The organism is Allocellulophaga tsushimaensis (assembly GCF_055383085.1).
In genome coordinates this window covers 3,171,929-3,229,599 of the sequence record NZ_AP039451.1, presented here as the reverse complement: position 1 = coordinate 3,229,599, position 57,671 = coordinate 3,171,929, and the positions used below count along the sequence as shown (strand labels likewise).

54 protein-coding genes (2 of these 54 running past the window's edge) are annotated in these 57,671 nt (G+C 32.3%); 19 read left to right on the top strand and 35 right to left on the bottom strand.

The genetic code is table 11. The features are described from left to right. From ACZ451_RS14080 to ACZ451_RS14040, 9 genes are all read right to left on the bottom strand, one after another. Window positions 1–3,215, bottom strand: the 5' portion of a protein-coding gene (locus tag ACZ451_RS14080; RefSeq protein WP_464213468.1) for a VCBS repeat-containing protein. The gene continues 70 nt to the left of window position 1, outside the view; only the first 3,215 of its 3,285 coding nucleotides appear in the window; its start codon is at window positions 3,213–3,215; its stop codon lies off the left edge, out of view. Window positions 3,216–3,295: 80 nt separating this feature from the next. Further along, window positions 3,296–4,867: a RagB/SusD family nutrient uptake outer membrane protein gene (locus tag ACZ451_RS14075; protein WP_464213466.1), complete on the bottom strand. Its 1,572-nt coding sequence runs from the start codon at window positions 4,865–4,867 to the stop codon at window positions 3,296–3,298. Window positions 4,868–4,875: 8 nt separating this feature from the next. Further along, window positions 4,876–8,160, bottom strand: coding sequence for a SusC/RagA family TonB-linked outer membrane protein (locus ACZ451_RS14070; RefSeq protein WP_464213464.1), 3,285 nt, complete (start codon window positions 8,158–8,160; stop codon window positions 4,876–4,878). A 135-nt stretch (window positions 8,161–8,295) separates the two neighbouring features. Then, complete coding sequence (locus ACZ451_RS14065) at window positions 8,296–11,091, bottom strand: Kelch repeat-containing protein (RefSeq protein WP_464213462.1); 2,796 nt, start codon at window positions 11,089–11,091, stop codon at window positions 8,296–8,298. Window positions 11,092–11,169: 78 nt separating this feature from the next. Then, complete coding sequence (locus ACZ451_RS14060) at window positions 11,170–11,595, bottom strand: GlcG/HbpS family heme-binding protein (protein WP_464213460.1); 426 nt, start codon at window positions 11,593–11,595, stop codon at window positions 11,170–11,172. A 10-nt stretch (window positions 11,596–11,605) separates the two neighbouring features. Further along, window positions 11,606–12,565: a sugar phosphate isomerase/epimerase family protein gene (locus ACZ451_RS14055; RefSeq protein ID WP_464213458.1), complete on the bottom strand. Its 960-nt coding sequence runs from the start codon at window positions 12,563–12,565 to the stop codon at window positions 11,606–11,608. 28 nt (window positions 12,566–12,593) lie between these two features. Continuing rightward, window positions 12,594–13,157: a D-lyxose/D-mannose family sugar isomerase gene (locus tag ACZ451_RS14050; protein ID WP_464213456.1), complete on the bottom strand. Its 564-nt coding sequence runs from the start codon at window positions 13,155–13,157 to the stop codon at window positions 12,594–12,596. Window positions 13,158–13,172: 15 nt separating this feature from the next. Beyond that, on the bottom strand, window positions 13,173–14,468 hold the full coding sequence (locus ACZ451_RS14045) for an MFS transporter (RefSeq protein ID WP_464213454.1): 1,296 nt from the start codon (window positions 14,466–14,468) through the stop codon (window positions 13,173–13,175). Further along, window positions 14,461–15,096, bottom strand: coding sequence for a GntR family transcriptional regulator (locus tag ACZ451_RS14040; protein WP_464213452.1), 636 nt, complete (start codon window positions 15,094–15,096; stop codon window positions 14,461–14,463). The genes ACZ451_RS14045 and ACZ451_RS14040 overlap by 8 nt, the downstream gene beginning before the upstream one ends. A gap of 394 nt (window positions 15,097–15,490) precedes the next feature. Here ACZ451_RS14040 and ACZ451_RS14035 point away from each other — a divergent pair, with 394 nt between their 5' ends. Continuing rightward, on the top strand, window positions 15,491–16,099 hold the full coding sequence (locus tag ACZ451_RS14035; RefSeq protein ID WP_464213450.1) for a pseudouridine synthase: 609 nt from the start codon (window positions 15,491–15,493) through the stop codon (window positions 16,097–16,099). Continuing rightward, window positions 16,086–16,961 carry a glycerophosphodiester phosphodiesterase gene (locus tag ACZ451_RS14030; RefSeq protein WP_464213448.1) on the top strand — a complete coding sequence of 292 codons (876 nt, stop codon included), beginning with the start codon at window positions 16,086–16,088 and terminating at the stop codon, window positions 16,959–16,961. The genes ACZ451_RS14035 and ACZ451_RS14030 overlap by 14 nt, the downstream gene beginning before the upstream one ends. 188 nt (window positions 16,962–17,149) lie before the next feature. On the opposite strand, the gene arsB is transcribed toward ACZ451_RS14030, so the two are convergent. The 5 genes from arsB to ACZ451_RS14005 form a co-directional block, all read right to left on the bottom strand. After that, window positions 17,150–18,205: an ACR3 family arsenite efflux transporter gene (gene arsB, locus ACZ451_RS14025; protein WP_464213446.1), complete on the bottom strand. Its 1,056-nt coding sequence runs from the start codon at window positions 18,203–18,205 to the stop codon at window positions 17,150–17,152. Window positions 18,206–18,208: 3 nt separating this feature from the next. Next, entirely contained in the window at window positions 18,209–18,820 is a 612-nt protein-coding gene (locus tag ACZ451_RS14020; RefSeq protein WP_464213444.1) for an arsenate-mycothiol transferase ArsC, read from the bottom strand. Between the two features lie 17 nt (window positions 18,821–18,837). Next, entirely contained in the window at window positions 18,838–19,308 is a 471-nt protein-coding gene (locus ACZ451_RS14015) for a DUF6428 family protein (protein ID WP_464213442.1), read from the bottom strand. A gap of 13 nt (window positions 19,309–19,321) precedes the next feature. Continuing rightward, on the bottom strand, window positions 19,322–19,651 hold the full coding sequence (locus ACZ451_RS14010; RefSeq protein ID WP_464213440.1) for an ArsR/SmtB family transcription factor: 330 nt from the start codon (window positions 19,649–19,651) through the stop codon (window positions 19,322–19,324). Between the two features lie 92 nt (window positions 19,652–19,743). Beyond that, complete coding sequence (locus tag ACZ451_RS14005) at window positions 19,744–20,424, bottom strand: DUF805 domain-containing protein (RefSeq protein WP_464213438.1); 681 nt, start codon at window positions 20,422–20,424, stop codon at window positions 19,744–19,746. A 90-nt stretch (window positions 20,425–20,514) separates the two neighbouring features. Here ACZ451_RS14005 and ACZ451_RS14000 point away from each other — a divergent pair, with 90 nt between their 5' ends. Then, complete coding sequence (locus tag ACZ451_RS14000; protein WP_464213436.1) at window positions 20,515–21,006, top strand: GNAT family N-acetyltransferase; 492 nt, start codon at window positions 20,515–20,517, stop codon at window positions 21,004–21,006. Window positions 21,007–21,206: 200 nt separating this feature from the next. On the opposite strand, the gene ACZ451_RS13995 is transcribed toward ACZ451_RS14000, so the two are convergent. From ACZ451_RS13995 to ACZ451_RS13925, 15 genes are all read right to left on the bottom strand, one after another. After that, window positions 21,207–23,570 (bottom strand): GH36-type glycosyl hydrolase domain-containing protein, encoded by a 2,364-nt coding sequence (locus tag ACZ451_RS13995; protein WP_464213434.1) that lies wholly within the window; start codon window positions 23,568–23,570, stop codon window positions 21,207–21,209. A 5-nt stretch (window positions 23,571–23,575) separates the two neighbouring features. Then, window positions 23,576–24,973, bottom strand: coding sequence for an MFS transporter (locus tag ACZ451_RS13990; RefSeq protein ID WP_464213432.1), 1,398 nt, complete (start codon window positions 24,971–24,973; stop codon window positions 23,576–23,578). 135 nt (window positions 24,974–25,108) lie between these two features. Then, on the bottom strand, window positions 25,109–26,365 hold the full coding sequence (locus tag ACZ451_RS13985) for an FAD-dependent oxidoreductase (protein ID WP_464213430.1): 1,257 nt from the start codon (window positions 26,363–26,365) through the stop codon (window positions 25,109–25,111). Between the two features lie 1,059 nt (window positions 26,366–27,424). Further along, window positions 27,425–28,981, bottom strand: coding sequence for a DEAD/DEAH box helicase (locus ACZ451_RS13980; RefSeq protein ID WP_464213428.1), 1,557 nt, complete (start codon window positions 28,979–28,981; stop codon window positions 27,425–27,427). A gap of 207 nt (window positions 28,982–29,188) precedes the next feature. Next, complete coding sequence (locus ACZ451_RS13975) at window positions 29,189–29,779, bottom strand: YkgJ family cysteine cluster protein (protein ID WP_464213426.1); 591 nt, start codon at window positions 29,777–29,779, stop codon at window positions 29,189–29,191. A 373-nt stretch (window positions 29,780–30,152) separates the two neighbouring features. Next, window positions 30,153–30,608, bottom strand: coding sequence for an N-acetyltransferase family protein (locus ACZ451_RS13970; RefSeq protein WP_464213424.1), 456 nt, complete (start codon window positions 30,606–30,608; stop codon window positions 30,153–30,155). Window positions 30,609–30,619: 11 nt separating this feature from the next. Then, the gene (locus ACZ451_RS13965) at window positions 30,620–31,186 is read right to left on the bottom strand and encodes a cysteine hydrolase family protein (protein WP_464213422.1); all 567 of its coding nucleotides are present in this window, start codon (window positions 31,184–31,186) and stop codon (window positions 30,620–30,622) included. Between the two features lie 182 nt (window positions 31,187–31,368). Then, entirely contained in the window at window positions 31,369–31,758 is a 390-nt protein-coding gene (locus tag ACZ451_RS13960) for a hypothetical protein (RefSeq protein ID WP_464213420.1), read from the bottom strand. Window positions 31,759–31,775: 17 nt separating this feature from the next. Continuing rightward, window positions 31,776–32,300: an OmpA family protein gene (locus ACZ451_RS13955; protein ID WP_464213418.1), complete on the bottom strand. Its 525-nt coding sequence runs from the start codon at window positions 32,298–32,300 to the stop codon at window positions 31,776–31,778. A gap of 8 nt (window positions 32,301–32,308) precedes the next feature. After that, a complete protein-coding gene (locus ACZ451_RS13950; RefSeq protein WP_464213417.1) occupies window positions 32,309–32,836 on the bottom strand; it encodes a hypothetical protein in 528 nt (175 codons plus the stop codon). Between the two features lie 197 nt (window positions 32,837–33,033). Next, on the bottom strand, window positions 33,034–33,516 hold the full coding sequence (locus ACZ451_RS13945; protein WP_464213415.1) for a hypothetical protein: 483 nt from the start codon (window positions 33,514–33,516) through the stop codon (window positions 33,034–33,036). Window positions 33,517–33,631: 115 nt separating this feature from the next. Next, on the bottom strand, window positions 33,632–34,012 hold the full coding sequence (locus tag ACZ451_RS13940) for a DUF7668 domain-containing protein (protein ID WP_464213413.1): 381 nt from the start codon (window positions 34,010–34,012) through the stop codon (window positions 33,632–33,634). A 118-nt stretch (window positions 34,013–34,130) separates the two neighbouring features. Beyond that, a complete protein-coding gene (locus ACZ451_RS13935; protein WP_464213411.1) occupies window positions 34,131–34,754 on the bottom strand; it encodes a hypothetical protein in 624 nt (207 codons plus the stop codon). 78 nt (window positions 34,755–34,832) lie between these two features. Next, window positions 34,833–35,822, bottom strand: coding sequence for a UDP-3-O-(3-hydroxymyristoyl)glucosamine N-acyltransferase (gene lpxD, locus ACZ451_RS13930; protein WP_464213409.1), 990 nt, complete (start codon window positions 35,820–35,822; stop codon window positions 34,833–34,835). A gap of 298 nt (window positions 35,823–36,120) precedes the next feature. Next, window positions 36,121–37,470, bottom strand: a complete 1,350-nt coding sequence (locus ACZ451_RS13925; RefSeq protein ID WP_464213407.1) for a DEAD/DEAH box helicase — start codon at window positions 37,468–37,470, stop codon at window positions 36,121–36,123. An 88-nt stretch (window positions 37,471–37,558) separates the two neighbouring features. Here ACZ451_RS13925 and rlmF point away from each other — a divergent pair, with 88 nt between their 5' ends. From rlmF to ACZ451_RS13890, 7 genes are all read left to right on the top strand, one after another. Further along, the gene (gene rlmF / locus ACZ451_RS13920) at window positions 37,559–38,410 is read left to right on the top strand and encodes a 23S rRNA (adenine(1618)-N(6))-methyltransferase RlmF (protein WP_464213405.1); all 852 of its coding nucleotides are present in this window, start codon (window positions 37,559–37,561) and stop codon (window positions 38,408–38,410) included. A gap of 66 nt (window positions 38,411–38,476) precedes the next feature. Next, window positions 38,477–40,585, top strand: coding sequence for a DNA helicase RecQ (gene recQ / locus ACZ451_RS13915; RefSeq protein ID WP_464213403.1), 2,109 nt, complete (start codon window positions 38,477–38,479; stop codon window positions 40,583–40,585). 635 nt (window positions 40,586–41,220) lie between these two features. Beyond that, window positions 41,221–41,805, top strand: coding sequence for a GTP cyclohydrolase II (gene ribA / locus ACZ451_RS13910; RefSeq protein WP_464213401.1), 585 nt, complete (start codon window positions 41,221–41,223; stop codon window positions 41,803–41,805). Next, window positions 41,802–42,020, top strand: a complete 219-nt coding sequence (locus ACZ451_RS13905) for a hypothetical protein (RefSeq protein ID WP_464213399.1) — start codon at window positions 41,802–41,804, stop codon at window positions 42,018–42,020. Before ribA ends, ACZ451_RS13905 begins: the two co-directional genes overlap by 4 nt. A gap of 13 nt (window positions 42,021–42,033) precedes the next feature. Then, window positions 42,034–42,990: a zinc-dependent alcohol dehydrogenase gene (locus ACZ451_RS13900; protein WP_464213397.1), complete on the top strand. Its 957-nt coding sequence runs from the start codon at window positions 42,034–42,036 to the stop codon at window positions 42,988–42,990. Window positions 42,991–42,999: 9 nt separating this feature from the next. Continuing rightward, window positions 43,000–43,365 carry a 6-pyruvoyl trahydropterin synthase family protein gene (locus tag ACZ451_RS13895; RefSeq protein ID WP_464213395.1) on the top strand — a complete coding sequence of 122 codons (366 nt, stop codon included), beginning with the start codon at window positions 43,000–43,002 and terminating at the stop codon, window positions 43,363–43,365. 3 nt (window positions 43,366–43,368) lie between these two features. Beyond that, window positions 43,369–44,373 carry a glycosyltransferase gene (locus tag ACZ451_RS13890; RefSeq protein WP_464213393.1) on the top strand — a complete coding sequence of 335 codons (1,005 nt, stop codon included), beginning with the start codon at window positions 43,369–43,371 and terminating at the stop codon, window positions 44,371–44,373. 159 nt (window positions 44,374–44,532) lie between these two features. Here ACZ451_RS13890 and ACZ451_RS13885 read toward each other — a convergent pair whose 3' ends face one another. Further along, window positions 44,533–44,745, bottom strand: coding sequence for a hypothetical protein (locus tag ACZ451_RS13885; protein ID WP_464216946.1), 213 nt, complete (start codon window positions 44,743–44,745; stop codon window positions 44,533–44,535). Here ACZ451_RS13885 and ACZ451_RS13880 point away from each other — a divergent pair. Genes ACZ451_RS13880 through ACZ451_RS13870 form a run of 3 tightly spaced genes read left to right on the top strand, consistent with a single transcriptional unit; the run spans window position 44,690 to window position 46,394 of the window. Next, window positions 44,690–44,920, top strand: a complete 231-nt coding sequence (locus ACZ451_RS13880) for a methyltransferase family protein (protein WP_464216930.1) — start codon at window positions 44,690–44,692, stop codon at window positions 44,918–44,920. The two genes, ACZ451_RS13885 and ACZ451_RS13880, sit on opposite strands and share 56 nt — an antisense overlap. Beyond that, window positions 44,917–45,615, top strand: a complete 699-nt coding sequence (locus tag ACZ451_RS13875) for a class I SAM-dependent methyltransferase (RefSeq protein ID WP_464213391.1) — start codon at window positions 44,917–44,919, stop codon at window positions 45,613–45,615. The genes ACZ451_RS13880 and ACZ451_RS13875 overlap by 4 nt, the downstream gene beginning before the upstream one ends. Next, entirely contained in the window at window positions 45,612–46,394 is a 783-nt protein-coding gene (locus ACZ451_RS13870) for an SAM-dependent methyltransferase (RefSeq protein ID WP_464213389.1), read from the top strand. Before ACZ451_RS13875 ends, ACZ451_RS13870 begins: the two co-directional genes overlap by 4 nt. Before the next feature lie 64 nt (window positions 46,395–46,458). On the opposite strand, the gene ACZ451_RS13865 is transcribed toward ACZ451_RS13870, so the two are convergent. From ACZ451_RS13865 to ACZ451_RS13845, 5 genes are all read right to left on the bottom strand, one after another. Then, window positions 46,459–47,415: a DUF6625 family protein gene (locus tag ACZ451_RS13865; RefSeq protein ID WP_464213387.1), complete on the bottom strand. Its 957-nt coding sequence runs from the start codon at window positions 47,413–47,415 to the stop codon at window positions 46,459–46,461. A gap of 11 nt (window positions 47,416–47,426) precedes the next feature. Continuing rightward, the gene (locus tag ACZ451_RS13860; RefSeq protein ID WP_464213385.1) at window positions 47,427–48,866 is read right to left on the bottom strand and encodes an oligosaccharide flippase family protein; all 1,440 of its coding nucleotides are present in this window, start codon (window positions 48,864–48,866) and stop codon (window positions 47,427–47,429) included. 21 nt (window positions 48,867–48,887) lie between these two features. After that, entirely contained in the window at window positions 48,888–49,583 is a 696-nt protein-coding gene (locus ACZ451_RS13855) for a CDP-alcohol phosphatidyltransferase family protein (RefSeq protein ID WP_464213383.1), read from the bottom strand. 509 nt (window positions 49,584–50,092) lie between these two features. Then, window positions 50,093–50,779 (bottom strand): RraA family protein, encoded by a 687-nt coding sequence (locus tag ACZ451_RS13850; RefSeq protein ID WP_464213381.1) that lies wholly within the window; start codon window positions 50,777–50,779, stop codon window positions 50,093–50,095. Between the two features lie 7 nt (window positions 50,780–50,786). Continuing rightward, a complete protein-coding gene (locus ACZ451_RS13845) occupies window positions 50,787–51,995 on the bottom strand; it encodes a DUF4861 family protein (RefSeq protein ID WP_464213379.1) in 1,209 nt (402 codons plus the stop codon). A 130-nt stretch (window positions 51,996–52,125) separates the two neighbouring features. On the opposite strand from ACZ451_RS13845, the gene ACZ451_RS13840 reads away from it, so the two are divergent. The 6 genes from ACZ451_RS13840 to ACZ451_RS13815 all read left to right on the top strand — a co-directional run. Then, window positions 52,126–53,004 (top strand): AraC family transcriptional regulator, encoded by an 879-nt coding sequence (locus ACZ451_RS13840; protein WP_464213377.1) that lies wholly within the window; start codon window positions 52,126–52,128, stop codon window positions 53,002–53,004. 247 nt (window positions 53,005–53,251) lie between these two features. Next, window positions 53,252–54,355, top strand: a complete 1,104-nt coding sequence (locus ACZ451_RS13835) for a glycoside hydrolase family 88 protein (protein WP_464213375.1) — start codon at window positions 53,252–53,254, stop codon at window positions 54,353–54,355. Between the two features lie 2 nt (window positions 54,356–54,357). After that, on the top strand, window positions 54,358–55,203 hold the full coding sequence (gene kduI / locus ACZ451_RS13830) for a 5-dehydro-4-deoxy-D-glucuronate isomerase (RefSeq protein WP_464213373.1): 846 nt from the start codon (window positions 54,358–54,360) through the stop codon (window positions 55,201–55,203). A 2-nt stretch (window positions 55,204–55,205) separates the two neighbouring features. After that, a complete protein-coding gene (locus ACZ451_RS13825) occupies window positions 55,206–56,009 on the top strand; it encodes an SDR family NAD(P)-dependent oxidoreductase (protein WP_464213371.1) in 804 nt (267 codons plus the stop codon). Window positions 56,010–56,186: 177 nt separating this feature from the next. Further along, window positions 56,187–57,434, top strand: coding sequence for an Nramp family divalent metal transporter (locus ACZ451_RS13820; protein WP_464213369.1), 1,248 nt, complete (start codon window positions 56,187–56,189; stop codon window positions 57,432–57,434). 122 nt (window positions 57,435–57,556) lie between these two features. Further along, window positions 57,557–57,671: the start of a hypothetical protein gene (locus ACZ451_RS13815; protein WP_464213367.1), read on the top strand. The gene runs 1,817 nt beyond the window's last position; 115 of the gene's 1,932 nt are visible here — the first part of the coding sequence; its start codon is at window positions 57,557–57,559; its stop codon lies beyond the right edge, outside the window.

Sequence of the window (57,671 nt, the reverse complement as noted above, 5' to 3'; positions counted from 1 at the left end):
ATTATTGAAGAGAGGTCTTTAACATCTCCTCTCATTACTAAGCCACTAACATTACTAGATATTGCAGTAAAGTTACCCTTGCCATCTCCTTTTAAATATGCACCAATACTAGAATCGTTTCTTGGTGTTTCAATTTCAGAAACATATAAATTACCTCCGGTGAGAATATCCTTAAAACCATCTTGATCTATATCTTGAGAAATAATTTTATTTACTGATGAAAACTGAACTTCTTTAGGCAAGCTAGTAAGTTTAAATTTTCCATTCCCTAAATTCTCAATATAACTACTTGCAAATGTCTCTGCTTTATAATGTATTTCCGCATTTTTTAATTTGTCCTCTCCATATACTTCGGTAACGTCTGCTACAGAAAATGAATTATAATTATCAAATTTTTTCTTTAATGACGGTATTTGTTGAGAAGAACATGATTTGCCTCTTACAGGGAATAGTTTACCAAAGTTATAATAACTTAAAACAATATCTTTTGCGTCATTATTATCAAAATCGTCCGCATATACTTCAAAAGGCTCATCTTTTGTTGCCTGATATTTATAATTTAAACCCAAATTACCTACCACATAATCCATATCACCATCATTATCAAAATCATCTTGAGTTATGCCTGACCACCAACCGCTAGTATTATTTAAACCTGTATTCTGGCTTACATTCTTAAAACTCCCTCCTACATTACTGTAAAATAGAATTGGAGTCCATTCTCCTACTACTATTAAATCTAAGGTTCCATTAGTATCAAAATCTGTCCATACTGCATCATTTATCATTCCAATATTTTCAAAATCTGGTGCTATTTGAGTAGTAACATCTTTGAAGACACCATTTTCATTATTTAAAATATAGCTTTTTGTAGGCCACGGATATTGACCTGCAACCAATTTTCCTCCAATAAAAAGATCTAAATCTCCATCTGCATCATAATCACCTGCTACAGCTCTAGAACCACTGGTTGTTATATTTGGTATACTATTTTCGCTCTTTGCAAAATTACCTTCTCCATTATTAATATAAAGACGATCTTTAAAATTTGATAAATCATTACCAATCAATTCATTTCCTCCACTTACCACATATAAATCTTTATCTCCGTCGTTATCAGCATCAAAAAATAAAGCACTCATATCTTCTTTATTTTTATCTACTTCCCAAATACTATCATTAGTCCTATTAAATTTCCCCTGTTTATTTTGAATAAATAATGCTCCTGCTTGTCCTAAAGCTCCACCCATATAAAAATCTTCTAAACCATCTCCATTTATATCTGCAACTGCAACTCCAGAACCCTGCATTGACATTTTGTGTGGCAACAAAGGCTCTTTTCTATAATCATCATATACATTCTCAATATGCTTAAAATCAACATCAATTGAGTCCAATATTACAGTTCCAAATACGAAATTATTTTTTGCTAATAATGATTCTTGAGCTTTAGAAGTAGAATAATCAACAACTAAATTTTGGTTACTGTTAACATCTTCTATTTTTGAAATACTTCCGTTAGGCCAAACTACTTTAACACTTACTTTTTTCTCTTTTCCCAATCCAAAATGTAACTTTGGTGCCACAGAAGATTGAAAACCTCTTGTTAAAGTTAACTCACTAAATTGTTTTAGTTCATTTTTAGTTGTAATATAAACTTTGGCTCCAAGACCGTTTTTATTATTTTCCGGACCATTTAAACTAACTTGTAAATAGTTATTATGATCTAGGTTATTATTTTTATAAATTGATGCTTCTTGATCAATATTATTAATTATAAAATCTAAGTCACCATCATTATCTAAATCTGCATACGTAGAGCCGTTAGAAAATGTTTTTTCTTCCCAACCCCATTCGGCAACCATATTTTTAAATGTATAATTACCCATATTCTTAAAAATATAATTTGATATTTTTTCTGATGGTATCTTATCTATTTCTTCTGCTGTTAATTTTACTCCTCCAAAATGGTTTCTAGATTTTAATTCAATGAAATAATCTCTGTTATTAATATCTCTTCTAGTTCCATTAGAAATCGTAACATCTTTCCAACCATCGTTGTCAAGATCTGAGAAAAGAATAGACCAACTCCAATCTGTAGTTGAGATTCCTGCTATTCTAGAAACTTCACTAAAAATAGGATTTCCTTTATCATCATTTCCTCTGTTTAATTGAAGACTATTCTGCATATATTGATAATTTAATCCAGCTTTTACCATTTTTGTAAAACCAATTGGGTTCATACTAGACATATTTGCTTTAGATCTTCTATTATCCTCAGGTGTCATATCCACTTGAGCAATATCGAGTAAAATATCATTGTTATAATCGGCGATATCTACACCCATACCATACTGAGATGTATGGTTTACAGCTTCTTTAGCAATTTCTTTAAATGTACCATCTTGGTTATTAATGTATAAGTAATCAGCAGAATCAAAATCGTTAGAGACATAAATATCTTGCCACCCATCATTGTTAAAATCTCCATTTGTTGCACTGAGGGATAATCCAAAATTTAAAATACCAGATTCTATAGTTACATCTGTAAATGTTCCATCTCCATTATTCTTATACAAAATATCTGACTCTTCAATTTTAGGGTTTTTAGATTTTCGGTAGTATAAAGACACTGGACTTTTAAAAGGTGTTGGCGGATAATTTGCTACATAGAGGTCTAAATCACCATCATTGTCATAATCAAAAAAAGTACTCTGTGTTGTATGTCCGTTATTATTTATACCATATTCAACTGCTTTTTCTGTAAAAGTTAAATCCCCATTATTAATGTATAAAAGGTTATTTCTATTTTCTCCTTTACCAGAAACACCTACATAAATATCTAAAAAGCCATCATTATTTATATCTACCATAGTAGTTCCAGTAAACCACCTATCATCACCAGCTATATTGGCCTTATTGGTAATGTCTTGAAACTTAAAATCTCCTTTATTAAGGTATAAAGAATTGGGTTTCATATTAGCTGTAAAAAATAAATCTACAAGACCGTCATTATTTATATCTCCAGCAGAAACACCTCCTCCCATATACATATATGGGTAGTTAAAATAATTTAAACTATCTGTTTCTTTAATAGTATTAGAGAAAAAAACATTTGTGTTTTCTGAAGAAATTAGACTGAACTGCTTTTTATTATTCTCATTACAAGAAATAAGAATAAATAGTACTAATACTATGAAATAACTACTTTTCATCATCTAAAATTAAATAAAAAGAAGGGAGCTTTCGAACAAATTATTCAAAGCCCCCTTCTTAACTAACTCAAACAAATTTATTAATTCCCTGGGTTGGGTGTAAGATTAGGGTTTGTTCCTAAAACGGCATTTGGCAAAGGAAATAAATCGAGCCCCTCAGGCAGATTAATACCATAGTTTGCCATAAGAAATTCGCGTGCCATTCCTGATCTTCGTATTACAGGCCATAAAGAGAATTCACCCGCCAATTCATGTCTATATTCTTGTAATATATTTTCCATTGTTGCAGTCATAGGCGGAGCGCTTCCTGCGAAAGCACGTGCTCTTACTCTATCCAAAGCTGCTTGCGCTTTTGCAGTTTGTCCATCTTTTAAGGCAGCTTCAGCCAAACTTAAAAGAACTTCTCCATAACGTATCCATATATGACCTTGACCACCAAAAAGGATTGTGCGTCCCCAACCTTCTATACTAGGATCTCTCCAACCTTTAACACCCCAGTATCCTGTTCTTTGATCATTTTCGGCTTCACCTGCAGGTGCACCTGTCCATGGATCTGCAACGGTTCCAACTGTATTTATGTCAACACCATCATACATATTAATATTAATTAATGGATCTGGATGTTCCTCTCCAGGGCCTATAACGGTAGCAACGCGTCTTGTATCTCCTGCCTCAAAAGATTCCCATAGTTCTTGCGTTGGAATTCCTGCAAACCCACCACTTCCTGTAATGTCTGTTGGCATTGAAAATAGCTGCAGAATATTAACTTCGTCATTTCTACCCCAGCTTAAGTCACCGTTGGCAGCCCATTGTAATTCAAACAAGGATTCTACGCCATTAGGATTTGCCAAAGCATGAATATCTAAATAATTAGGTTCCAAAGAAGTTACTCCTCCACCTTCAATAGCTTCAAATGCAGTTACTGCCTCTGCATATTGTCCAAGCCACATATGAGAATTTCCCAATACTGCATACGCAGTACCTTTAGTTACACGACCTCTTTCAGGATCTTGAGACCATGGCAATAAAGGAATAGCCTCTTCCATATCAGCAACGATTTGTTCATGAACCATTGCTTCAGGGTCTCTACCCTTAAAAGGATCATCGGAAGAACTTAATACTAGGGGTACATCACCATAAGTAGCAGTTAGATATTGATAGGATATAGCACGTAGTACCAAAACTTCACCAACCAAACGGTTACCTAAATCTGCTGTTAAAGCAGCTCCAGATTCAAGAGCACCTCTAAGGCCTTCCAAGGCGATATTCGCCCTTCCAATCTGTCTGTAATTATTAGGCCAAATCTTTGTTGCTTCATCACCATCTGGATTTACTTCAAAATTGAAGAAATCGTTTTCTGATCGTCTGGTTGAAACCTGAAAATCAATGGTTGGGTAATTTGCCATGGCAAAAATACCTTTTACATTATATTCATTAGGTAATCCAGGATCCCCTTGAGAATCGTTTTGAAAACCATCATACACCCCCGTTACGGCTGCAGTAGCAGTAACGTCTGAATTAAACACAATATCACTACTAATAGAGCTTTGATCTTGATCAACAACAAACTCTTCAGAGCAACCTGATAACACAAGCGAAAAAATGGTAAATACCGCCATTTTCCTTACAGATAAAAAATTTACTTTTTTCATAACAATTATTAAAAATTAAAATTCAAACCAAATGTATAAGTCTTAGACAATGGAAAAGCACCATTATCGATACCACGAGTAGTTACACTACTGTTCCCATTAATATCTGCATTCTGACCTATTTCAGGATCGGAACCAGAATAATTTGTAATGGTAAAAAGATTCTGAGCACTACCATAAATTCTTAGTGAACCAATACCTAATTTTTCAGAAATTGCAGAAGGTAAAGTATACCCTATATTTAAATTACGTAATCTTAGGAATGACCCATCCTCTACAAAGTGGCTTGATGCCCTATTGTTTTGGATATCTCCGTCATCTATCAATGCTCTTGCAAACACATTACTAGTACCTTCACCAGTCCATCGATTTTGGAAATATTCTGTACTTACATTAGAGAAAGAAGCATTATTTCCAAAACCAGAAGCACTCTGTAACTCTCTTTGTACCAAATTTAATATTTCATTTCCATATTGTCCATAAAAATTAAAACCAATATCAAAATTTTTATAATTAAAATTTAAATTTAAACTCCCATAGAAATCTGGAACTGGACTACCTATAGCCATTCTATCATCTGCAGTAATCTCTCCATCACCGTTCAAATCTCTAAATCTTCGATCTCCTGGAGCAGTCTCTTCGTCTTGGTAAGCCCCGTTTGGCGAAGCAGTATTTAAAGCATCTATTTCCGATTGATTTTGGAAAATGCCATCGGCTACAAATCCGTAGAAAGACCCAACTTCACCACCAAGTTCAGATCTAGTTACATCAAACCAAAACGAGTCTGCATCAAAAGAGTCTAAAAATTGGTTAAAGAAAGTTACTTCGTCAATTTCTCCAATTAAATCTGTAATTTCATTATCAACAGTAGTTAAATTAGCATTGATATCCCAGCCAAAATCATTTTTCTCCCCACGATAGCCTACAGAGAATTCAAAGCCCTTATTTACAGCTGTACCTCCGTTTTGAGCCTGTGTTAAAAAACCTGTTTGTGGTGGAACATTTGTTTGAAATAAGAAATCACTTGATTCTCTATTATAGTAATCTATCGTAAAATAAAGTTTACTATCAAACAATTCTCCTTCTAAACCTACGTTGGTTTGTACTTGAGATTCCCAGATGAGTCCTGGATTTGGTAGTCCTGTAGGCGCTAATCCTAAATTAGTGTTAGAGCCATCAAATGCAAAACTAGCGTCATTAAGTGGAGAACCGCTGTTGAATAATGAAGCGAATTGAAATGCAGGAATACCACTAAAGTTACCCGTTTCTCCCCAACTTCCACGCAATTTCAACACATTGAACTTAGAATCTTCCATGAAAGATTCCTCGTCAATATTCCATCCAACCGCAAAGGAAGGAAAAATACCAAAAATATTTTCAGGACCAAAAACATTACCTACCCCATCTCTTCGAATGTTTGCTGTAGCATAATATTTACTATCAAAATTATAGTTAATTCTTCCAAAGGTACTTGCAAGTGTTCGTCTATTAGCCCCACCAAAGGAGTTTTGGATATCATCAGCTGCTGCATTACTTCTTAAATCGTTACTTAAGAAGCCTATTCCTGTAAGACCCGCAAAACGTGTAAATTCGCGCTGGGCAGAAACCCCCGCCAAGACATCAATAGTATGCTTTTCATTAAAAGTTTTGTTGTACTTCAATAGGTATTCAGCAAGCCATTCATTTTGGGTAAATTGATTGGTGCTGAATGTAGCATTATCTCTTACATCAATATTTCCGTTACTCCGGTAGTATTGTGGCTGAAAGAATGAATCTGCTTGATTAGCTACACGTCCACCAATTTTTACTTGTGTAGAAAGCCCACCATAAATGTCCCATTGAACATCAGCATTTGCCAAAATGGTATTTCTAATATTGTCTTGGTCATTTTCTGTAGCTATTGCTACCCAGTTTCTACCATCTCTAAAAGCCTCATTACCAACATCTGGGAAGGCACCAAAGTTACCGTTTGCATCTACCGGAAAATTAGTAGGATTTGTTCCTCCTCTAAGATTAGCCTCTCCTGCAGGAGCCAAATGAGGTATAGTAGCATAAAGATTTAATAATGCATTACGACCAGATCCCAATGTTTGGAAACTTTGAGAAGTAACATATTTAATACTGGCATTGACTTTAAGCTTATCAGTTACATTATAAGTACCATTAAAGCCAATATCATAACGTACAAAATCTGATCCTAATAATGTTCCTTCTTCATCATAAAGTCCCAAAGATAAGGAGCCTCTAATTTTTTCACTCCCTCCACGTACACTAGCAGTTACACTTCTACTTAGGGCAGAGTTAAAAATTTCGTCTTGCCAGTTAATATTTCTCAAAGCTGAGGGGTTTTCCCATCCTGAATAAGGAATTGCATTCCCTCTAATATTATCATCAGTACTATTGGCCAATTCAAGTGCAAAAGAGGCGAAATCGTTAACTCCTAATACATCTACTTCATTAGGAGCTGTCCTAAATCCTACAAAGGAGTTAAGTTCTACCTGTACCTTTCCAGATTGCCCTTGTTTGGTTTGTATAATAACAACACCATTACTTGCCCGTACCCCATATAAGGCAGTAGCAGAAGCATCTTTTAAAATAGAAATGGATTGGATCGTCGTTGGATTGATAAAAGAAATATCTTGGGTTGGAAAACCATCTACAACATACAATGGCGTAGTACTACCAAAAGAACCTACACCACGAATATTTACGGTAACTGGAGATCCAGGAGCTCCTGAATTAGAGGTAATCTGCACCCCAGCAGTTTTACCTTGCAAGGCTTGATCTACTGTTGTTGCTGGAAAAGTATTTAGTTCATCACCGCCAATAACAGCAACAGCTCCAGTTAAATCTTTTTTAGTTGAAGTTCCATAAGCAACCACAACAACTTCATCTAATTTTGAGGCATCTTCTAATAGTTGTATGGTTATTGAGCTTCTCCCATTTACAGCTACTTCTAGCGTTGTAAAACCAATATAACTTACTATTAAAGTTGCATCACTTGGAGCGGTAATCGAATAATTACCATCAAAATCTGTTTGTGTACCATTAGTTGTTCCTTTCACTATTACGTTGGCTCCAGGCAATGGTGTTCCATTTTCATCTGTAACCGTTCCAGTAATTGTGGATTGTTCCGAAGTTTTATTTTCTGAAATTATATCATCAATATTTGATGAGGCGGTTACGTTACTTGTAGAAAATAATACTGTAAAAATAAAAACAAATACTCCTATTTTTTTGTTTAATTGTTTTGAATTAAGCCATAAAAGCTTAAAACCTTTTTTGTTTTTCATATTTTTTGAAATTTAGTAACTAAGTTAGTTTTTTTATTAATTTGAGTTAGGATGTCTTTTAATACATCTCTATTTTATGTCTTATAGTTTATCTCATTGGCAAAGTTTATAGTTTTTAATTAATTATTAATTCAATTAGTTAGATTTTAATTTTATTAGACAAACCCAATCTTCAAGATTTGAATTTATTTTCCGTATTGGAGGTTTTCCCAATCTTCTGATTCCTCCTCCGTTTATTGTGTTAATACTCCCTGATTGTAATTCTCCCCCATTCAATGGATCGAACCATTTTAGTGTAAAATCTCCTTCTATATTTGTTAAATTTATTGTATTTAAATTATTTATTTCAGGTAAGTATATAGCATATACTTTTCCTTCTTCACGTAAGCAATATACATTTTTTACATTAATTAATTGATGTTCTGGTTCCATTTTCCAATATGGTAAGTTTTCTCTGAAAAATCTTAAGGCATAATCTGTTAAAGTCCATAGTCTATCTCTTTGTCTCCAATCTTCGGAAGTAAGATCATTATGTGGATGTTTTGCACCAAAATACCACTCAACACCAGCACCACCAGATAGTAATGTACCCCATAATACATACTGCCTAATTGTATTATGGTTTGGATCTTCATTATCTGGTAATACAGCCGTATGCCACATTCCTATTTCATCCATAGTAATAAGCCATTCGTTTCCTGCTTCTTTAGACTTTTTCTTCCATTTTTTAATTACTGCTGCGGTTTCTGTTCGTTGTTCTTGTTGAAGCGATAAACCATCAACATATTTATAGCCTATAATTGAATCTAAAATATCGCTTCTTAAAGGATCATGAGAATGGGTATGCAAAAGCACTGGATGATTATAAGGGTCATTCTCTTTAAGGAATTTTGCCATTGCTTTTCTTTGCTTATCATTTTGCCCAATAGGCGACCACTCTGCCGCACCATTTTCTTCCCCTAAATTCCAATTCAATGCTAAATGATGTCCAAAACGAGCGATTAATTCATTAAAATACAATTTCCTGTAGGTTCCAGTATCGCCATTATCAAGCATTGTTTCATTTTCGGTTTCTTGAATTACCATATGCAATAAAACCCCTTTTGCTTGCATGTGCTGAAATACAATTTCCCATTGCTCTAACTTACTTACATCAAAACGGGTAAAGTCTTCTGGAGTTGAGTATGGCCACACATCTTTACCATCTCCTAAAATATTCATCATTAGGAAATAAGAAGAATTCATTCCTTTGCTTGCTAAATAATTGTATGCACCTATTATAGCCTTACCTTTACCTTTTTTCCAAGTAGGATCTCCTTCTTGCCAATCTTTTAAATGTGGAGCAAAAGAGTGTATTTCGCCATTCACGCTAGCCTCTCCTTCTCTATTTTGAGATTTCATACGGTATGTATTATCAAAATCTACATAGGCTAACATGTTCTCTGGGCTGTTTGCTCCTCCTTTGAGCCAATACCTATCAGAACTTTCAAATTTATAATACCCGTTAGAAGCTACCAGACGACCATTTGCTCTAAAATCTACTCCATCTTTATCGGACTCTTCCACCAAAAAACGACCTTCTCTATTGGTAATAGCCATAGTTTTGGCTGTTGCTATATCTCCTTTAATAGCAATACTATCTTTATGATATAAAACAGCAGAATAATTCCAATCACCTTTAAGATTTGGTGAGAACTTAACCTTCCATATGTTTCCTTTATCAGCACTTGTTTCTGAAGCATTACCATCTGCAGCATAAAAACCACGGATCGCATATGCTGCATCTTTATGTTTAAAAATAACATCCAAACGGTAATTTAAAAATGGATTATCTTTTGCTTTTTCAGATGTTTCTGGCCCTTCAAAAGCTAGTGTTACTGTATGCCATTGTTTGTATACAGGGCTAAGATCTACAACTTTATTCCCTTCTTTAATACTTTCTTTAGGCAATTGCAAACGTTCTATTGTAGTAAGTTCAGGGCCACCTCCCCTATTAGCACTTCCAGAAGCGGTATACACATAATCATCTACTATCACAAATCCTGTTCCATGGCGTCCTTCTAGCAATGAAGGCCAATTGTGCCATGTTTTTGTTTTATCATTATAAGATTCAACTTCGTTATGGGCAGGTTCTTGGTTGATACTTTCTCCTCCTCCAATAATAATTTCATTATTCCATGTAAAAGCAAAATTACCTGCTCTTTGCGTAGGGATTCTTAAATTTTCAGTTACTGGTTCCCACTCATTACTTTTAAAATTATAAATATTACCATGACTACTGGTTAGTGCCATATCTTGTTCTGTTCTTTTAGAAGTTCTACGACCTGCAAAGGCATATAATTTATCATTGTTTATAACAGCCTGGAAGTGATCTCTTGCATCTGGTGCATCTGGTAAAACTGTCCATTTTCCTGTTTTAGGATCATATGCATCAAACCAAGCTTTGTATCCATCTATATGACCATTTGTAATACCTCCTACTATATAAATTTTACCATCATAATATACTGCTCCAGCACCACCTCTACGTCTATTTTCTGGTATTTCGTGGCTATATTCGTACCGGTCTTCTTCTGGATAATAAATGATAATTTTTTCAAGCGGTTTTTCATTTGGCCATTTACCAGTCATTGCTCCCATTAAATAAATAGCATTATCCACTACTACTGGTTGAAAATGATGTAACTCAATAGGGGTTGGTGATTTTGCTGTCCAGGTATTGGTTTTGGTATTAAATTCATCCGTAGGGTTTATTCTTCTTCCTCCTATCAGATAAATTTTATCTTTATAGGCTACCAAACCTGCTTCATGTCTTGCAGTTGGTTCTCCTTTAGCAGAAACAGTTTCCCAATGCCAGTTACTTTCGTTTAGGTTGTTACAACCCAACAAAACAGCAAAACATATCATGCTAATACAAAAGTATTTTTTCATAATTAACTGGTCTCTGTACCTTAATTGGTCAATTTTGGTTTTCTTTTTATCTTTTAAAAAATTACTCTTGGCATTACCCTACCAACTTTTATTTTTTAAAGCTTCTAAAACAACTACTTCATCCATTTCTGCATCCATGGTACCTGCCACTGCTATTGCACCTAGTAATTCTTCATTATGCCATATTGGGTAACCTCCTTTTAAAGGTACATATGATTCTAAAGTGGCGCAGTTTAAAACTAGCATTGGAGTTCTTCCTTCAAGCACTACGTTTTCAATATCAATTGTAGGTCTTTTAAATGCCGCAGCTGTAGCTGCTTTTCCGATAGCAATTTTAGAAGCACTACTCATGGTATTATCCAAACTTTCTAATAAAATAAGACTCCCTCCTGTATTTACAATAGCAATAGCTCCAGGTACATTATGATGATGAGCAGATTTAACCGCTTCTTTCATAAGCAGTTTAGCTTCATCATAGGTCATTCTAAGTGTTTGTTCTGGCATAAATAAGTTATTATAATCTATATATCTCTTTTCTAACCATTTGCATTAAATCCATATGCTTCTCCTCATGCATTAATCGTCTATATTTATCTCTATCTAAGTTTTCTACAATATTCCATATAGCTTTATTCATTTCTGCATGTTCTCTAAAAAAACCAAGCATATCAAAAATTCTTGGAGAAGCATCGGCAGTAAAGTATTTGTTATAACCAAATTCTTTAGCGTAAAACATAAATTCTACGGTATGCAAAAAGTTTCTTGATCCTCCAATTAAATCCCAATCAAATTGCCAATCATTATCATTAGTATGCAAATAGTAATCTACATTAGATTGTTCGCACATTGCTAGTACTTCTGCTGGATTCTCTTTTGCTAATAAAGAGTGTCCAAAATCTATAGTAATTCCAGTAGCAGCATTTTGTACTTCCTTTAAGAACACTATAGTTTTAGCACAACTATCTAAAAAGCAATTTACTCTTGTTTCATTAATTTTATACTCTACAAACAAAGGCATTTCTGGTTTATAATCTGCTGCTTCGGCAAAGGCATCTATCATGTATTTCCATCCTTTTTGATAATCAACTTGAAATAAATTATCATAACCATCAGATAATGGACAACAGGTTACCAAAGGTGCTCCAACAGCAAGTGCATAATCTTTAGCATCTTTAATCATTTGCACTGCATCATTTCTCAAATTTTCCTTTGGTCTAGATAATGCACCTGGCACCCATTTTGTTTCTTTTTTAATATTAGCGTTAACGGCAGCAAACTCAAGTCCCATATCACTCATTAACTTCTTTGTAGCAGCTGCTTCTTCAGTTTCATATGGAAAAACAATTTCAACACCTGTTACACCATCAATTTTCTGAACAATTTCTAATCGTTCTTTTAATCCTGTGGGTTCTTGATATTCTGAAAATCTATCTTGTGTTTTACTTAAAAATGCTGTAATTATACTCTGCTTCATTTGTCTGATTTATTTCTTTTCTTATTATTTATTTTAACACACTAGAAGGTGCTTCTTCAATTATAGTTTCTCTAACAATATCTGGGTCGGTAAACTGATCATTTAAATCTGTAACTGTTGTTGAAAAAGAATACATCACTGCACCTTTAGCTCCTGCCTGAAACCAATGTTTTGTTCCTGCTGGCAGTTCTAACTGATCACCAGGTTTCATAACCACCTCATTTCGCATGGTGTAACAGTTTTCTTTTCCATTTACAATAAAACCATGCTTCATATTATCTTCTCCAGGAATATAGAAATACAACTCTCCACTAATAGCTCTTATTACCTCTTCTTTCCCTGCATCATCTCCAACAGTAGGGTGCCAGTGCTCTGGCTCCGTTTGGTTGGGTAATAAGACTAATATCTTACCAGCAATACGTCCTGTTTGAAACATGGTTAATATTTGAACTCCTTCTTTTTTGATATGACTTAATCCAAAATCTGCAGCAGTCATTTTTGTCTTATCTTCATCTGTAAGATAGATGCCAGCTTTTTCAATCATTTCAATTGATTGTTGACAAACTTCCTTAAACTCAGTATACTTTATCATGATCTATAATATTCTTTAACTTGTTAATTGTAATGGTTTTTCTGGTTTAATACTTAACCAAACTGGAATTGCAATTAAATTTAATAGTGCAGCCAGAAAGAAAAAGGGAGTATGTGGATCACCAGAATATACTTTGCTTGCATAATCTACCATATAAGGAAAGGCTAAAGCTGTTAAAAAAGAGCCTAAATTACCTGCCATATTCATCGTACCACTAACCGCACCTGAATATTCTTTCCCTACATCTAAACATGTTGACCAAGATGGACTCAAAGTCATATCAGCCCCAAAAACAGCCAGAGAAATAAAAATAACTGCCCCTACAACTTCATCCATATAAATACTCCCCACGATACCAATTGTAGCCAATAAAAACCCAATAATTGCGGGTACTTTTCTTGAAAGACTCCATTTTCCTTTCTTATATATAGTATCTACTATGTATCCAGAAACCCAATTCCCTAACGCTCCAAAAATAAATGGTGCTGATGAATAAAAACCCGCTTCTACTACATCCAAATTGTAGGTAGTTTTTAAATAAGGAAATAGCCATGTTAAGCAAAAGAAAAAGGTGAAATTACTACAGAAATACTGTATCATAAGCAACCACATTCCTTTAGAACTAAACATCTTTGTAAAAGAAATTGATTCTTTGTTCTCAGTAGGAGTAGCTTCTGGAATTCCAGTGTTTATAACTTTTAATTCTTCTACTGATACTGATTTATGATTTTTAGGATTGTCTCTATACCACCAGTACCAAACTAAGGCCCATAAAATGCCAAGACCGCCAAGAATTACAAAACTCATTCTCCAACCCACAAGATCTATGAGCCAAGCAACTATGGGTAAAGCTATTGCCGCCCCAATTCTACCACCAGAAAAATTAATACCATGTACTAAGCCTCTTTCCTTCATGGGCATCCATTTAAAGATAGCGCGAGCCATACCAGGAAAAGCACCTGCCTCTCCTACTCCAAATAAAAACCGTACAACTAATAGCGCAAAGAAATTGTAAACTGCTCCAGTTAAAGCAGTAAAAATTGACCAGATGCTAACTACTACCGTTAATACTTTTCTAGCACCATGCTTATCTGCTAGATAACCCGATGGGGTTTGAAAAAGAGCATAACCTAGTGCAAAAATAGAAAGCACCCATCCCATTTGTTTATCCGATAAAGCTAAATCACTTGCAACAGGATCTTTAGCAACAGATATTAGAATTCTATCAAAGAGTACAATCATTGATAAAATAAATGTACCGAAAACCATGCGGTACCGAATAGGAAAAAAGCTATTGCTATTGCTAGGCATTAATTTTTTTTAAGATTAATTGTCTTGTTTTATCTAAATGTAATTTAGCAAGTGATTCCGCTAAATCTTGATCTCTTTTTTCAATAGCTGAAATAATATCAACATGTTCGTTAATGGTTTCTTCTGCAGGTCGTAAAAGTCCTAATAAATCAATACACACTAATAGATTCCCTTTGTTAAAGAGTCTGTGTAAAAAAGAATTCCCACTTCCTTTTATAAGCATATCATGAAATATAGCATCGGCTTCTTGATAGGCTACATCATTTATTTCACCATCCATAAAGGGCTCAAAAAGTTTTTTAAGCTCATCTATTTCATTTTGCGATGCCTTCTCTGTAAACAACCTTACTGCTGCTCCTTCTAATGCCATCCTACATTCATATATTTCAACTATCTCATCATTCTTAAATTCCCTTACCACTACGCCTCTTCTAGGAATAGATTTTATTAAGCCTTCACCCTCTAACATCTGTAAAGCCGAACGTAAAGGCGTTCTGCTAATCCCTAAATCTTCTGCCAATTTATCCTGTACTATTTTTTGACCAGGAGGCAATTTTTTAGAGATTATCATTGACTTTACTCTTGCGTATGCTTGATTACTTAATTCATTATTTAAAATTTCTGTCATAGCATTAAATCTTAATAAATTGTATTTTGTATACGGTATACGGTATTTCGTATACGAAAATATATAAAGTATTTCAGTTACACAAGCATAAATTCACATTTTATTAACAATCTGCTGTTAATTATGATAAGATGATATGTTTTATGCTTATATTTTGACAAATAGATAATATCACAAAAACTAACAAAGTAAATAGTTAGCAGGTTTTTAATTCTAATACAATTGGTTTTCAAGCAATATATACTTTAATAATGCCCAACAAGATCAATTTCTAATACAATATTTTAATTGCATACTATGTGGCTTTTAAATATTATTGTACATAATATGAAGAAAACAGTAATTAAAACTCTTCCATATTAAAAGCTTTTTATGGAAAAATCATACCTATATAATGTGTATCGATAACCATCTGCACTTTAAAATATATAAACCCTATGGAATGTTAAGTCAATTTAGCTCTAATGATGCTAAAGAGATGAAAAAAAAGCATTTTTTAAGCGAAATTTATGCTTTCCCCAAGGGAATAATGCCTATTGGAAGGTTAGATGAAAAATCTGAAGGTTTATTACTACTTACTACTAATGGAAAATTAAGTGATACTGTAAATCGTTCTGGAATAGAAAAAGAATATTATGTGCAATTAGACGGGCAGATTACGCCTAAAGCGCTGGCATTAATAGAAAAAGGAGTTGAAATAGGTTTTCGTGGTCAAAAATATATGACTAAACCGTGTAAAGCAAAACTATTACATACCATACCTATTCTTCCTGAGCCTGATCAAAGAATTCGTATTAACAGGCATAGACCAAATTCATGGATTACAATTACTATTACCGAAGGTAAGTTTCGTCAAGTTCGTAAAATGACAGCTGCAGTAGGTTTTCCAACACTAAGACTAGTTCGCGTTAGAATTGGTGACATATTATTAGATCAAATGCTTCCTAACGATACTATTCCTATTTTTACAAATCAATTCTCAACTATTTATGGTAATATCTAAAAAAATAGCCCGCCGACTTGCATCATCTTTATTTTTTATTGTAGCATGCCTTGTATTTCCTTTTTTAAGATTTACGTTGTCTTCTCCTGATACTACAACAGAAAATAAAAAAATAAAAATTATTGGACATCGTGGTGCTGCAGGTTATGCACCAGAAAATACCTTAGCTTCTTTTCAAAAGGCTATTGACTTAAATGTAGATCTTATTGAATTTGATATTCACCTTACCGCTGATCATGAAATTGTTGTTATTCATGACTCTAATGTAGAAAGAACTACAAATTCTGAAGGAGAAATAGAAGATTTAACATTAGCAGAAATACAAAAATTAGATGCTGGTAGCTGGTTTAAAAGTCAATTTAAAAATGAAAAAATACTCACACTAGAAGAACTGATCAATTTTGTTGACCATAGAGTAAAACTACTTATTGAAATAAAATGGCCAAAAAAGGGAATTTATGAAGGTTTAGTCCCTAAACTTATAGACATTATAGCAAAAACAAATTCTGCCTCCAATGTTATCATACAGTCTTTTGAGCGTGCATATTTAAAAGAAATTGCTCTTATAAATCCAAACTTAGAGTGTCATCAATTAATATTTGCTACTTCAGATATCTTTCCCTTATATTATGATAGGGAATTGCAATTTGGCTATTTTAAACCCTTAAAAAAGGTGAGTTCTGTAAATAGATATTATTATTATTTAAGTAAAAATAACATCAATGAAGGTACGATAAGTAGTGGTGCATATACACTAAACGAACCCGATGATATGAAAAAAGCAATTTCGTGGGGTTTAGAATATCTTATTACTGACTATCCAGATGTAGCTTTTAAAGTTTTAAATGAAAATAAGCAATAATAAGCTTTTGGATCTTTATAAACTGTTTCAAGTCTTAGGCAAGTTCTAGTACTACATTTAAAATATTTTGAACGTTAAATTTAGTGGATCAATGACCCACTTAACAAAAAGGTTCTCGATACATTTTTTCTCCATTGTATTACGAAAATACACTCGAACTTACGACTTAACATATTAATTCTAATACGTTAATTGACAATCTCTTTTATTTCATTTTTATAATACTTTTTCCGCAACCAAAATGCAACTCTAACTAATAGAATTAATGCTGGCACTTCTACTAACGGGCCAACAACTCCAGTAAAAGCTTGACCAGAATTTAAACCAAAAACTGCGATTGCTACCGCAATAGCTAATTCAAAATTATTACCAGCAGCAGTAAAAGCTATAGCAGCATTTTTATCATATGTGGCTCCAGTAGCTTTACACATAAAAAACCCTATTAAAAACATACATACAAAATAGATCAATAAAGGCACAGCAATGAGTAAAACATCCATAGGTATTTGTACAATAAGCTCACCCTTTAAAGAAAACATAAGCACAATAGTACATAATAATGCAATGAGGGTTAAAGGAGATATGATTGGAATAAATCGTTTGGTATACCACTCTTCTCCTTTAAGTTTTACGCCTATAAACCTACTTAGGATGCCTAATAAAAATGGAATACCAAGATATATAGCAACACTTTCCGCAATAGTAACAACAGAAATATCTACAATAGCCCCATCAAAACCAAAATAAGGAGGTAAAACGGTGATAAATAACCAAGCATAGAAGCTATAGGCAAATACTTGAAATATACTGTTTAGAGCTACTAAACCAGCACCATATTCTGAACTCCCCTCTGCTAAATCGTTCCAGACTAAAACCATTGCTATACAACGCGCTAAACCTATTAAGATTAAGCCCACCATGTATTCTGGATAATCTTGTAAAAAAATTATCGCTAATAAAAACATTAAAACTGGACCAATAATCCAATTTAATACTAATGATATGGATAAGATTTTTATATTTTTAAACACTTTGGGTAATAACCTGTAGTTTACTTTAGCCAAAGGCGGGTACATCATCACTATTAACCCAATAGCTATAGGTATATTTGTTGTACCATTACTAAAAGAATCTATTACTTTAGGAAAAGATGGTACAAAGTAACCAACGCTCACACCAATTGCCATTGCTATAAAAATCCACAGTGTTAAGTAATTGTCTAAAAAACTTAATTTCTTTTTCATTGCTTATTTTAATTGGGAAAAAACATATTTTAATTCTGTTGCAATCTGCAAGCTTCTTTCTACATACTTCTCCTCTTGTTGCGGAGTACCATCAAAAGCTTTTGGATCTTCAAAAGTTAATGGGATTCGTTTTTCTGCTCCTGCAATAAAAGGGCAACCTTTGTCTGCACTAGAACAGGTCATAATAGCTGCGAATTCTGATTGCGGATTAAACAAATCATCATAGGTTTTTGAAAAACAGATCACAGAATGCTCGTTTAAAGCATAACGAACACTGTAAATTGGATTTGTAGTTTCTGCAAGGGTACTCATTTGAAAACCTGCGTTTGTTAATGCTTTTGCAGCCATAGGAAACATCGCAGTAGCTTCAGTTCCTCCTGAATATGAAAAGACATTTTCAATTTTAAAATAGGCAGCCATAGCTTGTGCCCATACCTGAGATAAATGACTTCTTCTGGAATTATGAGTACAAATAAAGTTAAGTCTAATAGCAGTTTGTTGCTCTTTTTTTTCTTGTATAAAATGGATTAACTCTTGTAAAATAGCTTTCCTTTCTTTAGAAATTGTTTGTATCTCCAAAGAATCGATCGTTGAGTTTATAGCACTAAATAGCATTTTGTGTAAAAATTAAATTAGCAACATCCAGAACCTGGAGTACATGAACCGCCTTGAGATTGCAATTCTGACATTTTTATTCTTGGTTTTTGTTGAGGGATCCCACAATTTTCTTTAGCCAAACAGTCCGTTTTTGTACTTGTTAAAATAAAATGAGTCCCGTCAAAATCCAATCCATATTTTCCTATGGTATCACCTTGATATTCAACTTCAATATTAAAATCGCCTAAACCAATTATTTTTTCTGATAATTCTATAATGTTTATTAACTTTTCTGGATGTAAGCGATGGTCATAATCATCTGCTTCCCACAGTTGAAAGTTAACTACAGATTCGATCCGTTCTGTTCCTCCACAGTCAATAAAATGTTTTGTGACTTTACCAACTTCTGTAACATGAAAATGACTTGGTACTAATGATCCGTTTGGCAATTTAAAACCAATCCTTTCTAAACCTGATAAGTGATTTTTAATTTCTGATAATTTCATCTATTTTATTTATTTAGCAACAGTGTTGTGAATTTGTTTTTTGTCCTAAAAATGAAGTAAATAAGCTTTCTATTTTCTCCCATTTTTCTTGATTTATACAATAGCAAACGCTAGTACCTTCTATAGTTCCTTGTATTAAACCTAAATTCTTAAGTTCTTTTAAATGTTGAGAGACTGTAGGTTGGGCTAAACCAATTTCTTCTACTAAACCACCGCAAACACAAGATTGTATTTTAAATAAGTGTTGTATAATAGCTATACGGGCTGGGTGTCCAAGCACTTTAGCAATTAAAGCTATCTGATTTTGCTCTTCTGTAAATATTTCTGTTTTAGTGGCTCCCATAATCAACTCTATTTATATATTGCAATATTACGATTAATATAATAAATGAGTGGACCAAAGTTTTAAAAATATTTTAAAATTTTATATTCCTTTTAATAAAAGAAAAGTTGAGATACTTGTTCATAAATTGTATACAATAAATAAATTCCTCCAAGTGCATATAGAACATTTTGTTTGGTTTTATCTTTAACTACAAAAGCAAGGGCTAGTGGTATTAACCCCCATATTAGACTCGAAAAAAAACCAACATATTTAAAAAAATCAACTTTATAATACTCTGGAGAAAGATGGCGGAGTGTTGTAAAAAATATTTTAGAAACCATCATCCAAACAAAAATGATTAGTATGATAGTTTCACTACTCTTATTTATAGAAGAAGTAGATTCTTCATTACCTATAAAATCACTATTGTCTCCTTTAGGGTTCTTACCGTATTTATTTTCCCCTTTATCACCTTCAGTTGTCATCAATATTAATAACCATATAGAACCTACAATTGGTAAAATTCCTAATAACATAGACCAGCCACTTTTACCTGTATCATGCAATCTTCTCACAGATACGGATAATCCAGGAAAAAATGTTATTAAAAGGTAAATCATATAAATTGGTCCATAGGGAGTTCTTCCAAATGTAATTTCAAATATATTATCAAGGATAATAGCAGCTATACTGAAAATACTATTAAATAAGGTAAACATCCAGTATTCCATTCGCCTTGCTCTTCCACCAAAATCAGTATAATTTTCAAAAACGTATATGTACCACTTCATAGTTATTGTTATTTTTGATTCCAAATTAAAAAACGGTATAAAATTTATAATAGTATGTTAGTTATGTTACTTAAACTAAGAAGTTTATAAATGATCAAAATAACACAAGCTACTTCAAAATCAGATTTTAAAACGATTGCTGATTTAGCAACAACTATTTGGACTGAACATTACACTCCTATTATAGGCGCTGTGCAGGTAAGCTATATGCTAGATAAGTATCAATCTATTGCTGCAATTGAGAATCAGGCGCAAAATGGTATGGAATATTATATACTTATTTACCAGGAGATTTCGTCTGGTTATATCGCTATTCTTAAAGAAGAAACCTCCTTGTTTCTAAGTAAATTTTATGTTCTAAAAGCGCAAAGAGCTAAGGGCATTGGCAAAAAAGCCTTTGTTTTTACCGAAAATAGAGCTGCCCAATTAAATTGCACTAGTGTACATCTTACCGTAAATAAATACAATAGCATTGCTATTAAAGCTTATGAGAAAATGGGCTTCCTAAATGTAAAACCCATCATTCAAGATATTGGAGAAGGTTATGTAATGGATGATTATCTTATGAAAAAACACTTATAAGTATATTTCAATTCATCTATCATGCACTTTAGATATGTTGAATCGTCAGTTCGAGTATTTTTCGGAATAGAATGTAGAAAAATGTATCGAGAACAATTAATGCTAGTAAAGGTTGTCGATACACTAAATTTAAAGTAGAAAACACTTTACGTTTAGCACTCGAACTGACGTAAAAAATTGATTTACATCAGACAAAAAAATTAAGCCACTTTAACTTCTACTTGATATGTTTTTCCTTCCTCAAAACGAGTAATGATAGGCTCTGACAAAACATTGCCATCTACACTAACTTGTATCCCAGAAATTGCGGCATCTCGCTCTATTTTTATATGGAATATAGCACCTCTAAAATTACGAGTTACTGCTGCTCTATCCCATGATTTAGGGAGATTCGGTTTTATTTTTAATCCTTTTACGGTACCATTTATACCAAATAAACCGTCTATCATACAACGATATACCCAAGCTGCTGTTCCTGTATTAAACAATTGGCTAGAGCGCCCTGCCGTTCTTGGAAACTGACGATAGGCTCCCCTGTAGTAATTGGGTACAAAAACAGGTAACTGTCCTCTTTGCTCAATATCTGCTGCCTCAGCACTAGGAATCATTTTACGAAGTAATTCATACGCTTTATCAGTATCAGCGGCACTAGTATACAAGCCATAGATATAAAACGCTGCTGCATGATTATACACGGAGCCGTTTTCTGCAGATCCAGGATGTTTTTGGGTAACTCTTCCGATATCTTCTCGCATTGCAGTAAAAGATGGTGCTAGCATTTCTACACCATAAGGACTTTCTAAATGTGCTTCAACTGATTTTAGAATACTACTTGTTTTAGTAGCGTCTGCAGCACCACTTAACAAAGCCCATCCCTGTGGATTAAGAAAAATACGTCCTTCAGGATCTGTTTTTATACCAAAAACAACATTGTTATCAGTAATTCCACGTGCATACCAATTGCCATCCCATAAATGTGTATTTACTGCAGTATTTAATTCTTCTACAGAAGCTTCAAATTCTTCTGCATGTGCTTTATCATTAGCATGCAAACAGATTTCTGACCAAATCTTTAAGGCATATGCTGTTGCTAAAGTCAACCAACCAGAAACACCCTTTCCTTCTGGCCCAACCATATTCATAGGATCACACCAATCTCCTTGAGCAATATAACTTAAACCTCTTTTATCTCTAGTTTTCAACAACCACCGCATCGCCATGTGAATATGTTCTGCTACTGTTGCCGTTTTAGTATTTCCTGCAAAAGGAACTATTTCTTTTAACAAATCATAATCATTTGTTTCATCTAAATATGCTTTTAAACATACTGGTAACCATACACAATGATCTGTATGTGGTACTTGATTGATGTATTTTAACTCTGCATCTGGGTGAATAAGCACACCATCTGGCATTGCTCCACTCTCTTCTTGTTGGCTCAACGCTGTGAGATATACTTGACGTGCAGTATCTGGTTTTACATATCCCATACCCATATTATCTTGCAAATAATTACGTGTTTGTGGGTCTGTACTCAACCGATTGGTTTCTCCATGATAATACATCTGCCTTGGCAACCAATGGTTGATAAAATTGTTAAGTTCCTTATCTGGTGTTTCTATTGTTATACAACCCTGCCCTTCTGACACATAATCATCATAGCTTTTCTTGACACTATCAAAACCATTATCCTTACCAAAATAGCGTTCTCTTATTTCGGCGATAGCATCTACTGTTCTAGCCGCACCAAATAAAAAGCGATAGTTTACTGCTTTATTAGCTTCTAAGCTAACACGGTATTGCATTGCACAGGTAGGCGTTTCATAACGTGCATCTGTCCTCGATAATTCTTTTTGATGAATCCCTGAAGGATTGTGTAAGCCACCTTCACCTTCAAAAATAGCCTGATTCACTTCCCATGAAGTGGGTTTTGTATCTGCAATAAAAAAAGTTTTATCCTTTAGCGTCTTTATCTTATCATATTCTTTGTATTTCTGATAGGGCGTAATTGAAGAACAAATAATAGTATTTAAAGCTGCGTTATATTCGCCAGACTGATTCATCCAAGACATATACCCTACTGGAAAGTACGGGTAAATAGCTAAAGTTTTAGTTAGCGAAGTACTATTTTTTACAGTAATGCTCCACTGCTCTATTGGTTCATCTTTAGGCAAACTTAATCGCATTTCTATTGCTACGCCATCTTTCTGAACCATCCATAGGAGATCACTTTTACCTACAGAAAATTGAAAATGATCTAATGTTGCTTTTACTGGCGCATAAGGTGCCGAAAATAAGGTGTTGTTTTCTTCATCTTTTATATAACAAAACCGTCCGGGATGATGCGCGTAATAAGGCTGCTCGGGTTGCATAAAAGTTTTAGCTTCTAAATTAGGAGCATGTGCATATTTTGCTGGTTCTGGTTGCATAAATTGTGAAACTGCATAGCCTTGACAATTCATATGAATCATCATTTGTTTATTCCACAAAAAGCTTGAGGCTCTTGGTAATAGTATTGGTGTAGTAAGTACAAATCGCTCACCATTGTCAATAGGTTTCATCATATGGACTATGCTTTTGCTTTACGTTCTTTTAGTTCTGTTTGTACTTTTTCCAATAAGTCCTTATCTAAGGTATAGAAACGCATAATATAGGCTGCAAGTAATGCTATAACTCCTGGAATAATACTTATTGCTAATACAATTCCTGTTTGCGAAGCATCAGATTGTGCTTCTTTAGCTACATAACCCATAGAAGCTAATATAAGACCTATGGCAAAAGATGCTAATGCACCTCCTAATTTCTGAGAGAATATTGCAGCAGAAAATGTCATTGCAGTTGCACGTCTGCCTGTTTTCCATTCCGTATAATCTGCTGTATCTGCATACATAGAAAAAGCTAGAGGTGATTTTGGCCCTAATGCTAATCCTATTAAAATATTTACTGTAAAAAGTAACCAAATTGCATCTGCGGGTATAAAAAAGAAAGAAATAGATAAGACTCCTGTAATACTCATCAAGATCATCATCAGTTTCTTTTTTTGTACAAAACGAGTCATTACAGGGGTTAATGCTGCACCAGCAGCTAATGCTAAACCGTATGTTGTTAAAAAATAATCTACCAGATCTGGTTTTAATACATAATATTTAATGTAATAAATAGATGCTCCAGCACGCATGGTAATGGTAATCATGATGATTAGCGCTAAACTAAACAATACCAACCATGGTTTATTTTTAAGCAAATCTTTAAGATCTCCTATGGCATTTGTTTTCTGTGCGACAGGTGGTTGCACACGTTCTTTAGTGGAAAATGTTACTATAGCAAAAAGTATTGCAGCAACTACACCATATAAAACCATAGTAAGTTGCCAACCCAAGGCTTCATCTCCAACAATTCCTAATTTTTTATCTACACCTCCAAAATAGTTAACTAAATCTAGGGTATAAAAATTTACTAATGTAGTTCCAGTAAATGCTGCTATAAATCTAAAACTGATAAGGTCTGTTCTATCTTGACTCCTTGCTGTAATTACACCAGAGAGGGCTGAGTACGGAACGCTCAATATGGTATACATGAGCATCATTAAAGTATAAGTACCATAAGCCCAAATTAATTTACCTCCTTCCGCCAAATCTGGAGTAGTATAAGTTAATACTGCTGCTCCAGCCATAGGAATTCCTGCCCATAGCATATAGGGTCTATATTTTCCCCATTTTGTTTTAGTCCTGTCTGCAATAGCGCCCATTATGGGATCGGTAAAAGCGTCAAAAATTTTAGTGACTAAAAACATGGTACCTGCTGCTGCGGCAGAAATACCAAAAACATCAGTATAAAAATAAAGTAAGAATCCAGAAATATTAGCCCAATAAAAATTGAAGCCTAAATCTCCAAGACCATATCCTATTTTTTCTTGTAATTTAATTGGAGCCAATATATCTCCATTTTCGGTAGAAGTGTTTTCCATATAGATTATCATTTTTCGTATACGGTATACGAAATAAAATACTAAAATAGCATAATTAGTTTAAAATACAGGGTTTACTTCTAAAATTCTATTTAGACTGACATTTAACTGATAACAAAGTAGCTCCTTTATAAGTTATAATGACAAGTTGTTCTCTATCGTTTTTACAATAGCTTTAGCGGCCATTTCTCCTGAGGTCATTGCTGCATTTAAAGAACCATTTAATAATTGATCTCCAGCTAAAAAAATGGTACTGGTTAATTGTGTTTCTGATGGGGATAGCTGATGTTGTAGATTACTTATTTTAGGTAAAGCGTTTGGTATATGGTAGTGCTTTAAAAATTGGGTGTTTTCAATTCCACAATAGGTCTGTAATTCATTTTGGACATGCGCAATTAGGTCATCTTCTGATAATTCATGTGGCTCTACTACAGTTACAGATAGCAACTCTTTTTCGCCAGATTGCTTCGTATCAATACTGTTATGAAAAAAGATATTATTAATTAATGCCTCTTTATCTGCAATTAAACCAATTAGTGGCTTTACTATAGTACGTTTATCACAGGTGAAATAGAGATTATCACAGCTTTTCCATTCTGTTTCTTGATTTTTTAAATTTTGTACCAAATTAGAAGCCTCGGTAGCAATAACAGTATAATCACTTTCTATTTCAATATCGTTAGCAAAAGTTATTTTCCCGTCTGTTACATTAGAAACGGGTGTATTATAATTTATTTTGGTTGAAATTAAGTTTTGGCTTAATTGTTCCGCAATGGCGCCTATACCCATTTTGGGTAGCACTGCTAGGCCTTCTCCAAACATTTTATATACAAACTGAAACATTCTACTAGATGTTTCTAAATTGGGTTCTAAAAAAATACCACTAAAAAAAGGAGTGAAAAATGATTGAATCATTGCTGTACTAAAGCCCTTTTCTTCTAGATATACTTTTGTTGTTTTTTCTTCAGATTCAAAAATTTCTTCTAAAGAGGTTTTTTTAAGTGATTTATTTAATTTTAATATTTTTATTTTATCCGAAAAGGTTCCTATCCCAGAGAATAAAGTAGGAAACAATAATGATAAGTTTCTAAGTGGATCTCCTATGGTTTTTGATTTTCCATTTTTATAGATAACTGCACCAGGAAGAAATTTCTGTAATTCTAAGGCATCAAAATTCAAGTATTTCTGGGCCATAGGATATGCATCTAATAAAACCTGAAATCCGTGATCTAATTGATACCCCTCTATGATATCGGTTTTAACTCTACCCCCTACTTGCCCTGATGCTTCTAAAATTATTGGAGTATATCCATGATTTTCAAAAACCTTAGCTGCTATCAACCCACTAACACCAGCACCTATAATATGTATTTTGTAATCTGATTTCTCCATTATTACTTTTTTTACAAAAATAGAAATTACCAAAAATAAAAGCTGTCTTTTTTCTTTAGCATTTTTCTAAAGCTACACAAATTTGCTATTTCAAAAGTTTTTTAAAAAAAGTATTAAAATAATTTTTTTTAGCTGATTCCGCACCTAGTTACATATAATTATCTTATTATCAATTACTTAAACTAATAATTACTTATACTTCACCTATTTTTTTATCACTAGTTATGTTAAAAATTACTTAAAATAGTACTTTGTTATGCATAGTACTGTAACAAAAGTATTTTGCTGTCGTCTATAAGTAGTAAGTCAATTAGAAAATAACAATTTATTCAATCAATTTAAAAACAACAATCATGGAAACATTAAACAAGTATCAAACAAGAAAAATTTCTGAATCGTCTCACATCCAAACTTGGAATAGTAAAAGACGTTACAGGTAGTTAGTAGTCAGTAGAATATATTTTTTAACTAAATACTTTGTACTCATTACTTAATACTTATTAATCATCATCAATCATCAATCATCAATTTAAAAAACAACAATCATGGAAACATTAAACAAGTACCAAACAAGAAAAATTTCTGAATCGTCTCACATCCAAACTTGGAATAGCAAAAGACGTTACAGATAGTCAGTAAAATTATTTTTTAACTAAATAGTATATACTCATTACTAAATACTTTTTAAAATTCATCAATCAATCATCAATCATCAATCTAAACTCAAAATCATCATCCCGGCGTAATACCGGGAGTTGAGTTTAAAAAAACAACAATCATGAGAATATTCAAAAATCAATCCGTATTAGCATCAAGAAAAGAAAAATTATTTTCAAATTTTAAAAACAGTAAAAAAATCCGTTGGGTAGCTGGTAGAACTTATGCGTATTAATTAAGTTTTTATGATGCTATTACTTACTAATTAATTAAGATGAATAGACATCATCTTATATCTAAACTTTTGAAAACTTCATAGCATCTATTGTAAATAAAACAATGGAGACAAGTTACGATCATTTTCTTTGCTTGATCTAAGAAAATAATATCTTAAAAGGTGTATTACTCATCTTCTGGAGGATAGCCGTGAATTTCTTCGAAAACACGATCAAAATTTTGGCGTAAGTACGAATTTAATTTCTTTTGGTAATCATCTTTTAACCATGCTAGAAAATTATAGGTGCTCCTACTAATGCATTTGGCATAACTTGCTATTCTGGTATCTATATCGCCACTGAGCAATTTTGCTAAAGCTAAAGCATCATACACATCTTCGCTATTTTCAATACACATTTTGGCATGTTGTGCTATAGAACGCTCTAAAACTACTTTTGAAGATTCCCCATCAAATGCAGCTTGGGTATAGGTTGCTTTAATATCAAAATAAACTTCTTCCGATTTTGGAAATTTAGCTCTAACTTCTTCTGGCATTTCATGCCTAAAGTTGCTTTCTATTTCCTCATCATCTGCAAGGCGTTCCATATAGAAATTTGGCGATTTAAAAATCATCTGCCAATCTAAGTCTGCACCCCATGGACCAAATCTATGATAGTTATTCCCTAGGTCTATTACAGAAAACTTAGATTTATTATTTAAAATACGGGAACCTCTACCAATCATTTGATAGTATAAGGTTAGTGATTTTGTAGCTCTATTTAGTATAATAGTATCTATGGTAGGCTCATCAAAACCTGTAGTTAATATACTTACCGAAGTGAGTATGGCATCTGGAGTTTCTTTAAACCATTCTAGTATTTGTTTCCGTTGTTTTTTAGTGGCGGTATTATCTAAATGCGCAACTGGTAAGCCTGCTGCTTTAAAGGTATAATAGATTTGAATAGAGGTATTGATTCCGTTATTAAAAATCAGTGCTTTTTTTCCTTTTGAATGTTTTAAATACGCATTTAAGGTTTTATCCAGCATTGCAGGACTAGAATATAAATCTTCGGAAGATTTTACGGTATAATCACCATTAGAACCTATTTCTAATGAGGTTAGCCCCATATCGTATTGAAATACTTCTGCTCTCGCCAGAAATTCATTTTCTATAAGTGATCCTATACTCTCTCCCGTTATTAATTCCTGATAATTATCCTTCATGGGGAGTTCTTTGTTAGAACTTAAAGGGGTAGCTGTAACACCAAGAATAAAGGAATTTTCAAAGAATTTAAAAAGCTTCGTAAAAGAATTATAGTGTGCCTCATCAATAATCACTAAACCAATATCAGAAATATCTAATTTGTCATCATTTAAACGATTATTTAAGGTTTCTACCATTGCCACAAAACAGATGTAATCAGCTTGGTCATCTAAATTTGCCTTACTATTTACCACTTTATTGGGAACGCCAAAGCTTGTTAGCATAGCTGAGGTTTGATTACAAAGTTCCACACGGTGCGTCATCACTAATACCTTCTTATCATGGTTTTTGATATACTGGCGTACCATTTCAGAAAAAATAACGGTCTTTCCTCCTCCTGTTGGTAATTGATATAATAAATGGTGATTGTCAGGGGCATTATCAAACTTATCAAAGATTTTGTTAATTGCTCCTTTTTGGTAACTGTATAACTCTTTATCAGTTTTTCGCTCTTGTAAACCTATGGAATTCTCCGACATATATGCTATTTCTTTGGGATTGTAAAATTAAAGCCTTTCCACTATGATACCAAATTTTAATAGCTTTACATTAGTTTAAGCAAAAAGTACTTTAGAAAAGCATCTATTTTGATCATGAAAAGGAATATAATATTGAGTTTGCCTTATTTGATTCCCCTAACTGAGCATAGCAATAAGCTGTTTAAGATTTTGTTTTATTTATACGTTTTAAACTACATCAGGGAAAGGTCTGTAGGCATAGTATTGCAAAACTTCTTCTAAAGCCATTTTCAAAGCTTTATTTATAGGCAAGATCTTATTTCCTAAATGAAAATCTATTTGATTTAATTGCATATAATACTCCGTAAATACTGGCACTTTTAATCCTTTTGCGATGGCATCTACTGTAGTGTTATACTTGTCTGCTTGTCCTTCTTTTATAATTTTACAAGTAGCTAATCTTAATTTTCCATGTTTATCTGTGTTGGCTCCATATCCAAACAAGCGACAAATTAAACCTCTGTATTTGTAATTGCTACAAGTCCCTTGATGCAAACCAAGTAAAGGTTTGTAAATAAAACAGGTATTTGTTTGTCTTTCATGAAGTTTTAAAAGCGTTTTTTCTGCTTCTCCATTTAAAAATAAATGAAAAGCCCAAGGCAAAAACTCTAAGGGAGATGCTTCTATATCTGGGTGGGTACAACATTTTCCACAACCAGAAACACAAGAAATCCCGGATGATTGTACAAATTCAGCGCTTTCTTGCTCTAATTGGCAAAAAAGATTTTCTACCAATTGCACTTTGCGCGCTAAAGACATTATTTTTTTGCCGAAGGTAAGCTTAATAAAACGATACAGCTTTGTTTCTTACAGAAAAGAAAGCTAAACTATTTTTTAGGGTTGTTAGTGAAATTTATTTTTATAAACTCATAAACTAGCAAAGCGATTAAACTTATAAACATATTAATCATTATCCACTAGCATCGCTGAAATAGCAGAAAGATCATTTTCTATTACTTTTCTAAATATCATTTTATTTTTTAGGAAACTGATTCAAGTAATTTTTGGGTGTCTATTACTTCAGCAAATCCTTTGTGTATACTTGCTAAAGTGGTTTGATGAATTAACTCTGCGTCAAATACTTCTCTCCGTTTAGTCCAATTCGGTCAAAGGTTGCAGTAGCCTTTTTGTTTTATTTGAAATGTAGTTTCATGCCTTCATGAGTGGCTTTAAAGCCTAAATCTTCATAAAAATGAATTGCTTTTGGTCTTTTTTTATCGGTAGTGAGTTGCAATACATGTGCCTTACGTTCCTTTGCTCTCTTAATAGCCCAGTTAAACATTGTTTTTCCAATGCCTAGTCCTCTTTTATCTTTTCGAATTCTAACTGCTTCAATTTGAGCTCGTATACCGCCTCTATAGGTTAAATATGGAATAAAAGACAATTGTAAGGTGCCAACAACTTCAGTATTTTCGTCTTCAACAACAATCAACTCTTGGTTTTTATCTGAATTTATTTCCTGAAAAGCATGAATATATTCATTTGGAATTGGAATTTGAAAGTTCTCTCTGGTTTTTCCAAGTTCATCATCTGCTAACATTGCTACAATTGCAGGAAGATCTCTTTCCGTTGCTTTTCTAAATATCATTTGATCATTTATTATACCAATTCAAGTAATTTTTGCGTGTTTATTACTTCAGCAAATTCTTTGTGTAAACTTGCTAAAGTGGTTTGATGAACTAATTCGGAGTTAAATACTTCTCCATTGATTCCCACTCGGTCAAAGGTTGCAGTAGCATCAGAAATGAGTAGGGTATCAAAACCCAAATTTCCTGCCATTCGGGTTGTGGTAGAAACACAATGATTTGTGGTTAAGCCTATAATCACTAATTTGTTGATGCCTTTACGTTCTAATCGTTCCTTTAAATCGGTTCCTATAAAAGCACTATTCACTTCTTTGATGATAAGCGGCTCTCCTTCTATTGGACCTAAGCCTTCTTTGATCTCAAATCCTGAGTGAGACTTATGCAATTTTGATAAAGGTTCTTGGGAACTATGGATCACATGAAAAATAGGAAGTTTTAAAGCTCTCCATTGCTGTAAGATACGCATTGCATTTTTTTCTGCGTCTTTATTATTTCGGTTTCCGCCCCAATAGGCTTCTTCATCCATACCTTTCTGAAAATCTATTAAAAGTAAAGCCGTATTTTGTTCTTTTAAACTCATTATTTTATGTTTTTATATGATCCTTTTGAATTCATAAGACAATAATTGATTTAGTAATTTTTAAAGTAGTAACTTACTATTTATACCACTTAACGCATTTTAAAGTTAAAAATGCTAAAACCTATATATTCTTTACGGGTATGTCATTATTTTTGGTTAAGATAGATATTATAAATAAAATTTTACTTGTTGATTGCTTTCTTATTTGTAAGCTCATTTACTATATATACGATTACTCCAAATAGTAACCAACCTAACAAAATTTCATTTACCCAACCTCCGGGCTCTACATAAAGAAATTGAAAATAATTTTTATTTTCATTTCGAATAAATTCGATAGTTAAGCTAAAACCAACTAAAGATAGGAAAGTTATATAGGTTAGGTTAAATATTTTTCTTTTTGTCGTAAGGTTCTTTGAAAAGAAAAAAGCAAGAGTTAACCCTAAAATAAAAAACGCAAAAGGAATGCCTGCAATTTGTCCTCCATGTACATAAGCTGTCCAAATAAAACCAAACCTAAAACAATAGATTATTGATACAATTACTATTAAAATTAAAAGTATTTTTCTCAAAACTCTATAAAAATTTATCAGTTAATAATTTCAAAACTAACTGCTCGATTTTCTTTTGTTCCTGTATCAGTTCGCTGTGCAAATGCGCTATCATTTTTTGCATCAAATATTTCAATTCTATTTTCTACTATTCCATTTTTCATTATAACATCACGGATGAATTCAGCACGTTTGAGTGATACATCAGGATTTTTTATCAATTCAAATTTATCAAGATGTCCAATGATTCTAACTTTATAATGATCGTTAATTATCATCTTCCCTACTATAAAATAAGCAAATTCCAATTTCGTTGTGGTAAAGCAATTTTGTTCAAAATATATATTACTGTCAAAATAGGTATCAGCAATTACGCCCTGCTTCTTTAGTTCTTCTTTATACTTCCAAGCTTCATCTCTATTTTTTGAGATGCTATCTGCCTTTGTAATTAAAAAATCAAGTTTTTTTCTTTCAATATCCTCAGAATTGATACAACTATTTTTTACCCCCCCACAAGCGGATATAAAAAATGAAAAGATTATTATGAATAATATTTTTTTCATAATTCCCTTTAATTCAAAGCTTTTACAGATTTCACTAAATTTTTAAATAGTTCTAAATCTTCACTTAAAAGCTCCGTTTTGTTGATATTAAGAGCAATTGACACTCCAAAATCAAATTCTTTTCCTGGATTTAGATAAACAATATATTGATAAAAACTACCTTCAACATATACTTCTTTACCAAATGTCTTATATAAAGAATGCTTAATAGTAAGTTCTTTTTGCTTTAGGTTTTCATATCTTTCTATATAACTACTAACATCAAAGTTAAGATCTTCAATTGTATTTTCGTCTTGCTTTTTAAAAGCAAAAATTTGAATCAAAGGGCCTCCATTGTCATAGTCTTCTTTACTCTTAAAAATTGCTGAATGCGCTAAATATTGTGCTGCATTTACGGAATCTAAAACCCAGTTATTTGGTTTATCATAATTAAAAGAAAAGCCTTCATGGTTATTTGTGATTTTGGTTTTCTTCGTTTGTGCTTTTATACTTATTAGAGAAAAAATTATAAGTAGTATGGTTAAGTCTAATTTCATGCTAAAGATTCTAAACGTTTTTCTTATTTCTTTTAACTCATACAAAGCCAAGTTAAAAACAGTTGCTAGGTGATTTATGGAGTAAATGTTACTCCATAATCAAGGTTTAATATGCTCTGATGCTTGTGTCAAATCAATATGAATTCTTACTTTTAATGCCTTGTGGGCTTGCCCAGAGGTTGTTTACTTTTAGTATTTTAATCATCAAAAGGTACATTATATATAATACTAAATTGACCGTCTTCAATTATTACTTCTTGATTTCCAACATTTAATATTCCAGAAAATATTACATAGAAGCATTCACGTGTATTTTTTATAACATTACTTTGTAATTCTCCATCTATAAAATCTCCTTCAGATCTTGTTAAGTCAATATTTTGGCTATAAGTAAATTCCTCTATTATATTTTCGCCCGTTTTTTTATATGGTAATTTTATTGATATTGTCTGGCGCCTATATGGATTATTACTACTCCTTGTAATAATAAAACTTAATTCTAAACCATTTTGCCGTAAATTTAAACCAGTTCCAGATAGGTCAAAAGATTGAGGTTCTCCATTAATGGTCATCATTGCATTAGTTTCCATGCATGGCGGTTCTTTATCCTCATTAGAACAAGAGCATAGGCTGGTGTATATTAAAATCAGTAGCAAGGTATTATATAATATTTTTTTCATTGATTTGTATTGTAAATTACAGCTAACAAATAAGTAGATGTTATAATATCCTTAATAGGATTACTACTAATCTAGTGATTTTTTACTTTTTTGGAAGTATTTTCATTTTTCTTATTTAAGGAACATAAACCAGATTAATATCAACTATATATTCATTGTTAACTTCCCTTACTTCAGCATTCAGTACTAAATCACTTCGTCCTTCACTTTTTGTGTACAAATCAATTAACACATTCCAGTAATCGCCATAGCAAATATAAACTGATGTTTCCCAAGTTTCTTCTGGAAGTTCAATTAACTCTTCATCATAATCTTCAATATATTCAGCTATTTGCTTAGCAGTATTTTTTGATACTGTATTTACATTTTTTACACCAAAACTAAGACTATAATCTTGCTTCACAAAAGCGTTAACTATCGATTTAAAGATTGGTCTCCATACATGAGGAATAGGAAGTTCATCATCTTCATTCTTTTCAACTAGTATATGAGTCATTGTATTTAATGTTTACTAAGTGTTTGTTTTAGCTTGTTTTTGCCTACTCAATATAGTGAAAAGTTGAAAAGGATTGCATAGTACACTAGGCTTGATGTAGCAAATTCAAGATTGGATTTTAATTTTCAACTTTATAAATTTCTTTTTCTATTAATTTACGTAACTCCAAAATTGAAATTCCATCAACTACACTTTTACTTTCTTCAATAGGATAAAAGTCAATATATCCTACTGCTGTCATTGTATTATATTCCCCTAAAATATGATCAAGATACAGAAATGCTAAAACCTTATACCTTTCATCGTTTTCGTCTAGGTTTCTAATACAAACTTTAATATTAATTTTTGCTCTTTCTTTATCTAGTTCTGGGACAATCTCAATATCAGAGCTTGAATATTCTATTCCATTAAAACTTAGTTCTACTTTACCTTTTGCTTGTCTAAACTTTTTGATGATCCAATTATCTAATTTTGGTCTTGAATCGTATAACTTTTGAGTGGGTATAATTCCATCAGAAATTCCATCTGGAGTTATAATTAGTACAATTTCATTTTTTTCAGTTAATGTCATTTCAGGAAAAAGTATATCATTATACTTTTTCATTTCACTAGTTAATTGATGATAAATAGTATAATCCTCAGTATTAGAATTAATGAAATGTTCTAATTGTGATTTATGCTTAGTAACCCAATTCCAAAATTTTTCTTCCTTTGATTGTTTTTTGAATAATGAAAACCCCATCGTTAAAATTATGATTGGTACTATAATAATTATTTTTTTCATGAAGGTATTTATCTTTTCTATTACCTTATAACCTAACTATTTCGCTAACTTCCGTAAAGCCACCCATTGCTTTAACATATCTCTTGAATCGCATGCTGGGTAACCCAAAACAGTTTTTCCTGCAGCAACATCCCCTACAACCCCAGAACCCGCACCCACGGTTACACCAGAATGTAAGGTGGTATGGTCTTTTATAGAGGCGCTACCTCCTATTACAACACCATCACCTAAGGTAACAGAACCCGCTAAACCACTATGGCCAGCCATAATACAAGAACGTCCCATAATAGAATTATGCCCTATTTGTACCAGATTGTCTATTTTGCAACCGTCTCCAATAATCGTAGCGCTAAATTTACCGCGGTCTACACAAGAATTAGCGCCAATTTCTACAGCATCACCAATCACTACATTCCCTATTTGCGGAATTTTCACCAATCCTCTACCATCTGGGCTCGGTCTAAAACCAAAACCATCGGCACCTATACTTACATTGGTATGAAAAATACAATAATGCCCAATTACCGTACGCTCTCTGATGACAGTGCCAGACCAAACAATACATCCGTTCCCCATAGTCGTATCGTCCATAACCGTTACATTTGGGTATAAAACAGTACCATCTCCTAGTGTTACATTTTTCCCTACGTAGCTATTTGCGCCTATTTTGCAGCCTTTTCCCAAACTTGCCGTTTCGTGTATTACAGCTGTTGGATGTATCTCTTCTTCAAAAGCCGGGATTCCAGGATCAAACAATTCTAAGATTTGCGCCATAGCTAAATCTACATTAGGCACTTTTATCAAAACTCTATTTTTACCTGGTTCTAAGGCAATTTTTGCATCAATCACTGCAGCACTCGCATGAGAAGTGTTCCATAGCTTGGCATATTTCCGATTTCCAATACTCGTAATTTCACCTTCTTGTGCTTTTTCTAATTGTTCAGGAGCAGTTATTACTGCTGTAGTTTCTCCAACAATTTCTCCGTTTAATACGGCATTGATTTCTGCGATGCTAAATGATTTCATGATTTTGTATTGGGTAATTAGTTGTCAGTATTTAATAGTTTTTAAATATATGAAGCAATTAACACAAAATATATCTAATGAATTTCAACAGTGCTAAAAATAAGATTTTATAATGAAACATAGTATTCTCAACAGCGTTTGTTTTCTTAGTCAAAGGAATCAACCAAATACTAAGAAATTTAAAGAATTAATGAGGTTCTCGATACAATTTTCTTAGGAAAATCACTCGAACTGACGTTTTAGCCTATTTAATACTTTTTACTTAATCACAGTAAAACTGATCACTGAATACTAATAACTACTTTCTTTTATTCCTTTTATTGTAATTCTTATCCCCTCTGGTTTTTGGCTTTTTATATTTCTTGGCAATGATACGTTGGTACGAGCCACCCTGATTGGTTTTCTTATTTTTCTCTTTCTTTTCGTGAAAACTGGCTCCAGATTGCAAAGTTTCTTTATCTGGGTTATTGGCCTCTACAATTTTAGGTCGCTCTTCTCGTGTTAATTGCTCCGAAATAGCCACTCCATCTGGAATGGCTAGCAATGGAATTTTATAATCCATTAAAGCTTCTATAGCTTCTTTGTCTTTTTCTTCTTTTTCGGTATAAAATAAAATCGCATTCCCCTTGTGTTTTGCTCTACCACTTCTCCCAATACGGTGCATATAGTTTTCAGGATAGATAGGCGTATCAAAATTAATAACATGCGTAATTTGATCTAAATCTAAACCACGTGCCATGACATCTGTAGTGACTAAAATTCTATTCTTCCCTTCATCAAACTGCTTAATAGATCTAATTCTATAATTTTGTGTTTTATTAGAATGGATCACACAAATTTCGTTGTTAAATGCTTCTTCTAAAGCTTCAAATAAAGTATTGGCACTCTTTTTATTCGATACAAAAACAAGCACTTTTCCAAAAGTATCTTTATCCTTTAGTAATTTTAATAATACATTAACTTTGGTATAAAAATTAGGAATCGTATAACTGCTTTGTGCAATATTATCTAAGGGTGTACCACTAACGGCTATAGATACTTTTTCTGGTTTTATAAAAAAATCATCTATCAATGCCGCTACATCTTCCGTCATAGTAGCTGAAAACATAATATTTTGCCTTCTGGTGGGTAATAATTCAAAAATGTTAATCAGTTGAAAGCGAAAGCCTAAATCGAGCATGACATCCACTTCATCAATCACCAATTTTTTAATATCTCTAAATTTTACGGCTTTAGAAAGTGCTAAATCGTACAACCTACCGGGAGTAGCTACCAAAATATCGGTTCCTTGGGCACAGGCTTGTTTTTGGGTATTTATATTTGTGCCACCATACACGCCGAGCACACGTACATTAATATATTTCGCAAAACTTTCTATATTTTCAACTACTTGAAGCACAAGTTCTCTTGTAGGCACTAAAACTAAAACCCGAGGGGTTTGTTGCTTAGAAAAGGCTAAACCCTGCAGTATAGGCAGCATATAGGCCATGGTTTTACCAGTTCCTGTTTGTGCAATACCCACCATATCTTTCCCCGAAAGTACTACGGAATAGGATTCTTTTTGGATAGGAGTTGGGTTTGTAAAACCTAAATCTTCAATAGCATAGTTTAATTGCTTTTTTAGGTTAAAATCTTCAAAAGAATTCATGGTAAAACAGTTTGGCTGCAAAGGTATACTTTTCTGACTTGTCATATCTAATAGTATCTTTGTGTTTTAAAAATTGATCTAAAAGTAAATGCATCCAAAAAACATTCACCAAAAACCATATGATTTTGATGCATTAGTAGCTAGTTATTCTGAATTACAGCCTTTTGTTTTTACAAATGACTACAAAACAAAAACTATTGACTTTAGCAACGATAAAGCTGTCTTACATCTTAACAAAGCCTTATTAAAAAAACATTATGCCATAATCGATTGGAATATTCCAGAAGGTTATTTATGCCCTCCTATTCCTGGAAGGTTGGATTACCTATTACATTTAAATGATTTATTAGACACAGATAAAAAAATTGTTGGATTAGATATCGGTGTTGGTGCCAATTGCATCTATCCTATTTTAGCGAGTAGGCATTTACAATGGAAAATGATTGGATCCGATATTGACCAAACTGCAGTTATAGCTGCAAAAACAAATATCAATGCCAATAAATCTTTACCGGAACAAATAGAAATAAGACACCAAGAAAATAATGCTCATATTTTTGAAGGCATTATTAAAACGGGTGAGTATTATGATTTTACCATGTGTAACCCTCCTTTTCATAGCTCCGAAAAAGAGGCTTTAGCAGGAACCAAGCGAAAATTTAAAAACTTAAATATACAGCGAAATACCAAACTAAATTTTGGTGGACAAGCTAATGAACTCTGGTGCAATGGTGGAGAAGCTTTATTTGTAAAACGAATGATAAAGCAAAGTGTAGCGTTTAAAAAGCAAGTAGGATGGTTTACTTCTTTAATTTCTAAGCAAGAAAATTTAAAAACTATCTACAAACAACTAAATAAGCTGGGTACTACTTATACCATTATAAAAATGTCTCAGGGTAATAAAAACAGCCGATTTATTGCTTGGAAATTTGTTGATTAAGTTTTGTAATGTATCGAAATAAGAACCTGTATTTCTTGTAATTTTACAAACCATAAACAACAATCCATGCCGGTACAAATAGCACAAGAACAATTACACTCCACTTTAAAAAAATATTTTGGATATGATCGTTTTAGGCCACAACAAGAAGAAATTATCACTGCCGTTTTAGAGCGTCAAGACGCTATTGTTATTATGCCTACTGGAGGAGGGAAGTCTATTTGTTTTCAGTTACCCGCATTATTATTTAAGGGGGTTACGCTGGTTATATCTCCATTAATTGCCTTAATGAAAGACCAAGTAGATGGTTGCAATGCAAATGGAATAGCAGCTGCATATTATAACAGCAGCCAGTCTTCTGATGAACAACAAGACATTTTAGCTAAAATTGCTAATGGTAACTTAAAATTACTTTATGTAGCACCAGAAAGTATTTCTGGCTTAGATCATATTTTAAAAGAAAGCTATGTAAGCTGTATTGCTATAGATGAGGCGCACTGTATTTCTTCTTGGGGGCATGATTTTAGACCCTCATACCAGCAATTAGGCTTTTTAAAAAAATCCATGCCTAATATCCCCATAATTGCTTTAACAGCTACTGCAGACAAAGCAACACGGCAAGATATTGCAAAACAATTGGGCATTGCAACAGCAAAACAGTTTATCACTTCTTTTGATCGGCAGAATATTAGTTTAGATGTACGTGCAGCAGACAATAGAATTGCTCAAATTATTCGGTTTTTAGAAAAAAGACCCGATACTTCTGGTATTATTTATTGCTTGAGTAGAAAAACAACGGAACAGGTTTCCGAAAAGTTAAAAGCAAAACAGTTTAATGTTGCGGCATACCATGCCGGACTTACTTTTGAGGAACGCACCAAAGTACAGGAAGATTTTATTTTTGATAAAACACAGATTGTATGTGCTACTGTAGCCTTTGGTATGGGGATAGACAAATCTAATGTACGCTGGGTAATACATTATAACATGCCTAAAAATATAGAAGGCTATTATCAAGAGATTGGACGTTCTGGTAGAGATGGTTTAAAAGCCCATGCCCTACTCTTTCATAGTTATGCTGATGTGATTCAATTGCGGAAATTTACAGAAGGTGCTGCAAACCAAGAAGTACAAATTGCAAAACTAGAACGGATGAAGCAATTTGCGGAAGCAACCACATGCCGCAGAAAAATTCTACTGAGTTATTTTGGAGAGCTTTTAGCAGAAAATTGTGGAAATTGTGATGTTTGTAAAAATCCGCCTACTGTTTTTAACGGAACTATTATAGCACAAAAAGCATTGTCTACTGTAGCTAGAGTAAAAGAAGCAGAGGCTACTGGAATTATTATTGATATTTTACGAGGAGCACAAAATCAAGGGATCTTAGAAAAGAATTTACAACAGATAAAAACTTATGGCATTGGGAATGATATTTCTTGGAAAGATTGGCAACATTACATTATTCAATTAATTAACCAAGGCTATTTAGAAATTGCATTTCAATTTAATAACGCGTTACGCCTAACCCATTTTTCTAAAAACGTACTGTTTGATGGTGCAAAAGTACACCTTACAAAACCTATTGAAGTCATAGAAAAAATAGGAGCCCCTAAAGAAACCAAAGCTAGAAAAGCTAAAAACCTAGATTTATTCAATCGATTAAAGCAATTACGTCATAAAATTGCTTTGGAAGAAAATATCCCAGCATATCTTATTTTTAATGATGCTACGCTCAAAGAAATTGAAAATAATAGACCCGTATCCGATTCAGATTTCTTAAATATAAGTGGGGTTGGTCAGCGTAAACTAGAAGTTTATGGCGATATTTTTATGAATGAAATTAGAGCATTTGCTGATGAGAAAAAATCTAACAAAACAAGTACGCACAAAGTGACTTATGAGCTGTATAAAGAAGGTTTATCTATTGAAGAAATTTCTATAAAAAGAGGTTTAACCACTACTACCATTTTTTCTCATATTGCGAAGCTTTATATGGATGGAAAGGATATTAATATTTACGATTTTATTGACAAAAATGAAGTAGAAGAAATTAAAAAAACAAAAAAAATTTTAGATAGTCCACCCGCATTAAAACCCTATTTTGATTATTATAAAGGAGAAAAGCAATACAGTACTATCCGTTTAGCTTTGTCTATTATTGAGAAAGAAAAATAAGTCATTTTTATTCTAGCAGCGGTAGTCAATTACTCAGTTTTAATGGTTCTAAAATGTAAGTTCTAGTACTTTTGAGATATGAAAAAGTAGTTTGATAACTGTTTTAAAACTAAAATTCTGCTTCTCTACACAAATTTTTCCTCATTACATCACTAAAAATCAATTAATTAGATAGATTTTTTTTCTGAATGCGTTAAAAATTACATTATCCCAAATTTTTCAAAAGCATCAACTATACTCATTCCTGCTTCAAGTGTTTTTTTAACAAGATGTTCTCCCCTAGCTTTTTCTATCCGTTGATTCTATTGAATTTAATACAACTAAATTAACTGTTCTCTAGTGAAGGTTTATAAACTCCATATGCAACCAATAAAAATTGTAAGGATATAATTAAATTATAGACTAATTAACAAACAGTATTCTATTTCGTAAATTAATTATGATTTTTAAAAAAATAATACTAATATTTGATTATCATTATTTCAATTTATTTAATGGTTTTAGTAGTAGGTATGTAAATTTATGATGGTGATTTTTTTTGATTTTATTTAAACATAATTATATCCTTATTATTGTACCATATTTTATTATTCTAAAATTTAAAAAACAATTTATAAGTGAAGGTTAATACTTTTTTGGTTAAGTCAAGATTACCAACAAAATATGGTGAATTTATAGTTAAAGCATACAAATCTCAAGTCGAAGATTTTCCAAATTTGGCATTGTATACTAATAATATAGAAACAAATGTAGCGGTTGATGTAAGAATTCATTCTGAATGTATGACTGGAGATGTTTTTCACTCGGCTAAATGTGATTGTGGTGAGCAATTAGACTTTTCAATGCGTTGGGCACAAAAACATAATGGTATAGTTATTTACTTAAGGCAAGAAGGAAGAGGTATAGGGCTTATAAATAAACTAAAAGCATATAATTTGCAGGATAAGGGTTTCGATACAAGAGATGCTAATCTAGAATTAGGCTTGCACGAAGACTCCAGAGATTATTCAACAGCCATAGAAATTTTAGAAGATTTAGGAGTAAGTACCATCCGATTATTGACAAACAATCCTGAAAAAATTAATTCCTTTAATGATTCAAGCATAAAAGTTATTGAACGCATACCAATAGAAATCCAAGCTAATCATGATAATATGAGTTATCTGAAAACTAAAAAAGATCGCATGGGTCATTTATTATCACAAAACTTGGACTCATGATAGCTATTTGGGATGCCATTATTGAAACTCGAGAAAAAATAGGGATTGTAAAAAAATTACCAAACAATATTGATATTAGATTTAAACCTGAAACACAGGTTGTTTTTGATGAAAATTGGATAGCTATGAATTTGTCTATTTTAATTCAGAATAATCTAGCAGAGAATATCAATGAGTTAGATTCATCCCAATTGGAAATGAGATTATGTTCGTAGGAGGTTTATAGATATGACGTTTAACTTAAATGAAATATGGCATAATAAAGAAACAAGTTGGATAGAAACTGTTGATATAACAAAGCCAAATAAAGAAGATGTCTTAGTTAAGAGTATCTATTCTTTGATTAGCCTCGGAACCGAGAAAACACTACTTACACATAATTTATCAGCTACAGTAGCACAACAAATGACTGTACCCTATATGAAAGGATCTCTTACAGATACTTTTACCTATGGTTATTCTGCTGTGGGTAAGGTTATAGAAGGCAATAGTTTATGGGTAGGAAAAAATGTTCATCTTATGCATCCGCATCAAGACTATATGATTGTATCTGATTCAGACTTAGTAGAAATTCCAAAAGAAATAAATTTAAAGTCAGCAACATTAGCTAGTAATATAGAAACAGCCGTAAACGCAATTTGGGATGCAGAAGTTTCACTTGGAGATAAGGTGTTAATTATCGGCTATGGTTTAATTGGAGGATTAATTGCAACTATTATTAATAAAATGATAGGTGTTAAGGTTGAAGTGCTTGAGGTTGATGAGGATAGACAAAAATTACACATCTCACACGGAATCCCATCTGAGTCTTTGAATGCCTATGATGTGGTATTTAACACCACATCCAATGAGAGTGCTTTACAACAAGCATTGCTTAAAACAAGGCAGGAAGGTAGAATTATAGAGTTAAGTTGGTATGGTAATCGAGAAACTGCCTTGAAATTAGGAGCAGAATTTCACTATGGTAGAAAGCAAATTATTTCATCTCAAGTAAGTCAAATACCATACAAAAAACAACCTATTTGGACGTATGCTAAAAGAAAGCAGTTGGTTTTTGATATTTTGGCTAGCGTAGATTTTAATCATTTATTAACTAATGAAATAGATTTTAGAGAAACACCTAAATTTTATAATCAATTACGAAAAAATAAAATTAAAAATTTAAGTACTATTATCTGTTATTAATTATATCTTATGTTTACTGTAAAAGTTACTGATCACATCATGATCGCACACTCGCTTCCTGACCCTTTTTTTGGGCCTGCACAAAATATGCATGGAGCAACTTATGTTACTGAAGTATCATTTATGAGTGAAAAACTCAATGATAAAAATGTAGTTATTGATATTGGTGAAGCGTCAGCAATTACCAAAACTGTATTGAGTGAACTTGCTTATAACAATCTTGACGAACTCCCCCAATTTAAAGGCATATTAACAACCACAGAGTTTCTAGCTCAATATATCCACGGTAAAATTAAGGAGCAGATAGATAGTCATTTAAAGCTAAAAGTAGAATTGTTGGAATCTCACATAGCTACTGCTAGTTACGAAAGTTAAAATATGAAACAAAAATTGGTCATATTAACTACAAGTTTCGGAACTAACTTTTCTGGTGGGGCAAAAGCTACATGTGAAGTGTTTTCCAGAATTCAAGATCAATTTGAAAATATTACGGTGTTAGCTACAGAAATTGGCGACCATAGATTTCAAAATCTTAAATTTATTAAAGTAAGTAATTGGGTAAGTACTTACCGAGTTATTAAGAAACTAAAAGACAATTTGACTATTTTTTATGGTGATTTTTACAATTCTTTTTTATTAGGTTTAGCTAAGGTGCCTTTTGTATTTACATATCATGATAATTGGCCGGAGTTATCTAAATTGAATATGAAATCGCAGGTTCAAAGCCTTTTTTTTAGTAATATGTATTATTTCATTTTTAAAAGAGCTAAAGTTTTGATTACCGTTTCTAATTTTAAGAAAAACACTTTAGAAAAATATGCTAAAAAAGTATATCTAATTCCAAATGGCTTTAATTCTATTACACATAGTATTCATAAAGAAACACAGGTTTTAAATAGAGTATTAATGGTTGGAAATATTGATGACCGTAAATATAACTTAGCAATAAAGCTTTTTGATTATATACAATCGCAAGCGAAAGACCCAATACCAATTGACATTTATGGTCATGTTGTAAGTAAAAATCTAGCTAAAAAATTGAGTGAATATCCTTTTGTTTCCCTAAAAAGTTTTGCTAGAGAGGTACCTTATTCGTCATATAAATTATTGCTTCACACCTCTTTTTCTGAGAGTTTTGGTTTGGTTTTCTGTGAAGCTATTTCCAATAAAGTACCTGTTCTTACTTTTAATGTTGGGGGAGCTTCTGAAATCATTTCAGCAGAAAATGGAAAGATGGTAAAGGCTTACAATATTGAAGATATGTATAAGGTCCTAAAAAATATGATCCTAAACCCAATGCAAGTCAATACAGAAACAGTTAGATCATTTTCTTGGGATAATACTAGTGCCAACTATAAAAAATTATTTAAATATGTGGATTAGTACTATCATCATCATAATCTATATATCTTTTATATTAGATTTATGGATATGGCCTATTCCAAGTGAGGCTTCTACTGTATCTATATTATCAGCAGAAAGAGGTGTTTTCTCATTAAAATCACTTCAATCATCAGTTGGTTTATTGTTGTGTTTGGCATTTTACTTATCGCCATTATATCTATCTTTAACATCATTTATAGATTCAAAAACAGATACAACATCTATATATATAGTCATAACTGCATTATGTATTTCTCTTTTAGGGCGTATTATTTCACTTAAGGGTACACAGATACTAAGAAGAAACCATTCTAAAATGGTAGTAGAATCTTCTATTTTTAAACACAGTAGAAATCCAATAACTGTAGGCATGCATTTAACTGTGTTTGGATTAATAATGTGTTATAATTTTTGGATTTTGTGGGTAGGCTTTGCAATTTATTTCTGGGTTTTACATTTCAAAATCAAAATAGAGGAACGTTTTCTCGAAGAGAAATTTGGTAACAATTATATAAAATATAAAGAAAAAACACCAAGATATTTATGATAGCAACTAACGAGCAAGAACAAATCAAATCTTGGTTTGATAATGTTTATAAGACCAAAGGATATCTTTATTTAAGGCCTATAAAGGCTTATGAGATTTTTGTAACTATTTTAAACCCTAAACCTAAAACAAAACATTTAGATGTAGCTTGTGGGCTAGGTTTAATGCTAAAAGCTCTTGAGCATAAAAATATAGAGCGTTACGGTATTGATCTTTCGGATGTAGCAATAGAGGGTAGTCGTAAATTATGCCCTGAGGCTAATCTTACTGTTGGTAATGCTGAGAAGCTTCCATATCAAGACGGTATGTTTGATTCATTAACATGTTTAGGTTCTCTAGAAAGAATGATGAATAGAAAAGCAGCGCTTGCTGAGCAGTTAAGAGTTACCAAAAAAGGAGCAGATATATGCTATATGGTTCGCAATTCAGAAAACTTCACATGGCGTTTTTTACTCAAACCACTAAATTTATACAATAAAAAAGGGCATCAAGATGCACTTAATTTAGACCAATGGAAGTCTTTATTTGAAAATGCAGGTTTAGAAATTGTGAAAGTGTATCCAGATCAATGGCCTTATCACAGGCTCATGCAAATTTTAAAACCATGGAAAAAGATTGATGCTGGTAGAATTTTAAAATTTCCAATGCGTATCTCTTATGCATATGAATTTGTTTTTCATCTTAGAAAAAAATGAGCGAGGTAGCCGAAATATATAATACGCTATTTAATTTTGAAGTTTCACCAAAACAAGGAGCTTACCCTATTCATAAAAAAATAAATTTTGTAAATGGTGGTAATGATATTGCAGATTGGATTATACAAAATAGCCTTTGTCCAGTTGGAGCGTCGGTTTTAGATGTAGGTTGTGGAACTGGAAACACGCTTTTTAAGTTATCAAAGTCTAAACAGGCATCAGGGCTAGGTATTTCTATAAGTGAGAACGAAATTGAATTTGCTAATAGTCAATTAGAAAAACTTGGTGAAAAAACAGCAATAGCTTTTAAGAAACAGAGTTTTGATGATCCAATAATTCACGAAAAATTTGATGTTATCATTGCTATTGAATCATTAAAACATAGCGCCAACCTGTCTAAAACAATTAAAAATTTATTAAGCATTTCGCATGAACATACTGTATTTATTGTTGCCGATGATTTTATTATTCATCCTTCAGTAGACAGTCAACAACAAATGAATTTATGGAATGCTCCATCATTATTACCTGTTCTTGAATTTGAAAAACTCCTCAATAAAAACGGTTTTGCACAAGTAAAATCACATGTTTTTACCGATAAGGTAAACTTAAAATCAAAATTCCTTTTAAGCATCATGATTTTTGGTATGAGGTTGATTAAAAAAATAGTAAAGGGGGATCACAAAATTCTTATTGAAACATACTTAGGAGCATTGCTTTTGGAAAGACTTTACCAACGCAAAGAAATGGATTATTGTATTTTAATAGCGCATAAATAATAGATTTAATTTAAGGGAAATTACTTAGTAGTTCTATTATCTTTTTTATTCACCAAAAAATTACTTATTCAAGTACTTTATAACCATCAATCACATTAGCTTTCATCTTTGGATAAGGTTTTCCTAATAGCTTATACTTAACAAAAGATTTTAAGCTATTTATTTTATAGCTTATTTGTTGTTTAATTCCTAAATCAAACAACGTTCTTATTTTTATATTTATCGGAATTTTATCCCAAATTCCGTATTTATTAATGTATAATTTATGAGTGTTTTTAGAGGTGATTTGAGATACTCCTAACATTGATTTTTTCCAATCAATCATATGTAAATAAATGCCTAAAAGACCAGATTTATTTTTAATTTCTCCTTGTTCCCAGTACCATCCATTAGGCTTTAATTGTAGCTCCATACGATCAATACTACTTCTTTCTGGCCAAAAAATATTAAACTTTGCACGATTTTTTTCAACTTCATTAAACAAATGATACGAAAAATAACCTTCGTCAAAACCTTGATAATTAATATCAGTAAATGCTTTCTTGTAATTAGGTACTGACTTAAAAAATGTATTAATTTCTGTTTTATTCTTGTATAATGTTAGATGACCACTAATAGCGTTCTTACGTGTTGAAATAATATCATAATTTTCAAATTCTATTTTTGTGAAAAATGAAGTTAAGTCTCCCCAGATAATATCCATATCACAATGTCCCCAATAATTATAGTTAGTTAAATAATCATCAAAAATCAAACCATACATTGGTTTAAAATCACATAACTTGTGAGGATTAGATAACTCGTGTTTAATACCTGTTTTTTTATATATAAGTTGCGTTAATTCTTGTTTATTTAATTTTTTAAAAAGAACATTTTCAGGAAGTTTACCATCATAAATTAAGTCCGTAAAAATAAGCCATGTAATTGATGAATTAAAACTACAAGAAATTACAAATGCCTCAAACCAAATAGGTAATTTTCCATAAAATGGGAGTACGAATGCTATTTTTTTATCGTTCACAAATATTAATTTTAAGACTTGTTTAGGTAAGGAATAATAGTCATTAAAGTTTTTCTAGTTAAAATTACTGTCATACATATTATTAAAACAGTCGTTACTTTAGAAATAACCTTAATATCAAAATTCATAAAATTGACTAGATTATATCCGATAATGTTTATTAGAACCATTAATAAAGCAGGTTGAATTATTCTTATAAATGGATATCTTTTAATTCTAAAAACTTTTTTTACATTCAAAATATAAGTAACAACACCTCCCATTCCAAAGGCGATTAATGCACCATAAATACCAATAGTAGGCACAAGTAAAAACAATAATAAAGCTTGAATTGAAAAACCATAAAATGAAAATTTAGATATCACTCCAGTTTTTTCAATAACCATGAGTTTTAAATGATTAATATATAATAATGAGCTGGGTAACATTACAAGAATTCCAATAAAGAGGTATTGATCTACTGCAATATACTTTGGATTATCAGTAAGCCAATTAAGATGCGTTCCAATAAAGAAAACTAGTATTAGAACTAATACTATAAAATTTACATAAAGAAATTCTATTTTGTTTATTAACTCATACTTTTTATCGTTCAATAACTGTAAAAGTTTAGGTTTTAAGGCATTCATTGTAGCATTAACTATCATTTGGGGAAAAGTTATTAATGCTACTATAACAGCATATTGTCCAACTTTTTCTAATGATACAAAGCGCTCAAGAACAATGCGATCGCCTAATGTTTGTGCCCAATGAAGTAAAATAGTTGGTAAAAAAGGAATGCTAAATTTTAAGGCTAATATGCCATATTTATATAAAACTTTAAAATTATCCGATTTTATCTTCATCCATTTTCTATAGTAAAACAACAAAAAGGGAAGCACAATAATTTGAGAAAAGAAACCACCATAAATGATCCCGGAAAGACCCCAATCTAAATAAATAATAAAATAAATCTGAAATGCAACTCCAAGAATTGTTAGTGCCAAGGAAAATACTCCAAATGCTTTAATTTGATATTCATTTTTCATAAAAGTAAAAAACATTGTATACCACAACATTAGAATGGCAGAAACCAATGATACAAAGCCTAATGGATAAAAATTAAGCTCAGCTTCATAAAGCGAAAAAAACAACTCACCTGAAGAAGCAAATAAAATGAACATTAAGGTTGATAAGAGGAATCCAGTTATTAATAGACTTGTTCTATAAGTCTCTTTATCTATATTTTTAGAAAAATATTGTGTGCTTGCAGCAATATTAAGTTGAAAATATCCAAAGACATTAAACAAACCTACATATAAAGTGATGAGCACTAATTTACCATATTCAACCACAGCCAAATGCTCAAGATATATTGGTAATAAAAGGAAATTGATAGCACGCGGTAGTATTCCTAAAATTACATATAGTATGGATGCTTGAATATAAATAGATGAGAAGATTTTTTTCATTTACCGTATTTTATATTCAAACTATTTTGATTTAGTTATTCCCAATACATATGAAATCAAAAAAGAGCACATTATCAATATTCCTGCTACGGTAATAATAATATAAGTAAATTGAGTATTCATGATAAAAGGGACTAAAAGTGCTAAGAAAAAAATGACGGCAATTGTTGCTCTAACGATTTTAGGAAGCGCTTCATTTTTGTTTCGTAAAGGGTAAATAAACAACATCCAAGCATAAATATAACGAAAAGCTGCTGGTAGCAATATCCAAAAAGGGATGCTTTCATTGGTAATATGAATGCAAGCAAGAATGAGGACCATTAATGCATCAATCTCCATATCTAAAATTGCCCCTTGTTTGGTTTCATGATGAAATTTTCTTGCTAAAAATCCATCTAAACCATCCAATATTATAGCAAATAAAAAGGATACAAAAAGTTGTATGTCGTTCATAAAAGTATGCATAGAAAATGCAATCATAATAATTAAAAACCGTATAATACTAACCCAATTAGCATACCCATAAAGTAAAGGGAGCCTTGGTAAATGCGCTATAATTTTGAACAAATAAGTACCAAAAAGTGCTATAGAAAGTACAATCCAAACAACAGGGTTATGTAATAATAACGTAGAAAAAAGACCAATAAGATGAATTATAGCACTTATTAATATCCACTTTTCATAGAATTTATCAAAATTGTAAACCGACTGGTTCATAAGAATAAATATTTAGAAAAGAATTTAGCATCATTTTTAGAAAATACATTTAAAATATAAAGTTTCACATTTATTGTTATTTGTAGTATTAACCAAATCATAAACAAAATTAAAGACTATAAATTCATTTAAAAATTACTCATTTTTTAATATACTATGAATTGGTATTGTTAAGTCATTAATTATTCAAATTTAATGTTATTATAACTTAAAAGGCATTGAAAATAATGCTTTTTTTAAATGAAGAGTATTACGATAATAAATATTAAAACATATTTGAGTATTATGCTTTAGAGAAGTTTTTAGCTTAAAATCTAGCTATAATTATCACTTATTAGCTAAACAGTATTTTCCATCTAGTTTTTGTAGTTTTATATATTGCGAATTGTTTTTAATTTAAAAGGGGGTATGTTTAAATTAAAAACTAAAGTAAATGTAAAAATTAACAAACAAAAAAATTACAAAATACTCTTAAGCAAATAACAATACTAGGTACGCGCTATAAAGTTCTACATTATCCCAAATTTCTCAAAAGCATCAACCGTACTCATTCCTGCTTCAAGTGCTTTTTTAACGAGTTGTTCTCCCCTAGCCTTTTCTATAGCACCTTCAAAAGCTTTCTTCTCAATTTCTTGAGGAATTATTAATACCCCATCTCGATCACCATATACAATATCTCCTGGTTTAATTCGGATACCATTAATTTCGATAGGAATATTATAATCAATGACTTTTCCACGGGGGCCTTGGTCCTGCGCGTAGGTTCCTGTAGAAAAAGTAGGAAAATTGAGTTTTTCAACTTCATTGGTGTCTCTAGAATATCCGTGAAGCACAGCGCCTGCAGCTTTTAATTTTAGTGCACGAGTACTCATAAGACCTCCCCAAAGCGCATACGAAAAGGAAGAACCTGTACAGATATATACTTCATTTTCTTTTAAACTATCTAAGGCTTCAAACATGATCCCAAAAGGCTTTTTCATAATAGGATTATTCGTGGTTTCGGCAGATTCTTCAAAAACATCAGCTTCTAAAACCGGCATAGCCCTTCCTATCAGTACCATGTCTTTTCGGACTGGTTTTATATTCGGATCTAGAAATTGATGCTGATATCCTAGCTTATCTAAAATATCTCCAACCAAAGCAGGAAAAAGCTCTTTCTTGGCAATAGTAAAAAGTTCTTGGTCTGATGTCCACATATAAAATTTATTTTTTTGCGATTGATACTGTAATTGGGTTAGCCTTTTTTAGATGCTCTTGTTTTAAATAATTTCTCCAATCATTCGCAGATTGAAATTCGCCCGCTTTTTTCCATCCAAAACCAGCCCAGTACGAAAATTTATTTTCTTTAATTTTAGTCTTTAGCCATAGGTTATTTAAACTTTCATCCGCAGCTAAGGTGTCTTTCATCACTATATTAGTAATTGCCTTAGGAGCTGTAATAATTCCTGTTCCAATTTCGGAACCTGCCATTGGTTCCCAGTATAAAGCCCAACCCTCATTTACATTAGATTCAGCTTTTCCTTTTCCTTGATGTAATGCTAAGCCAATAGCTGCAGTATCTATTGTTTTTTCAGAAGTATAAAACACTTCATTTTGGTATAAATTTGAACCTAAATCAAGTGTAATTCTTTTCTTTTCTTTTACTTCAGCATCATTAATTGTTAAGGATGGATATTCCAATTCAAACACACTACGGATAGGACCATTGGCTATTACTTTCCATTTATTAAAATTCTCACTGAGCACATAATTTCCTCCCTGTACAATAGCAATTCCACCACAACCTCTGGTAGTCCCCACATGGTAAGCATCTAATCCTTCTCCGTGGTCTTCATGATAGGTAATCCCTTCTCCAAACTTTTTATACCATTTATTAATGATAGGATAATCAACTCTTTTGGTCCAACAATCAATACCACTAGAAATTAAGCCTGCTGGATTGCCTTCTTCAAAAAGTTGCTGGCATTTTGGACCATAGGTTCTAAAGGCTACTTTATCATTTTCCCAAGCAAAATCATCAATTCGCTCTGGTACAATTCTACAAAAAGTACGTAACGCTTCCTCTGAATTCGCTGCCTTATTTTCTTGTATTATAATTTTAAATGCTTTGCTTTGATTAGCGGTAAAATTAGTTTGAAAAATAATGTAGTCGCTTACATTATCCTGATCTAAATCGATCAATTGAGAAAGTACTTCTTTATTTTCAGCATCTAATACTGCTAAATTAGCGTAATCTGTTGCTGAAAAATCTTTTATATCCTCCAACAAAATTTCTATGGTTTCTGCCTCACGGTCAAAAGCTTCACTGTTTGTAGTAGTTATGGTAAAATTGGTAACCTTAGGTTCACAAGAAATTAATGTAGTGATACCAATCACATATAATGGAGCCCAAATAAATCGAAATAGTTTCATGATATAGTTGAATTTTAAGCACTCAAAGTAAAGGAAAATGAGTACATCTGTTTAGGTATATATTATCTTTTTTTTTATTAATATTTGCATATTAACAAATATTTTAATTATTTATGGTAAATTTTATATAATGCCTAAGCCTAAATTTTTATCATCGGACGCTTCTCCTCATAAAGCCATATCTGTAAAGCATTATGAATTGCCTTATTTTGAAAACCCTTTACATTATCATAAAGAGTTAGAATTGGCCTATATTATAGAAGGTTTTGGAACTCGGTATGTTGGTAGTAGTATTACCTCTTTTGAAAAAGGAGACCTGGTATTTCTTGGGCAGGAACTAACTCATGTTTGGATAAGTGATGAGGCTTTTTATGAAGAAAAAAGTAATTTATTAACCAAAGCCATTGTCATAAAGTTTAACGCTAATTTTGCAGGGAACGATTTTTTTAAACTTCAAGAAGCACATCAACTAAATAAAGTATTTTCCGAAGCTTTAGGTGGCCTAAAAATTAATGGAAAAACCAATACCGCGATAGGTAGCATTATGTGCAAAATGCTAACTGAATCTCCAATAGAACAAATATTATCCTTACTTCAAATTTTAAACCTAATATCTAATTCTAAAGAGGTTGAGGTATTGTCTCCATTTGATTTACACAAATCATCAAACCCAAAGGATAAGGATCGGATGAATAAGATTATTGAATACACAACACTTAATTTTAGAAATAAAATTTCTTTAGAGGAAATAGCCAAAGTAGCTAATTTATCTAAAAGTGCTTTTTGCAGGTATTTTAAAAACACAGTAAAAAAGAGCTATAATGATTTCTTATATGAAATTAGAGTTCAATATGCCTGCAAACTATTACTGGAAAAAGAAATGAGTACCATTCAAATATGTTATGAAGCAGGTTTTAATAACCCTTCTTCTTTTTCTCAAATCTTTAAAAAAGTTAAAGGCATTCCCCCAAGTAAATATCGAAAAGAAAATTCGAGAGTACATATTTAACTACTCATTATTTTTGTGTAAAAGGTATATTAGTGGGGTTTCAAAATTCAGTATTTTTATATACAAATATTGTCTTATTGATACATTATAAAGATAAATATGATAATATTTAGATAGAACCAAGCAAGATTAATACAATTTAGGTTTTATACATAACTTAAGTTTGTAGGTACTAAACCATATAGTTTATTAAAAGCTATTTTTTTAAAAGATGAATAAAAACCTTATCGTAAAATTGAAAATAATTATGAAAAAACTTGTTTTGGCTTTTTTTATGCTCATTAGCTTAATAACTGAGTTACAAGCGCAATCGGTATATGAGCGCCCTGCAATTAAAGAACTGATGGACCGTGTAAACACGTATCAACTAGCAAATCCTTGGAGAGAATACGACGATAATTGGATTAGAGGAACCTATTATGCTGGTGTTATGGCGTGTTATAATGCCACAGGAGATGAAAAACTTTTAGAACAAACTGATAAGTTGTGTACTAGTTTAAAATGGAAGGTTCCTACCTTACCGCCTGTACATCCAGCAAGTGGAGCAAACCTACTTACTGTAGGGCAGGCAATGATTCAGTCTTACATAGCAAAACCAGAAAAAAGAAAAATTAGAGGAATAATTGATCATTTAAACAATCCTAATTTAAGAAATCCAAAAGGAAACCCACACCAATGGTATTATGAAAATGGAACAAGGTATGTAGATGCTTTATTTACAGGGCCACCAACCCTAGCGATGCTACATAGTGTTACTGGAGATAAAAAATATTTACATTGGATGGATGCTATGTTTTGGGACGTTTATGGGAAATTATACAATACAGATACGAATCTATTTTACAGAGATAAACGCTTTTTCCCATCTAACAAAAATGGCAAAAAAATAGTTTGGTCTAGAGGAAATGGTTGGGCTATGGCTGGTATTGCAAGAATTTTAGAGTATCTACCTATGGAGCATGGTAACTATAAGCGTTATGAAGCAGTGCTTAAAAATATGGCTGGAGCTTTAAAAGAATGTCAAGCTAAAGAAGGGTTTTGGTATCCAAACTTAGCAAATCCAGATGATGCCCCTTTTAAAGAAACAAGTGGTACAAGCTTCTTTATTTATGGTTTGGCTTATGGTATTAATAATGGAATTTTGAATAAAGAAGAATATTTACCTATTGTTAAAAAAGCATGGAAATCGGTTACTGATGAAATTAGTAAAAAAGGTAAAGTACAATGGGGACAATTGGTAGGAGACCAACCTGTAAATTTATCGAAAGATGATTCTCATGAGTATGTAACAGGTACCTTCTTATTAGCGGCTAGTGAAATGTATAAAATGAACCTTAAAGGAAAAAAATAAAAATGACTCATATTAATTACGAAGAACGCTATGCAGCACATCCTGCTGATGTAAAAAATTATGACACCAACAGACTTAGAGATCAGTTTTTAATTGATTCCGTTTTTGAAGTCGATAAAATTTTACTAACCTATACCATGAACGATCGATTTATAGCTGGTGGTGCTGTCCCTGTTCATAAAGGATTGTCTTTGGATGCTATAGACCCACTTAAAGCAGAGCATTTTTGTGATCGAAGAGAAGTTGGTATCATCAATATTGGTGGTGAAGGAATTGTTGAAGTAGATGGAAAAGAAATTGTATTGCTTCCGATGGAAGGAATATATATAGGAAATGGGACTAAAACGATCGTTTTAAAAAGTAAATCGAGTAGTGAACCTGCTAAATTTTATATTAATTCTGCTCCAGCTCATCAATCTTTCCCTACTAAAAAGATTGAACTTAACGATAGAATCATCTTAGATTTAGGAAATGCGAACGATGCCAATGAGCGTCAAATCCTTCAATATATTGTAGCAGCAAGCGTGCAAACCTGTCAATTGCAAATGGGAATCACTAAGTTGAAGCCAGGTAGTGTATGGAATACCATGCCACCTCATACACATAATCGTAGAATGGAAGTGTACTTGTATATCGATTTACCAGAAGAGCATGCTATAAGTCATTTTATGGGAGAAGCTACAGAAACGCGCCATATTTGGATGACGAACGAACAAGCGGTAATTTCTCCTCCATGGTCTATACATTGTGCATCAGGAACTTCGAGCTATACTTTTGTTTGGGGTATGGCTGGCGAAAATTTAGATTTTACCGATATGGATGCTATTAAAGCAATAGAACTTAAATAATCATGGGGATATTAGATAGTTTTAAGCTAAATGGTAAAGTAGCTCTAGTTACTGGAGGCTCCGATGGAATTGGAAAAACACTAGCGCTTAGTTTAGCTCAAGCAGGTGCTAAAGTATGTATTAATGGACGTTCTGAAGCAAAATTGGCTCAAGCCAAAGAAGACTTCAAAAAAGAAGGTTTTGATGTTTTTACGAGCGCTTTTGATGTAAGTAAAAAAGAAGCCGTAAATACTGCAATAGATACTATCAAAAAAGAAATAGGCCCTATAGATATTTTGATCAATAATGCAGGAATTATAAAGCGAACTCCCATTTTAGATATGGAAGAAGAAGACTTTAAAGAAGTCTTAGATATCAATCTAGTTTCGGCATTTTTAGTATCCAAAAAAGTAGTCCCGGATATGATTACTAATGGAGGCGGAAAAGTAGTTAATATCTGTTCTTTAATGAGTACCTATGGTAGAAACTCTGTTTCAGCTTATGCTGCTGCAAAAGGAGGTTTAACCATGCTCACAAAGAATATGTGTGTAGAATGGGGAAAGCATAATATACAAGTAAATGGAATTGCACCTGGGTATATTAAAACGGCAAAGACCGAAGAATATGCTAGTAAAGGACACCCTTTTAATACCTTAATTATGACCCGTACCCCAGCTGCACGTTGGGGAGTTGTAGAAGACCTTTCAGGTACTGCTATTTTATTATCCTCAAAAGCGGGAGATTTTATCAACGGACAAGTTATTTACGTAGATGGTGGAATTACTGCCAATATGGGGTATATGCCGGGAGAAAACGAGAATGATTAATTGTATTGTCTCTTTGAGTCTTCAATTTTTAAATTGAGGTACGAAAATTAAAAATTGAATGTATCGAAAAGTGTTCTCGATAAAACCACGTACCTAGGTTACTCAAACTGACAAGAGTTTTGAATTAAATCATGACGTTTTGATTCAAAACTTATTCATTTTATAAAAAAAATCAATATGTCGAAATTCAAAAAAATACTAGTTAGTGTTTTACCAGGAATATTCTTAATAGGGTATAATGTGGGTACAGGAAGTGTAACTTCTATGTCTAAAGCAGGAGCTAATTTTGGTCTAGATCTGATGTGGACAGTTCTAGTAAGTTGTATAATGACGTATTATTTAATTGTGCTATTTAGTCGCTATACTATGGTGACTAAAGAAACCGTTATCCAAGGGATAAAAAAACACATTCATCCAAGCTTAGCAATTGTGTTAATTGTTGCTTTATCTACTATAATAGTTAGTGCGCTTACGGGCTTATTAGGCATTATGGCCGATGTTATGGCAGAATGGTCGGCAGTTGTTTTACCATTCCATGTGTCATCTTTATGGTGGGCCATTATAATTGGAGGTTTAATTTATGCGCTTATTTGGATTGGGAATTATGAATTATTTGAAAAGATTTTAGCCATTTTGGTGGCTATTATGGGCTTAGCCTTTATTTCTACAATGTTTTTGAATTTTCCTTCTATATCCGAATTGGCAAAAGGGTTTATTCCAAAATTCCCAGAAACAGCAGAAGGTAGCGATAATAGTCCATTTATTATTATAGCTGGGATGGTGGGGACTACAGTATCTGTATTTGCCTTTGTAATTCGCTCACAAATTGTGAAGGATACCGGTTGGGACATGTCGGACAATAAACTTCAAAAACGCGATGCATTTGTAAGTGCTTCTTTAATGTTTATCATTAGTTCTGCGATATTAATTACCGCTGCTTCAACTTTAAATGTACAGGGCTTAAGTTTAAATAATGTTGCAGAAATGATTCCTTTAATGGAACCTATTGCTGGTAAAGGGGCGCTAGCTGTTTTTGTAATTGGTATTCTTGCTGCAGGCTTATCGTCTCACCTCCCTAATACGCTTGTAATTCCGTGGCTTATTATAGATTATAAGGAACAGGAAAGAAACACAAAAACGGTAACTTCTAGAGTCATCGTATTACTTTTAACATTATCTAGTATTTTAGGAATAGGTTTTGGTTTTAGACCAGTATTTATTTTAATGTTATCACAAGCTAGTATCGCCATAGTATTACCCCTTACTGTTGGGTCAGTATTTTATTTAACGAGTAAAAAATCATTGATGAAATCGCATACAAACAAAATACAAGATGTTATTATACTCCTATTAATTATGGCTTTTACCCTATATGTGAGTAGTTTAGGTATTCAGGGTTTAATAAAAGACCTTACTAATATGTAAGCTATAATCCTTAATTTTAAAATTATCGTTTAACTAACTTTTTTGTATCCCTTATTCTTACTATTTCTAGAAGTAGGAATTAAAGAAATTAAAGTCATTACGCAATACTGTAAAAATTAATAATGAATAGAATCCTAAAAATAGCATTATTATCCATTTCTTTAGTTGTAGCATCCTGCGGAAGCGCATCTAAAGGTAAAAATAAAAGGATCACTTCCAAAGTAGATAAAGAGAGTG

Bases quoted from the DNA above. Each gene is read 5' to 3' on its own strand.
- ACZ451_RS14075 (WP_464213466.1), bottom strand. From the start codon at position 4,867: ATGAAAAAAGTAAATTTTTTATCTGTAAGGAAAATGGCGGTATTTACC.
- ACZ451_RS14070 (WP_464213464.1), bottom strand. From the start codon at position 8,160: ATGAAAAACAAAAAAGGTTTTAAGCTTTTATGGCTTAATTCAAAACAA.
- ACZ451_RS14065 (WP_464213462.1), bottom strand. From the start codon at position 11,091: ATGAAAAAATACTTTTGTATTAGCATGATATGTTTTGCTGTTTTGTTG.
- ACZ451_RS14060 (WP_464213460.1), bottom strand. From the start codon at position 11,595: ATGCCAGAACAAACACTTAGAATGACCTATGATGAAGCTAAACTGCTT.
- ACZ451_RS14055 (WP_464213458.1), bottom strand. From the start codon at position 12,565: ATGAAGCAGAGTATAATTACAGCATTTTTAAGTAAAACACAAGATAGA.
- ACZ451_RS14050 (WP_464213456.1), bottom strand. From the start codon at position 13,157: ATGATAAAGTATACTGAGTTTAAGGAAGTTTGTCAACAATCAATTGAA.
- ACZ451_RS14045 (WP_464213454.1), bottom strand. From the start codon at position 14,468: ATGCCTAGCAATAGCAATAGCTTTTTTCCTATTCGGTACCGCATGGTT.
- ACZ451_RS14040 (WP_464213452.1), bottom strand. From the start codon at position 15,096: ATGACAGAAATTTTAAATAATGAATTAAGTAATCAAGCATACGCAAGA.
- ACZ451_RS14035 (WP_464213450.1), top strand. From the start codon at position 15,491: ATGTGTATCGATAACCATCTGCACTTTAAAATATATAAACCCTATGGA.
- ACZ451_RS14030 (WP_464213448.1), top strand. From the start codon at position 16,086: ATGGTAATATCTAAAAAAATAGCCCGCCGACTTGCATCATCTTTATTT.
- arsB (WP_464213446.1), bottom strand. From the start codon at position 18,205: ATGAAAAAGAAATTAAGTTTTTTAGACAATTACTTAACACTGTGGATT.
- ACZ451_RS14020 (WP_464213444.1), bottom strand. From the start codon at position 18,820: ATGCTATTTAGTGCTATAAACTCAACGATCGATTCTTTGGAGATACAA.
- ACZ451_RS14015 (WP_464213442.1), bottom strand. From the start codon at position 19,308: ATGAAATTATCAGAAATTAAAAATCACTTATCAGGTTTAGAAAGGATT.
- ACZ451_RS14010 (WP_464213440.1), bottom strand. From the start codon at position 19,651: ATGGGAGCCACTAAAACAGAAATATTTACAGAAGAGCAAAATCAGATA.
- ACZ451_RS14005 (WP_464213438.1), bottom strand. From the start codon at position 20,424: ATGAAGTGGTACATATACGTTTTTGAAAATTATACTGATTTTGGTGGA.
- ACZ451_RS14000 (WP_464213436.1), top strand. From the start codon at position 20,515: ATGATCAAAATAACACAAGCTACTTCAAAATCAGATTTTAAAACGATT.
- ACZ451_RS13995 (WP_464213434.1), bottom strand. From the start codon at position 23,570: ATGATGAAACCTATTGACAATGGTGAGCGATTTGTACTTACTACACCA.
- ACZ451_RS13990 (WP_464213432.1), bottom strand. From the start codon at position 24,973: ATGGAAAACACTTCTACCGAAAATGGAGATATATTGGCTCCAATTAAA.
- ACZ451_RS13985 (WP_464213430.1), bottom strand. From the start codon at position 26,365: ATGGAGAAATCAGATTACAAAATACATATTATAGGTGCTGGTGTTAGT.
- ACZ451_RS13980 (WP_464213428.1), bottom strand. From the start codon at position 28,981: ATGTCGGAGAATTCCATAGGTTTACAAGAGCGAAAAACTGATAAAGAG.
- ACZ451_RS13975 (WP_464213426.1), bottom strand. From the start codon at position 29,779: ATGTCTTTAGCGCGCAAAGTGCAATTGGTAGAAAATCTTTTTTGCCAA.
- ACZ451_RS13970 (WP_464213424.1), bottom strand. From the start codon at position 30,608: ATGATATTTAGAAAAGCAACGGAAAGAGATCTTCCTGCAATTGTAGCA.
- ACZ451_RS13965 (WP_464213422.1), bottom strand. From the start codon at position 31,186: ATGAGTTTAAAAGAACAAAATACGGCTTTACTTTTAATAGATTTTCAG.
- ACZ451_RS13955 (WP_464213418.1), bottom strand. From the start codon at position 32,300: ATGAAAAAAATATTATTCATAATAATCTTTTCATTTTTTATATCCGCT.
- ACZ451_RS13950 (WP_464213417.1), bottom strand. From the start codon at position 32,836: ATGAAATTAGACTTAACCATACTACTTATAATTTTTTCTCTAATAAGT.
- ACZ451_RS13945 (WP_464213415.1), bottom strand. From the start codon at position 33,516: ATGAAAAAAATATTATATAATACCTTGCTACTGATTTTAATATACACC.
- ACZ451_RS13940 (WP_464213413.1), bottom strand. From the start codon at position 34,012: ATGACTCATATACTAGTTGAAAAGAATGAAGATGATGAACTTCCTATT.
- ACZ451_RS13935 (WP_464213411.1), bottom strand. From the start codon at position 34,754: ATGGGGTTTTCATTATTCAAAAAACAATCAAAGGAAGAAAAATTTTGG.
- lpxD (WP_464213409.1), bottom strand. From the start codon at position 35,822: ATGAAATCATTTAGCATCGCAGAAATCAATGCCGTATTAAACGGAGAA.
- ACZ451_RS13925 (WP_464213407.1), bottom strand. From the start codon at position 37,470: ATGAATTCTTTTGAAGATTTTAACCTAAAAAAGCAATTAAACTATGCT.
- rlmF (WP_464213405.1), top strand. From the start codon at position 37,559: ATGCATCCAAAAAACATTCACCAAAAACCATATGATTTTGATGCATTA.
- recQ (WP_464213403.1), top strand. From the start codon at position 38,477: ATGCCGGTACAAATAGCACAAGAACAATTACACTCCACTTTAAAAAAA.
- ACZ451_RS13905 (WP_464213399.1), top strand. From the start codon at position 41,802: ATGATAGCTATTTGGGATGCCATTATTGAAACTCGAGAAAAAATAGGG.
- ACZ451_RS13900 (WP_464213397.1), top strand. From the start codon at position 42,034: ATGACGTTTAACTTAAATGAAATATGGCATAATAAAGAAACAAGTTGG.
- ACZ451_RS13895 (WP_464213395.1), top strand. From the start codon at position 43,000: ATGTTTACTGTAAAAGTTACTGATCACATCATGATCGCACACTCGCTT.
- ACZ451_RS13890 (WP_464213393.1), top strand. From the start codon at position 43,369: ATGAAACAAAAATTGGTCATATTAACTACAAGTTTCGGAACTAACTTT.
- ACZ451_RS13880 (WP_464216930.1), top strand. From the start codon at position 44,690: ATGGTAGTAGAATCTTCTATTTTTAAACACAGTAGAAATCCAATAACT.
- ACZ451_RS13885 (WP_464216946.1), bottom strand. From the start codon at position 44,745: ATGCCTACAGTTATTGGATTTCTACTGTGTTTAAAAATAGAAGATTCT.
- ACZ451_RS13875 (WP_464213391.1), top strand. From the start codon at position 44,917: ATGATAGCAACTAACGAGCAAGAACAAATCAAATCTTGGTTTGATAAT.
- ACZ451_RS13870 (WP_464213389.1), top strand. From the start codon at position 45,612: ATGAGCGAGGTAGCCGAAATATATAATACGCTATTTAATTTTGAAGTT.
- ACZ451_RS13860 (WP_464213385.1), bottom strand. From the start codon at position 48,866: ATGAAAAAAATCTTCTCATCTATTTATATTCAAGCATCCATACTATAT.
- ACZ451_RS13855 (WP_464213383.1), bottom strand. From the start codon at position 49,583: ATGAACCAGTCGGTTTACAATTTTGATAAATTCTATGAAAAGTGGATA.
- ACZ451_RS13850 (WP_464213381.1), bottom strand. From the start codon at position 50,779: ATGTGGACATCAGACCAAGAACTTTTTACTATTGCCAAGAAAGAGCTT.
- ACZ451_RS13845 (WP_464213379.1), bottom strand. From the start codon at position 51,995: ATGAAACTATTTCGATTTATTTGGGCTCCATTATATGTGATTGGTATC.
- ACZ451_RS13840 (WP_464213377.1), top strand. From the start codon at position 52,126: ATGCCTAAGCCTAAATTTTTATCATCGGACGCTTCTCCTCATAAAGCC.
- ACZ451_RS13835 (WP_464213375.1), top strand. From the start codon at position 53,252: ATGAAAAAACTTGTTTTGGCTTTTTTTATGCTCATTAGCTTAATAACT.
- kduI (WP_464213373.1), top strand. From the start codon at position 54,358: ATGACTCATATTAATTACGAAGAACGCTATGCAGCACATCCTGCTGAT.
- ACZ451_RS13825 (WP_464213371.1), top strand. From the start codon at position 55,206: ATGGGGATATTAGATAGTTTTAAGCTAAATGGTAAAGTAGCTCTAGTT.
- ACZ451_RS13820 (WP_464213369.1), top strand. From the start codon at position 56,187: ATGTCGAAATTCAAAAAAATACTAGTTAGTGTTTTACCAGGAATATTC.